Genomic DNA, 54,167 nt, shown 5'->3' on the forward strand with positions numbered 1-54,167 from the left:
CGCTGCAACTCGAGACCCTGTCGCAGGTCTCGGAAACCGTCGTGTCGAACCGGGTCATCGAGGACGTCATGCACTTGATCGTCACGATGACCGCGCAGATGATGAGCTCGAAGATCTGTTCGATCATGTTGCTGGATCAGGCGTCGGGCGAGCTCCGCATCGTCGCAACCCAGAGCTTGAGCGAGCAGTACCGCTTGAAGCCGAACTTGAAGGTCGGGGAGAGCATCAGCGGGCGGGCGGTACAAGAGCGCCGGCCGATCATCGTCCACGACGTCACCCGTGAGCCGAACTACATGTACCCCGACATCGCCAAGAAGGAAGGCCTCTGCTCGCTGCTCTCCGTCCCGATGATGATCCGCGACAAAGCGGTCGGGGTCATCAACAGCTATACCTCTCTCCCGCATGCCTTCACCGCCGAAGAGGTCAAGCTCATGCAGGCGATCGCCAATCAAGCGGCGATCGCGATCGAGCATGCCACCTTGATCGAGAAGTCGTTCGAGATGCAGGAAGCGCTGGCGGTGCGAAAGGTGGTGGAACAGGCCAAAGGATACCTGATGCGCACGAAGAAGCTCTCGGAAGAGGAAGCCTTCCGCCTGATCCAGCGGCAGAGCATGGACTTACGGAAGTCGATGCGGGAAATCGCCGAGGCCATCCTCCTGGCCGGTGAAATCAACGCCCGGGTCCAATGACCGGCTCAACGATTCGTCGCTTGACCAAGGGTTGACAGACTGCCCGGGCGGAGGCTAGAAGGTTGCCACATCTCCCAAGGCAACGACGTCTTGATGGAGCGAACTTGACGCCGGGCGTTCTCAGCCGGCAAAGACAAGGACAACGACGTCCTCGGGGCCCAATTGTGGGGCCGAGGGCTTTTTTTTTGGCTAAAGGCGTGAGTTCAGTTGGGTCAGTGAGCTCCGTTCATTCCGTTTCAACGGGCTGAACGGACCAACGGACCAACGAACCAAATGGGCTCAACGACTCTATGCGTCTCTTTCGCCTAGCCATGGCGCAGATCAATCCGACGGTGGGCGATGTGGACGGCAATGTCCGCAAGATCGTCGGCTGGATGCGAGAGGCGCGCAAGGCCAAAGCCGACCTCGTCGCCTTTCCGGAGCTGGCCATTACCGGCTATCCGCCTGAGGACCTGCTGCTGAAGCCGCGGTTCGTGGAAGACAATCTGCGTGCGCTGGACGAAGTGCGGCGGCAGTGCCGGGGCTTGACCTCGGTCGTGGGCTACGTGGCCCAGGGCGGGCCGTCCAAGGCGAGCCCGGATCATCCGATGGTCGTCCCGGCCGGCCGGCACGATTTGTACAACGCCGCGGCGGTGATCGCTGATCGGCAGCTCGTGATCTCCTACTGCAAATGGTTCCTGCCGAACTACGGCGTGTTCGATGAGAGCCGGTACTTCCACTCAGGCGATCGGGTTCCGGTCGTCACGTTGAACGGGACGTGCTTGGGCGTGAACATCTGCGAGGATATCTGGCTGCCGGAGGGGCCGACGCGTGCACAGGCGGCCGCCGGGGCGGAGATCATCGTGAACATCAACGCCTCGCCGTTCCACGTCGGTAAGAGCCGGTATCGCGAGCAGATGCTGGCGACGCGTGCCCGTGACAACGGGGTCATCGTGACCTATACGAATACGGTCGGGGGGCAGGACGAGCTGGTCTTTGATGGGAACAGCCTGATCGTTGATGCGACGGGAGAGGTGCTGATCCGCGGCAAGGCCTTCGAAGAAGACTTGCTGGTGGCGGACCTGAACCCGGCTACCGTGGCCCGCGGACGAATCGGGCAGGCGGGGCGGCACTGGTCGCGCAAGGCGGCTGCCGCCGTGATCCGTGTGAGCGCCGGCGACAACCCGCCGTCTCGGTCTCGCCCGCGCCTCGTGCCGTCGACGGCTGCTCCACTCGATCCCTTGCAAGAGGTCTATCGAGCGCTGGTCACCGGGGTTCGGGACTACGTGCGGAAGAACGGCTTCAAGCGTGCGGTCATCGGGCTCAGCGGAGGGATTGATTCCGCCTTGACCGCCGTGATCGCGTGCGACGCCCTCGGGGCGGAAAACGTCCTGTGCGTCTTCATGCCTTCTCCTTACACCTCTCGGGAAAGCCGGGAGGACGCCGCCGATCTCGCTCAGCGGATCGGCGTCCGTCTGAAGACGATCCCGATCACCACCGTCTTCAAGTCCTACCTGCGGGCCCTGGAGCCGACCCTCCACGGCACGGCGCCCGACACGACCGAAGAGAACCTCCAAGCCCGTGTGCGCGGCAATCTGCTCATGGCGCTGTCGAACAAGTTCGGGCATCTCGTGCTGACGACCGGGAACAAGAGCGAGATGAGCGTCGGCTACGCCACGCTCTACGGCGATATGGCGGGCGGCTTTGCGGTAATCAAAGACGTGCCGAAAACGATGGTGTACGAGCTGGCCCGCATGCGGAATGCGGCCGGCCCGCAGCCCGTGATCCCCAAGCGCATTCTCGACCGTCCGCCGTCGGCCGAATTGAAAGCCGACCAGACCGACCAAGACACGCTGCCGCCCTACGAGGTCCTGGACCCGATCCTCAAGGCCTACGTCGAGGAGGACCGGTCACCGGAGGAAATCGTCGCGATGGGGTTCGAGAAAAAGACCGTCGAACGCGTCATCGGCATGGTCGATCGCAGCGAGTACAAACGTCGGCAAGCCCCGATTGGCATCAAGATTACGCATCGGGCCTTTGGGAAGGATCGGAGGATGCCGATCACGAACGGGTACCGTAACCTGTGACGCGAAACGACGGTGACCCGCCGCGCTCATGAATCGAGCGCACGTCGCAAGGAACTGGCTTATCGACGGCTGTCATCCGATCGTTGCGTGCCTTGCCGGAGCGAGCGGACTTCCTCTTTCAGGCGCTCTAGCTCTGTGGCCTGTTTGATCACCAGCTCTTTCAGGGACTGAATCTCGTCGTCCTTCTCCCGTCCTTCTCCTGTCTTCGGCTCTCGTTGCGTAGGGCCGGCGGCCGGCGGGCCCGTTCGATTCACGGGGGCCGGCGGCTCGGATGATGAATCAGTGCGAGGGGCCTCCACGAAGTGAGAATCGGGAATTCCTCCAAGAAGCTCATAGTCGATCGCGAGCATGGGGAAATCCGGTTCCAGGATCATCCAAGACTGACGAGTGTCGAGGGCGCGTCGCGCTTCCGGCGGATGAAACGACAGGACGTATTGGTCTGCTTGCAGGTAAGGCGTGACGCCTGCACGGCCAAACTCGGTCAAGGTGAACTGGAGAAGGGGATGGTGGACGAATAGTATGCCCCCGCGGCGGCTTTCCTCGGAGCCGACGTGAAACCGGACCCGTTCGTCCCGTTTGGCTTGCGCCAGCGCCCGGCTGATCCGTGGAGCGAGGAATTCAATCTCTTCGTGCGAGAACACTGCAGTCCGAGCCCCTTCCGGCGAAGACTGAATCAGCATCCCGCGCAACGTCCGAGCAATCGTTTCGGCCGACACATGGCTTGGGTGGGTCGCCTGAAAGGACTTCTGCGGTCCGCTGAACCGCGCCGTCGTTCCCCGTGTTGAAAGCCGTTCGAGGGAGACGACTCCCTGTGAGGAGCGTTCGAGAGGCGTGCGACTTGCCACAGGATTGCAGGCTTCGTGGAGTGCGCTCGCCAACAACACAAGCGCACACGAGATGTAGAACGGAGCGGAGCGACTCCTCATAGGCGCATCTTTCCTTTGGTTCATCGCCAGCCAAGGTTCGCACTTGATCACATGGAGACGACGAAACCGCCCTCGTGAGCTGAACGACGGTGCTTGACAGTCTAACAAAGGTGATGGTATAAGCGCCAAACTTTCCGGAGACAAAGGCGTCTCCGGGTAAGTCGGACTTTCCAGTTCGAAGTCGAACGCAGGACAAAGACGTCCTCCGGTCCCAGTCAGGACCCGAGGGCGTTTTTTTTTGGCCTTCTAGGGGATGGGGACCGTCGAGCGCTCCTTCGGAAGCACTCGAAGGTGCGGCGCGATACGCAGAAAGAGGGCGAGGCAGTCTGGACAGGATGACTGGTGGACTAGCCATCAACCAAGCACAACATGGCGCCCAAGAGGGCCGTTCGACCCGACGGTGTCTCATGCCGCTTCCCCTAAGGAGGATGATCGATGCGAGGAAGAAAGACGTGTGCCTTTCTCATGCTGTCCACACTCGTGCTCGGCCCGCTGAGCCTCGGGGCACCCTCACGTGCGCAGGAGGTGGATGTCACGACGCCGAGGGTTACGGAAAGTCTACTGGAGACCGCCAAGCATCCGGTGTCCGTCACCATGGCGGTGCAGGCGGACAGCTTCTTCGGCTTCAACCCGCAAATCTACGGGACGTATGGTCTAACCGAGAACGTCGCCTTGGCCTTTAACGTTACGTATTGGACGATGATTTCGGGTATCGGTGTCCATGACAACAACCCGTGGTTGGAAACCGATGTCGGGCTCAGCCTCACGTTCCTCGACAAGCGCGTCTCCATCACACCCATGATCGGCTTTGTACACGGGCAGCTCCTCTCCTCTCGCGGCGGCTTTTTCCCCAACGGTGGGGGCAGCGTCAATGAGCGAACCACGGCGTTCGAAGGCGCCGTCCCCAACATCACGGCGAACTATCTCGGAGAGCGATTCGAGGGCGAGTTCTACGCGGGCTACTACAAGGCGATTCGGAGCGAAGGCGGAAGCCCCAGTGGGACCGTTGCCTGCACTCCTGTGGGAGGGGCAGGCGGAAACTGTCTGGGGCCCACTCAGGCGGGAGGACGGGGAACCTGGGATTTCTTGCACTATTGGGTCAATGCAGGGTATCGAGTCAACAGCCTGTTCTCGGTCGGAGCTCACTATGAGCACCTGCTGACCACACGAGACAACAGTGCCCCCGGTGCGCAGCAGGACTATTACCGGTGGATTGGGCCCTACGTCGAGCTCAAGCTTCCCGGCGGCATGGCCTTTCGCTTCACGACGGGCAAAGACTTAACGGACAATCAGGACTTCTACAAGTTGAAGTTCACGAAAACGTTCTAAGGTAGGACCGGGTTCGACGAGCCCGGGCCAGATCAGTCTTGCCCGTGCCGAAGGAGGAAATCGTGACGATGGGGAATCGAAGCCTGACAAGGTCGCTGCCTGTCGCCGCATGCGCCACGCTCTGGGGAGCGCCGGCTTGGGCGCAGGACGCGCTTGCTCGGAGCTCGGCCAAGCTTGATAGCGGGGATACCGCCTGGGTGCTCGTATCATCCGCCCTGGTGCTCGCCATGGTCCTCCCGGGGCTGGCTCTGTTTTATGGGGGATTGGTTCGGACCAAGAACGCCCTCGGTACGATCATGCACAGCTTTGCCATCTTGTGTCTAATCAGCGTGCTATGGGTGCTGTTCGGCTTATAGTTTGGCATTCGGGCCGGATGTGGAGGAGTGATTGGGGGCTGGATTGGGCGGGATTGAAGGGGTCGGGTTTGAGCCACATTCGACCTACGGCCCACGATTCCACACCAGGCATTCATGATCTTTCAGCTCATGTTCGCCGCCATTACGCCGGCCCTCATCACCGGCGCATTCGCCGAGCGGATGAAGTTCAGCGCGCTGCTCGTCTTTTCGTTGTTGTGGTCGCTGGCCGTCTATTGCCCCGTCGCACACTGGATATGGGGAGGGGGATGGCTCGGGAAATTGGGCGCCTTGGATTTTGCCGGGGGCGCGGTCGTGCACATTAGTTCCGGGATCAGTGCGTTGGCGTGCGCGATCGTGCTGGGAAAACGGCGCGGTTATGGGACGGATTACATGGCGCCCCACAATCTGCCGATGGTCTTGCTGGGGACCGGCCTGCTGTGGTTCGGGTGGTTCGGGTTCAACGGCGGCAGTGCGTTGGGGGCGAACGGTACGGCGGTCGGGGCCTTTGTCGCCACGCACACGGCCGCCGCGACAGCCGGGCTCGTCTGGATGAGCGTCGAATGGATGCACCGTGGCAAACCGACCGTCCTGGGGGCGGCCAGTGGAGCCGTCGCCGGGCTGGCGACGGTGACGCCGGGTGCCGGCTATATCGGCCCGTTTGCCGCGGCGGTGATCGGTGTGATGGCTGGAATTGTCTGCTACTTCGCCATTGTTTGGAAGGGGAAGTTCGGCTATGATGACTCGCTCGACGTGGTCGGGATTCATGGCGTCGGCGGGATCGTCGGGATCCTGGCGACCGGATTGTTCGCCTCCAGAACCGTGAATCCGGCAGGCGCCGATGGCCTCTTCTTCGGAAATCCTGCCCAGCTCGGTATACAGGCCTTGTCAGTCGTGGTGGTCTCGGTGTTCGCCTTCGTCGTCACCTATCTCATTTTGAAACTCGTGGACGGTATGACCGGATTACGGGTCTCTCCGGAAGAGGAAGCCTTGGGGCTCGACTTGAGTCAACATAACGAACGCGCCTATTCATAATGAAGCTGTCAGCCGTCAGCTATCAGCTCTCAGTCATGAACCTCATCGGATCGTTCCAGGCCGAGAGCTGATTGCTGAACGCTGAAGGCTTCCGTCAGGAGGCGGAGTATGAAGCTGGTCGAAGCGATCATCAAACCGTTCAAGCTGGATGAAGTCAAGGACGCGCTCCTGGAGATCGGCATTCAGGGGATGACGGTGACGGAGGTCAAAGGCTTCGGGCGGCAGAAGGGCCATAAAGAAACGTATCGCGGCACCGAGTACACGATCGAGTTCGTGCCGAAGGTGAAGATCGAGGTGGCCGTGACCGACGCCCAAGTGCCGCGTGTGATCGACACCATCACCCGCACCGCCAAGACGGGGAGCATCGGGGACGGGAAGATTTTCGTACGCGACTTGAGCAGCGCCGTGCGGATTCGGACGGGAGAGACGGGAGAAAGCGCATTGTGAGCACGATGGCTTCGGGCGGCGTCAATGCATTGACGGCCGCCGAAATCGAAACGGCCGGTGCGTTGCTCGCGGGTCGGCGCCGCGCGATCCATCAGCGACTCCTCGACGGAGCGCCTGGATCGGAGGCGGTGGCGGCGTTCACGGAACTGGTCGACGGGCTCATTATCGGCCGCTACCGGAATGCCGTCCGTCAGGCCCCTGAATCGGTCTCCGTGGCCGGCTTGCAGCACTGTTGCCTGGTCGCGCTCGGAGGCTACGGCCGCCGGGAGCTCCTGCCCTACTCGGATGTCGATCTGATGTTTCTGTACCGGCCCGAGGCCGAACGGGCCGCAGGCGAGCTGTCCCGCGAGGTCCTCCATCATCTCTGGGACCTCGGATTTCAGGTCGGCCACAGTCATCGGACCATTCGGGACTGCCTCGAGCTGGCGCCGAACGACCTCACGATCAAAACCTCCATGATGGAGGCCCGCTATCTCGCGGGAAGCGCGGACCTCTTCCAAGAATTCAAGCGGCGCTACATGACCCGGGTGGTGAGCCGAGGAGCCGAGCGCTTCATCGAGAAGAAGTGGGACGAACGCCGCCGCGAATACGAAAAGTTCGGCGAGACGGTGTACCTGCTGGAACCGAACGTGAAAAAGAGCAAAGGCGGCCTCCGGGACCTCCACCTGCTGCAGTGGGCCGGCATGGTGAAATTCCAAGCTCCCACGATCCAGGAGTTGACCGACCGCGGCATTCTCGCGCGGCAGGACTATGCCGCGCTGGTGGAGGCCCGGGAGTTCTTGTGGCGGGTGCGGGCGTTGCTCCACGTGCACGCCGGGATGGCCCAGGAGATTTTGTCGTTCGACGAGCAGGTATGGCTCGCCGCACGCTTCGGCTTCGAGGACCGCCCGCATCTGCTCGCGGTCGAGCAGTTCATGCAGCAGTACTACCGGCATACCATGGGCCTGCACGAGATCGCGGCGCGGTTCATCGCGCGCTGCGAGGGCGTATCCTGGCGGCAGCGACTGCGCAGGCTGTGGCCGAACCGTACGGTGGACGGGCGGTTCATCGTCTCGGATACGACGATTACCGTGCGTCCCGAGCTGCGAGCCCGCCTGCTCGACGACCCGGTCGATCTGGTGAGGCTGTTCGAGCTGGCCAGCACCCGCCGGCTGAAGATCGAGACGAGACTGCTCGAGGACATCCACAGCCACGTCGGCGGTCTCTCGGACGAGGCCTTCCGCGTGCCCGAGGTCAGCCGCCTGTTCCTGGCGCTGTTGGCGGGACCCGGGGCCGTCGCCGCCACCCTGGAGGCCATGCACCGCGCGCACCTCTTGGAAAAGATGATCCCGGTCTTTGCCGCCGTCCGGGGTCTCATGCAGTTCAATCAGTATCACAAGTACACGGTGGACGAGCACAGCCTGTTGGCGGTGGCGAAATGCGAGGCCTTGGCGGACGACCCCGGGGTGCTCGGCGAGGTGTATCGCGAGATCAGGCGCAAGGACATCCTGCACCTCGCCGTCTTGCTGCACGATCTGGGGAAAGGGCGCGAACAGGACCACAGCGAGGTCGGCAAAGCGATCGCGGAGGATGCCGCGCTGCGACTGGGCTTCGATGAACAGGAAACCCGCACCCTCGTCTTTCTCGTCCACCGGCACCTGCTGATGGCGCACACGGCCTTTCGGCGCGATCCGTATGACGACAACGTCGTGCTGGCGTTTGCCCGAGCCGTCGGGACGCCCGAGGTGCTGCGAAAGATGCTGGTGCTGACCGCCGCGGACATCGCCGCCGTCGGCCCCGGCGTACTGACGAAGTGGAAGGAGGCCTTGCTGATCGAGCTGTACCTGCGCACGCTCCCGGAGGTGTCCGGCGACCGCGAGCAGGGGGAGCAATCCGAGCGGCTCATGGGCCTGGCCGACGAGGTCGTTCGACTTGCCGATTCCGCCGCGATCCCGCTCGACCGGCCTTGGATCGAGTCGCAGCTCGCGCAATTCCCGTTGCGGTATCTCATCGGCACGCCCGCCCACCGCGTCGCGGTCCATCTGCTGGCCTTGAAGAAACTCGCCCCCGGCGACGTCTTGGTCGAAGCGGACTACAACGAGGCGTTGGGGACGACCGAGTATACCGTGTTCACGTTCAACGATCTCACGCCGGGCATCTTCTCGAAGATCGCGGGGGTGATGGCCGCGAAAGGCTTGCAGATTCTCGACGCCCAGATCATGACGAGGCCGGACGGGGTGGTCGTGGATACGTTCCATGTCACGGATCCCGATTATCGGGGGGCCCCGCCCGGCGAGCGGCGCATCGCGATCCGTGACGCGATCGTCCAGGTGCTCAAGGGCCAGGACACGGTCGAGCAACTTATGGCGCGCGGCACCCGCCTGGGATTCGCCAGGCCGTTGCCGCCGAACCGGCAGGCGACCGAGGTGCGGATCGACAACGAGACCTCGGATCAGTACACGATCATCGACGTCTTCGCCGATGATCGACAGGGGCTGCTGTACGTCATCACGCACGCCGTCTTCAGGCTGGGGCTGTCGGTTCATGCCTCGCGCATTTCGACCCGCTTGGATCAGGTGGCGGACGTCTTTTACGTCACGGATCAGAGCGGCGCGAAAATCGTGGAGCCGGCGCGGCTGGAGGCGATCCGCGCCGCGATCATCCAAGAAATCGACGGCGGCCGGACGCAACCGCAGAGCTAGCCTCAGTGTCCGAGGCGGCGCGCGCCGGCCGGCCGAGAAGGATTCGCGAGAACAACAGGGTCAACGGTGAAAAGGAGGAGCACATGAATCCGCGGGAAGTGGTGGAGTTTGCAAAGAAGAACAAGGTCCAGGTCGTGGACCTCAAATTCATCGACCTCATCGGCACGTGGCAGCACTTTACGATTCCCGTCGAGGAGCTGAACGAGGGGCTCTTCAAGGACGGCTCGGGCCTCGACGGCTCATCGATCCGAGGCTGGAAGGCGATCCACAACAGCGACATGTTGGCGGTGCCCGATGCCGCCACCGCGTGCCTGGATCCATTTACGGCCGTGCCCACCCTCAGCCTCGTCTGTAACGTCGTGGATCCGATCACGCGGGAGAATTACGATCGCGATCCGCGGAATATCGCCCAGCGGGCCGAGCGGTATCTCAAGAGCACGAAGATCGGGGACAGCTCCTTCTGGGGGCCGGAAGCCGAGTTCTTCATCTTCGATCAGGCTCGCTACGACCAGACCGACCACAGCAGCTACTATTTCCTGGATTCCGACGAAGGCATTTGGAACTCCGGCAAGGAGGGGGTAAACCTCGGCTCCAAGATCCGCCACAAAGAAGGCTATTTTCCCGTGGCGCCGACCGACACGCAGCAGGACATCCGCAGCGAGATGATCGTCGAGATGCAGCGGGTCGGCATCCCGGTCGAGAAGCACCACCACGAAGTCGCGACGGCCGGCCAGGCGGAAATCGACGTACGGTTCGATACCCTGGTCGCGATGGCCGACAAGATGATGATGTACAAGTACATCGTCAAGAACGTGGCGCGCCGGCACCACAAGACCGTGACGTTCATGCCGAAGCCCTTGTTCGGCGACAACGGGTCCGGCATGCACACCCACCAGAGCATTTGGAAAGAGGGCAAGCCGCTGTTCGCCGGGAAGGAGTACGCGGGCATCTCGCAACTGTGCCTGTACTACATCGGCGGCATTCTCAAGCATGCGCCCGCGTTGGCCGCGATCACGAACCCGACGACCAACTCCTACAAGCGTCTCACGCCGGGCTTCGAAGCCCCCGTGCTGCTCGCCTATTCCAGCCGGAATCGATCGGCGGGCATCCGGATCCCGATGTACTCGCCCAGCCCGAAGGCGAAGCGGATCGAGGTCCGCTTCCCCGATCCGACCTGCAATCCGTACCTCGCGTTCTCCGCGATGTTGATGGCCGGGCTGGACGGCATCGAGAACAAGATCGATCCGGGCGAGCCGATGGACAAAGACCTGTACGATCTGGAGCCGAAAGAGGCGGCCAAGGTGCCGACCATGCCCGGCAGCTTGGACGAAGCGCTCCGTAATCTCGAGCGCGACCATGAGTTCCTGTTGAAGGGCGGTGTCTTCACCGAGGACTTGATCGAGACGTGGATTTCATACAAGCGGACGCGAGAAGTGGATCCGCTGCGGCTGCGCCCGCATCCGTACGAGTTCTTCATGTACTACGATGCGTAGGAGGGAGACGTTGAGTCCGTTGGGTCGGTTAAGTCGGTTGAGTCCGTTGGGAGAAGAGAAGACGTTGAGTCCGTTGAGTCCGTTCTGTCGGTTTCATCCTTGGCAAACTTAACCGACTAAACGGACTGACGGACCTAACAGACGTAACGGACCTCACGGACTCCAATTGAGAAGAGAGCGGCCGACGAGGAGGTCGGCCGTGGACACTGGCAACGGCGCCAGAGTCTGTAGGCAGGCCCTTGGCCTGAGGCAGACGTCTGGCGCCGTTTGTTTTTGGCGGTGCGCCAACCCTGGAGCGTCATGGTGGGACCTGTCGCGATGGTGCGGAACGATCAGAGGCATGGCGACCTGCAGCGGACCGATGACCTGCTGAACGCCCTGTATGCCGTTCTGTCCTCGCCTCGATCCGCCGAGGAAAAGGTCGAGGCCGCGCTCGAGTTGCTCGAGGCGCGTCTCTCCGTACGGCTCGTGCCGCCGGTCGATCGGCCTCCATCCGAAGAAGAGCGTCCCCGGATGCGAGCCGGCCGGCTGAAAGGGATGGGCCCCGGGGGCGCTGAATTGGTCGGCCGGAGCGCAGCCTTCCGGCAGGTCGAAGAAGCGGTGCGTCGGGTGAGCGACAGCACCGCCACGGTCTTGATCCGGGGAGAGAGCGGCACCGGGAAGGAGCTCGTCGCCCGGGCCATTCATGAGTCCAGCGCGCGCGCCGGTGCGCCGTTCGTCCCGCTGCATTGCGCGGCGGTGGCGGACACGCTGCTCGAAAGCGAGCTGTTCGGACACGAACGCGGCGCGTTCACCGGCGCGCACGAGCAGCGGAGAGGGAAATTCGAGCTGGCCGAGGGCGGGACCCTCTTCCTCGATGAAATCGGCGACATCCCGCTCACCACTCAGGTCAAGCTGCTTCGGGTGTTGCAGGACAAGACGGTGGAGCGCGTCGGCGGCAGCCGGCCCGTGGCCGTGGACGTGCGGGTGATCTCGGCGACGCACCGGGATCTGGAGGCGATGGTGCGGGCCGGCACGTTTCGGGAGGATCTCTACTATCGCCTGAACGTCGTGCCGATCTCGCTGCCGCCGCTCCGCGCCCGTCACGGCGACATCCCGATCCTGATCGACCATTTTCTCGAGCGCTTCAATCGCCAGAACCGGCGGCACGTGCGCTTGGCTCCCGACCTGCTCGCGCTCATGGCCCGGTACCACTGGCCGGGGAACGTCCGGGAGCTGCAAAACTGCATCGAGCGCCTCGTCGTGTTGACGGACCCCGCCTGCCGACTCGTGACGCTCGACACCGTTCCCGTGTCGCTGCGCGCGTACTTCGGCGACATGCGGCAGGTCACGACGGCCCCGCGCGTCCCCGCAGGCGTAGAGCCGATCGGGCAGGCCTCGCCCCTCGAAGCCAGCTTGCAGGAGATCGAGCGGCAGCGCCTGCTGGAGGCGCTCGAACGAACCGGCTGGGTGCAGGCACGCACGGCCCGCTTGCTCGGTCTCACGCCGAGGCAGGTGGCCTACAAGATCCGCAAGTACGGGTTCAAGGGCATGCCGCGACTCTGACGCGGCATGCGGCGAAGGCCCGAGCGAGCAACCATCGGGTCCGACCACGGAGGCCGGAGCCCATTTTGGAAAGGAGGAGGACCATGCACAAGCAGGACGTCGTGGGGAGGCTGCTGGCGCTGAAGCAGGCCTCGGGGAAGACCTATGATGAGCTGGCGAAGGCCTTGGGATTGTGCAACGTGTACGTCGCCCAGCTCTTCCGCCGCCAGGCGCAGCTCAAGAAGAGCACGGAAGACAAACTCGTCAAGTTGATCCGCGGCCTCACCGAGGATCTGCTGGCGGAGATGCGCAAGCCGCCCGTGCGTTCTTACGACCCGGCGATTCTCCAGGAGCCGCACGTGTACCGCATGACCGAGGTGTGTGCGCACTACGGCGACGCGATTCTCGCCGTGATCCAGGAACAGTTCGGAGACGGCATTATGTCGGCGATCGACTTCAAGCTCACCGTCGAGAAGATCAAAGGCAGCCAAGGCGAGGACCGCGTCCTGATGACCTGGAACGGCAAGTTCTTGCCTCACATCGAACAGACGACCTGAATCGCGGCCATGAGCCAGGTCGCGATCCCGCGTGCCGCTCCGCGGCGGGCGGCGGGAAGGGAGAAGTGTGGGCGGAGTGCGTGAGGTCCGTTCAGTCTGGTCGGTCGGTCATGGAGCTACGGACAAAACGGACTCAACTGACCCAACGGACCTAACGAGGCAGTCATTGAACCAGGAGGCATGATGAGACGACCGATGGGCGGAGCCGTGTACATTCCTGTCCTGCTCCTGTGCGTCTTCAACGGCGCCGGGCTCTCGTGGGCACAGTCGCCGGGAGGCGGGGGCGCCGCCGGCAGTGCAGCGGATACCGCATGGGTGTTGGTGTCGTCGGCGCTCGTGCTGTCGATGATCGTCCCCGGTCTCGCCCTGTTCTACGGCGGATTGGTCCGCAGCAAGAACGTCCTCGGGACCGTTATGCAGAGTTTCGTGATTCTCTGTCTGGTGACGATCCTGTGGATCCTGGTCGGCTACAGCCTGGCGTTCGGGCCGGACAAGGCGGGGCTCATCGGCGGACTGGATTGGGCCGGCTTGATGGAGGTCGGGCTCACCCCTCACCCGGTCTATGCCCCTACGGTTCCCCACCAGGCCTTCATGGTCTTCCAGCTCATGTTTGCGGCGATCACCCCGGCCTTGATCACCGGCGCCTTCGCCGAGCGGATGAAGTTCGCGGCACTTCTCCTCTTCTCGGCGCTCTGGTCGATCCTCGTCTACTGCCCCATCGCCCATTGGCTCTGGGGCGGCGGCTGGTTGGCGCAGCTCGGGGCTCTGGACTTCGCCGGCGGCGCCGTCGTCCATATCAGCTCGGGGATGAGCGCGCTCGTCTGCGCGCTCATCCTCGGGCACCGCCAGGGCTATGGAACCGACTACATGGCCCCGCACAGTCTGCCGTTGACGCTGCTCGGCACCGGGCTGCTGTGGTTCGGCTGGTTCGGCTTCAACGCGGGCAGCGCGCTGGGGGCGAACCAGACCGCCGTCGTCGCGTTCATCGCCACCCACACGGCGGCGGCCGCCGCCGCGCTCTCCTGGATGGTCGTCGAGTGGTGGCACCGCGGCACGCCGACCGTGCTCGGGATCGCGAGCGGCGCCATCGCGGGCCTCGCCACGGTGACTCCTGGCGCCGGGTATCTGGGTCCGTTCGCGGCGCTGGTCATCGGCCTCCTGGCCGGCGGGTGCTCCTATGCGGCGATCGTGTACAAGGGACAGTGGGGATACGACGATGCCCTGGATGTCGTGGGCATCCACGGCGTCGGCGGGATCCTGGGCATGTTGCTGACCGGCCTGTTGGCCAGCAAGGCCGTCAATCCAGCCGGTGCAGACGGCCTGTTCGCCGGGAATCCATTGTTCTTCGGCACACAGGTTCTCGCCGTACTCGTGGTCGCCTTGTTTTCAGGGGCGATGACATGGATCTTGCTCAAGGTCGCCGATCGCCTCGTTGGGCTCCGGGTCTCGGCAGAGGAAGAGCGGATGGGCTTGGACCTGTCGCAACACAACGAGCGGGCGTACTCGTGAAGAGAGGTTCAGGTTCAGGGTGAGGGTGAGTTGAGGCTGTATTCCCCCTGAACCTTAGCCTCAACCTCAGCCTTCTTCATAGGCGGCGCCGACCATGGTCTCGGCGGCCATGCGGCAGGTCAATCCCCTCGACCTGCGTGCGAAGTGATAGAGTGAGAGCCGTGCGTGCCGCCGTTTCCAGCCGGTTCTAGAGAACCCTACCGTCAGCAACACGCGCCCGATGGGCTGCAGGCGACCTCGGTTCCCGAGACCGCGCCGGAGGCGCGGTTGATCAGTGCAAAGTGGCTGCGATAGCCGTCGGACTCGAGGACCTTGCGGGTTTTGGAGCAGATCTCCAGCGGCTGCCCTCGGCGGTACACATGGTGGTCATCATCCTGGACCTCGAGGAAGGGCCCCACCAGAATGGCATAGTCGCCCTGCCAGACACAGGGGGCGGACTCCGGAAGCACCATGGAGAGACGAGGATCGGCAGGGGCGAGCGAAAGCGGCGCGTCAGACAGCAGGAACAGCGGAGCGAACGGCGGCAACCCCAGGCATGCCGCCGCCTGCCTGCTCAGCGGCGTGGGCTCTCCGCGGCGATACGCCTGCCCGCGCTCATCCGTCACGGTGCTGAACGGTCCTCGCAACGTCGCGAAGACCGTTCCCTGCGCCTCGGCGACCGCCGGAAGCTTGTAGCCGGTCAACGTGATCGAGAAAAAACGAATGCCGTCGATCGTCTGCCAGGGGACTGCCTTCATCTGATGAAGGCCGAGAAAGCCGGCTTGGACCATCCCCGCCATGTAGTCGCCCACCTGAAGGGCGCCCGAGAGGCAGTTGCCCCATTTCTCGGTGTCGTACTGGAGGTAGTTCGGGACGGGCTGATCGGAGACAATGTCCGAGATGGTGAAGCGGCCGCCCGGCTTCAAGACCCGACACATCTCACGAAAGACCGCATGCTTGTCCGGCGCGAGGTTGATGACGCAGTTCGAAATGATCAGATCGATGCTCCCATCGTCGACCGGCATGGCCTCCGCCTTGCCTTGTCGGAACTCGACGTTCGGTCGGTCATAGCCGAGATTGGCGGCGACGATCGGAGCATGGCGGCGCGCAATGTCCAGCATCGTCTCGGTCATGTCGAGGCCGATGACGTGTCCGCTCGGGCCGACGCGACGCGAGGCCTCGAAGCAATCGATCCCGCCGCCCGAGCCGATGTCCAGCACGGTCTCGCCGGGACGGACCGTGTCGAGACCGGCCGGCGTGCCGCACCCGTAGGAGATCTTCAGCACGTCATCGGGGATGAACGTCCGGAGGTCGTCGAAGTCATAGCCGGTCGGGCAGCACATCTGCTCGCCCGTCGCCGCCGCCCGGGCATACCGTTCACTGACCGTCTCGGCAATCGTCTTGTCCGTCATGGCCGTCTCCATGGGAGGAGGTTGAGTCGTATCCTGTATCAAGGGACTCCCTGCCATGTCAACTTTTCTCTTCCGGGCAGCCGACGAGATCGAAGACTATAATGAAGAAGATGCCGAGGGGTGGAAGCCATATGACCCGGCCGCTCTCCAATATTGAGGACTATGCGGTGATCGGTGATTCGAGAACCGCGGCGCTTGTTTCCACGGACGGCTCTATTGATTGGCTCTGCCTGCCCCAGTTCGACGGTTCATCGGTCTTCAATCGACTCTTGGATCGATGGCGCGGGGGACACTTTACGATCACGCCGGTGCGCCCGTTTTCCGTCCGTCGTTCCTACAAAGGGACGACAGCCGTTCTGATGACGGAATTCCAGACAGACGAAGGGACCGCCCGCGTGACCGATCTGATGCCGGTCCTCCCGGAACATCAGAAGCGTGCACGGCTCCTCCCCTTCCGGAGCCTCCTCCGCGAGGTGGAAGGGATTGAAGGCGCGGTGGAATTCCAGGTCATCTTCAAGCCGCGTCCTGACGACGGGCGCCTCGTGCCGATGCTTCAAGTCCGTGGGCACGCCGGATATGTGCTCGATCTTGGGAGTCGGCTCCTGCATCTGAGCTGCGGCACCTCGTTGGATGTCAAGAGAGGCGAACTGGAAGGCCGAATCCGGGTGGAGGCCGGGCAACGATGCCGGTTCTGGCTGGCGTATTCAGAAGAGGCGCCCGCCGTCTATCCCGTGCTGCAAGAGGCAGAATCGGTGACGGCCGACACCTGTGCCTTCTGGGAGGCCTGGGCCAATGCGTGCACCTACCACGGCCCTTACCGCCAGGCGGTGTTGCGCAGCGCACTGACGTTGAAGCTGCTGTCGTTTGCCCCGTCGGGTGCCATTGTCGCGGCCGCCACCACGTCATTGCCGGAGACGATCGGCGGCGCGCGGAATTGGGACTATCGCCACTGCTGGCTTCGAGATGCCGGGCATACCGTGCAGGTGTTTCTACGGCTCGGCTATCACGCGGAAGCGATGGCGTTCGTGAGATGGCTCCTGCATGCGACCGCCCTCACCTATCCGGCGTTCCAGGTGCTCTACGACGTCTACGGTCAGGCCTCGGTCCCGGAGCGGCAGGTCCAGTTCCTCGAAGGGTACCGCGCCTCGCAGCCGGTGCGCGTCGGCAATCAGGCCCACCGCCAGTTTCAGTTGGATATCTACGGAGCGGTGCTCGACAGCCTGCTCGAGGCCGTGGAGGCGGGATATCGTCTCGATCGCGAACTGCGAAACCGGCTCCTCCGGATGGCCGATCTCATCTGTACCGACTGGACGAGGCCCGACCACGGCATCTGGGAAATCCCGGGAGGACGCCGGCATTACGTCCACTCGAAAGTGATGTGCTGGGTGGCGCTGGACCGCGCGGAACGGATCGCACGGCGCGTGGGCGTCCACGCCGATTTCGACGCGTGGAAGCAGGCGCGGGAGTCCATCCAACGGACGGTGTGGCAAGCCGGCTATTCCGCCGGCCTGGCGAGCTTCGTCCAAACACTCGGCGGCGCCGAGGTGGACGCAACCGCTCTGACCTTCGCCACAACGGGGCTGGTCGAGCCCGACGATCCGCGCATGCGCTCGACCATCGACACGATTCGCGCGCACCTCGGATGCGGCGACCTCTTGTACCGGTATCGAACGGACGATGGGCTGCCGGGAGAGGAAGGTGCGTTCCTTCCCTGCAGTTTTTGGCTCGTTGAAGCGCTGGCCGCAACGGGACGGCGGGACGAGGCTCAGGCGCTATTGGAGCGGCTGCAGCAGCGAGCCACTGACGTGGGCCTGTACTCCGAGGAGATGGACCCCGCCACTGGGGCCATGCTGGGCAACTTCCCCCAGGCGTTGACGCATCTCGCCCACATTCGAGCCGTCCTTCGGCTGCATCACAGCCGGTAGAAGGTGCCGAGCACCATGCCGTAGGCGAGATGGGCCAGGATGGTCGCCAGCGGCGTTTGATAACCGTAATTCATCGCAAGGAAGCCCGGCGGTTCCAGAAGCCTGGTGGGTTCAGGGCCCTGAAAGTCGGACGCCATGCGTGGGTGCGCGCCGGGCAAGAGAGGCAGCACGACGATCAAGACAAAGGCGGCATGGGCGAGACCCATCAGGCCGCCCAGCCACCACGTCGCCACGCCGAAGCCGCTGAAGAAGGCGGCGTAGAGTAGGGCCATCCACCATCCATTGATGAAGTGAATGACGAACCCGATGATCTTGGCCCGATCGCGATCCGGCGTGACCATCGTGCCCAACAGCAGGGGCATGTCCATCCGGGTCAGGTGCAGCCCTTGACTGGCGTGGAGAAGAGTTGTCAACAACCCGGTGGCGAGCAAGCCCCAGAGCAAGACCTGGAGAATGTGCATGGGCCTCACGCCACGCGGCCCCGCTCTTTCGCGGCGGCCTCCGGCCCTTTGTGTGGTTCCACCGCGACCCCGTGCACGTACACCAACTCTCCGCCGAGCCAACCGGAGACGCCGAGCAGGGCGACCCCGATCACGGAGAGGACGATCGGCAGGCCGGCGCCCGGCGGACTCGCCATGCGCATCAGGAGATTCACCGCAAACAGGGCCACGATGGTCAGGTTGGTGAGCAGGTGCCATCGGCCGATCCTCGCGACATCGCGATCCGTGAGAGACCGGTAATCGAGGTAGCCGGGAACCGCGGCGGCGAGCGCCCCGAGCAGCCCGCCGATCATCGTGTAGAACGCGAGATCGTTCCACACCTCCGTGCCCCAGCCCATCGCGTACACGACATCGCAGACCAATGAGAAGATCCACAGCGCGATCGGGAAGGGAATTAACATCGGGTGAATGGGATGTTTCAGGAAACTGGCTGGGCTGGCCATATCGTCCTCCCTTGGATTGAGCGTTGAGTCCGTTAGGTCGGTTGAGTCCGTTGTGTCCGTTGACGGACCTAACGGACCAAACGGAACAAACGTCCTAAACCCGTTAGAGTGATTTCAAGTAGTCGATCAAGTGCCCTTTCTCCGTCTCCGTCAGCTTCAAATCGAAGTGGCGGTCGTAGTGAGCGACGACCTCCTCCAACGTCGCGAAGCGGCCGTCGTGATAGAACCCGCCCTTCATTCGGGTGAAGAGCCCGCGCAGGGGCGTCGTCCGATAGCGTTTCTCGGGAGAGCGATTCGCCTGGAAATCATCAATTCCGATCTCCTCCGCGGTGTGCAAGGGCCATCCCGGCTCGGTGAACAGCGGCGGCACGTGACAGGCGGCGCACCGTGCTTTGCCGTTGAACACCTCTTTGCCGAAGGCGGCCGCTTCCTCGTTGTACAAATCCTTCGGCGGCGTCGGCGCCGGGATCGCCAACTGGTAGAAGTGCAGGGCCGCGAGCTTGTCCGTAATCAGGTCGGGCTTCTGCCGCAGGTTGTCGAAGCCGGCTGCGGCCCCGACCGGGAATTGCGACCGGTTGTTCAACCGCGGATCGAAGAACGTGCCCATGCCGACCATCTGGGTGTTGGCGACATAGGCGTTCCAGTACGTGACGCTCCCCCATCCCGTATAGGTGTGCAAGTGGACGCCGGCCAGGCCGAAGGCCGCGGGCAGGACGGTGGCGGCGGACCTGCCGTCGGGGCGGAAGGCTTTTCCGTCCTGGTTCAACTCCGCATCGTATTTCCCGGGCCCCAGCTCAGCAGGACTTGTTTCACGGTGGCGACATCGGTCTTCAAGAGATCCGCCATGGGTGTCAAATCGGGAGCCAGAGCCACGATGGCGCCGACATCCAAGTCGCGGTTGGGCCAGCCGTCCAGCCGTCGACCGATGCCCCGGGCGAACGAGTCGTCCACCGTCGAGTGACAGAAGGCGCACTGGATGCCGATAGCCTGCAGGCGTTCATCCTTCTTGTCGAAAAAGCCGGTGACGCCGACGACCGCATTCGCGCCCAGCAATTCCAGCGTCGGCTCGGGGTTCTCGAGACTCACCGCGCCGCCCTTGATGACTTCGAGCAACGCGGCCGGGATCGCCCCCTGATCCACTTTGAGGCCGAGCTGGAGCGCACGCTTCGGGGTGAGCCCGGGCCCCACGCCGCCGTTCTTCTCTCCCGCGATCGCCTCGTGCAACCGCAGCTTGTCGCCCCAGAAGCTCTCGCTGCCGAACGTGTCGAAGCGGAAGACCTTGCGGCCGTCTTCCATCATTCGGGTGACATGGTCCTCGATGACACTGTCGAAGCTCTCAGCCGGGAAACGCTGTGCTTTCACGGCGGGGTTCGTCTCGACTCCTTTGGGAAAAGGCGCGCAGGCAAAGGCAATGCCGAGACCAATGAGGATCATGAGCCGTCTCTTGTGTTTCATGAGCCACCTCCTGCTCGACGGCGTCGGGTCGAGAACGGATAGGGTGTCGATAGGACAATCGAGGGGCAATGGTTCGAGAACGAAGCCGTCTCCCTTCTATCGAACCAGCCCACCAGGCAGCGGGGTGGTCGGGGAGGAACTGATTTTTGTGTAGGCGACAGTAGCGACAACTCCGTACTCGAATCCGGCCCTCCAGACGCCTGGGCCAGCCAGCGAGGGCCGACGGCCGGTCGTCAAAGGTCTTGACTCCGTACTAGGGTACGGGGTGTACGGTGGGCGGCGGGGATGATGGAGGCTGTCATGGGATCAGGCTTCACGATCGGGCAGTTGGCGAAGCGGGGCGGCGTGAACGTGGAGACGGTGCGCTACTATGAGCGCCTCCATCTGCTCTCGCCGAACACCCGCAAGCCCTCCGGGTACCGGGTCTATGGCCGGGCGGAACTGCGCCGTCTCCATTTCATCAAAAATGCACAGGCCTTGGGCTTCACCTTGCGTGAGATTATGGAGTTTCTCGACCTCCGCGTCAGCTCGAGCAGCCGGTGCGAAGACGTGAAACGCAAGACGCAGACCAAGTTGGCGCAGGTGGAAAAGAAAATCGACGACCTCCAGGCGCTGGCCCGCTCATTGCGGGACCTGATCCGATCCTGCGAGGCCAAGCGGCTCACAGATCACTGTCCGATCCTCGAGAGCTTGGAAGACCCAGTAGAAGAGAGCAGCAAAGAGGGAGAACACCATAAACCAGAACCTATGAAAAGGAAGGAGGATCCGACATGACGAACATGACCAAGCGACGCGTTGAAGTCTTTACGGCCGGCTGCCCGATTTGCAATGAAACCGTAAACCTCATCAGGTCCGTGGCCTGTCCGAGTTGTGAGGTACACATCTACGACTTGCGTGCGGGCTGCAGCACGAACGAATGCCGAGAGAAAGCCGGAGCGTATGGGATCACGGCGGTTCCGGCGATCGCCGTCGACGGCGTGCTGCTGGAGTGCTGCCGGCGAGTACCGATCACCGCATCGGCCTTGCAGGCGGCGGGTATCGGGCGGGCCTGAACGGAGGGAATGCCTTGGAAGAGCAGAAGAAGCCAGACTCGCGGCTCCTCTGGACGGGACTAGTCGGGTCCGCCACCGTCGCCCTGTGTTGCTTCACCCCGTTCCTCGCCGTCACGCTCGGCGTGCTCGGGCTCGGGGCCCTCACAGGATATCTAGACTATGTCCTGCTGCCGGCTCTGGCGGTCTTTGCCGGGATCGCCCTGTACGGAATTGCTCGACAACGACCAGCGGGCAAGAGGGCCTGTTGTGCAGAGCACCCAAGCCTACAATGATGAGTGTTGAGTGATGAATGATGAATGTGAAGAGCTCAGAATCCGAGCGTTCATCACTCATCGCTCATCACTCATCACTTGTTAAGAGTGTAAGGGGAAATGATGAATGCTGGCTGATGAAGGAAAGAGGATGAGAATATGCCGAAAGGGACCTCGATCGACCAGCCATCGATCTTTACGGAATTGCGCCGCCTCAGTCCAAAGGTGACCGGCGGCCTCTTGCGCATGCGGGAGCAGGCGTATCGCGATGCGGCCGTACCCGGCAAGTACAAGCTGCTCGCCGCCATGGCGATCTCCATCGCGATCCGATGTGAGCCGTGCATCCGCGCCTATGTCAGGCTGGCATATGACAGGGGCATCACGCAGGAGGAATTGGTGGAATTCTTGGACGTGGCGATGACCATGCAGGGCTGCCCGGGTGAAGAGTGGGCGCTCAAGGCCTACGCCGCCTACAAAGAGGTCGCGGCTCAAGCCTCAGCGGCTGAACCGGCGGCCTGCTGCACGCACCTTCCATCGTAGGCACGGGGCTCCAGTCGAAAGGAGGTCGCAACGATGAAACACCTGTGCGTGGGCCTAGCAGCCGTCATCATGATGGTCCTCATGGCAGGGGTGGGGGCGGTAGCTGCCCAAAGACTTGCTTCCGGCTCGATCCTCATCCACATGAAAACCTCGCTGGCAGAGGACGACGCCCAGATCTGCGCCGTTCCGAACGTCGCCTGGGCGTCGGTCAAGGCCGGACACAAGGTGGTGATCCTGGTCGATGCCAGCGCGGTTACGTCGGTCACCAAGGGGTTCGGCTGGTTCAATCGCATCTTTCGTCCCGACAGCACGGCCTTGGACCGCGCGCGACTGCCCGAGCGGGAGCGGCAGGCCTTGTCGGAGCAGATGGGGGTGCCCTTGGAGCAGATCCCACGCAACTACGGCGAGTACTTTGCCTCGCTCAAGAAGATGGGCGTTGAGATCTACGGCAATCGGACGATGATGCTGCTCTATAAGATTGATCCGGCTCGTGTGGCGGAGGCGGTGACGCCGATTCCGCTCGAGCAGATGGTGCGCTTGTTTGAGTCGGCGGATCACATGATCGTCTACTAGCGGAGAACTTATAATGTCGGCGGCGACGACCTATTCTTGAAACCCCTCCTTTGTAAGGAGGGTGAGGGAGGTAGAACGATCTTCTACCCCACCTTGCCTGCGCTTACAAAGGGAGGAAGGGGAGCCTGAAGGTATCCCAGCCATGGCGACGAAGACAGTTGATCTGGTCGTGATCGGGACGGGCTCGGCGGCCACCGCTGTGGCGTTCCCGTGCCGTGCGGCCGGGTGGACCGTGGCGGTGATCGACTCCCGACCCTTCGGCGGGACCTGCGCCTTACGCGGCTGCGATCCGAAGAAGGTGCTGGTCGGCGCAGCGGAGCTGGTGGACTGGTTCGACCGCATGCGCGGGAAGGGCGTGCAAGCCCAAAGCGCCGGCATCGATTGGTCGGAGCTGATGCGGTTCAAGCGGACCTTCACCGATCCGGTGCCGCAGCGGCGGGAAGCGAGTTTTGCAGGAGCGGGCATCGCGACCTATCACGGCCGAGCGCGGTTCGTCGGGCCCACGTCGATCCAGGTAGGCGAGGACCGGCTCGACGGCCGCCGCATCGTCGTGGCGACGGGGGCCGCTCCGATGACATTGCCGATTCCCGGAGCGGAACATCTGACGACGAGCGATCGGTTCCTGGAGCTGGATGAGCTTCCGTCCTCCCTCATCTTCGTCGGGGGCGGGTACATTTCGTTCGAGTTCGCGCATCTCGCCGCTCGGGTCGAGGCCCGGGTGACGGTCCTGCATCGCGGGAGCCGGCCGCTGGAGCGGTTCGACCCCGCTCTCGTGGAGCAACTGGTGCGGCGCACGCGCGAGCTTGGCGTGGACGTCCAGCTGGACACGGAGGTCACGGAGATCAGGAAGGCGGACGACAAGATGGTCGTCACCGCCTCGTCGGCCGGGAAGGCGCGCGAGCTCGAGGGCGACATGGTCGTCCACGGCGCCGGCCGGGTTCCGGAGATCGAAGACCTGGATCTCGGGACCGCAGGGATCGAATATGGGAAGCAGGGCGTGTTGGTGAACGAGTATTTACAGAGCCGCTCGAACCCGGCGGTCTATGCCGCCGGAGATGCGGCGGCCGGGGGCCCCCCGTTGACGCCGGTCGCCGGGTACGAAGGCGAGATCGTGGCGGCGAATCTCCTGCACGGGAATCACCGGCAGGTGGACTATCGCGCGGTGCCCTCGGTGGTCTTTACGATTCCCCCGCTCGCGGCGGTCGGTCTATTGGAGCCACAGGCGCGCGAGGCCGGGCTTCGCGTTCGGACCCATCGGGACACGACGTCGAGCTGGTACTCGTCCCGCCGCGTCGCGGAGCGCTCTTCGGGCTTCAACGTGCTCGTCGAAGAAGGGAGCGAGCGGATTCTCGGTGCCCACATTCTGGGGCCGCACGCCGAGGAGGTCATCAACCTGTTTGCGCTGGCCATCCAATTCGGGCTCACCGCCAAAGACCTGTCTTCACTGAAGTACGCCTATCCGACCCACGCTTCCGATATCTGGTACATGCTCGGTGAGTGAGGTCAGGGCCGCAGCCCACGCTCCGTCAAGAACGCCTTGGCCAGGTCCTGGACCCGGCCGTGCTGAACCGTGGCCTGATGATTGAGGCGGCGCATGGTCTCATCGGTGAACTGGCCGGCGAGCTCGTTGAGCGCGGCCGCGAGGCCCGGCTCCCGCTCCAGGGACTCCAGGCGGACGGCGATGGCCGCCTCATACGGGGGGAAACACCGTCGATCGTCCCGGAGGACCGTCACGTCGAGGACGGACAAGAGGCCGTCGGTCGAATTTCCCGCGACCATGCTCACCTGGCGCTGCTCGAGCGCCCGGTACAGTAATCCCAAGTCCATCGTCTTAGGCGGTCCGGTGAGCGGCAAACGGTACGTCTCCAACAGGGTGGCGAGCCCGTCGGGCCGCTGTTGAAATTCGTAGCCGACCCCGAGCGTCCACCCCGGTCTGTACCGCGCCGCGTCGCTCAACGAGTCGACGCGATGGCGCTCGGCATCCTCACGCCGGATCACCATGGCGAAGGTATTGTTGAATCCCAACGGGTCCAGCCATCGAACGCCGAACCGCCGCTCATACTCGTGTCGCACCCGTGTGAGCACGTCGGCGGGATCGGCGGACGGCGGCAGGTTGAGGACGGCCGTCAAGGCGGTGCCGGTGTACTCCGGATAGAGATCGATCTCGCCCTTGACGAGGGCCTGATGAGCGAGCATCGTTCCTCCGAGGTTGAGCTTGCGCTCCACCGTACGGCCCAACCGATGCTCGAGATGCTGAGCGACGATCTCCCCGAGGACGATCTGCTCCATGAAGTTCTTCGAGCCGACGATGATCGGCCGATCCTTGTCCGAGCAGCCGAGGAGGCCCGCCAGCAGGATCACCGCGGCGAACACGTGCGTTCGACCCATTCGAGTCCCCGGTCGGCGACGATGGCCATCAGCGCGGCAGGCACGGCGCCCGAGAGCAGCAGGAGCGAATCGACGGACGCCAGCCCTCGAAAGATGAACACGCCCAATCCTCCGGCCCCGATCGCGGCGGCGATGGTCGCCGTGCCGATCGTCGTCACCGTGGCGATCCGCACACCGGCCAGGATCGTCGGGGCAGCCAGCGGCAGCTCGACTTCCCACAAGAGCTGGCGATCGGTCATGCCCAACGCAATCGCCGATTCGCGGACGAACGGGTCGACGCCGAGGATGCCGGTGACGGTGTTCCGCAGCATCGGCAACAGCGCGTAGAGCACCAGGGCAAGGATGGCCGTATGAGGACCGATGCCGCCCACGAAGGGGAGCGGGATCAAGAACCCGAAGAGCGCCAGGCTCGGGATGGTCTGGGCGACATTGGCGAACCCGAGCAGCCAGTCGCGCAGCCCCGCGCGCCGCGTGAGCAGGATGCCGGCCGGGATCGCGAGCGCGGCGGCAATGGCCATGGAGGCGGCGACCAGCACCAGGTGCTCGACCGTCAGAGTGAGCAACTCGCCCAGCAGCGTCGGCATCAGACCTCGAGGCGCTGCTCGAGACACGCGCGGAACGCGCGCGCTTCCCGGCTCTCGGCGTGCAAGAACTCCGACGGCGTGGCGATGAGGTCGAGTGATCCGCCGGCCAGCAGCGCGATCCGCGTCCCGAGCAGGAGGGCTTCACGCACGTCATGGGTCACGAAGATCGCCGTCTTGGAGAGCTCCCGTCGCAACGCGAGGAACTGGCGTTGAAGCTCCAGGCGGGTCACGGGGTCGAGCGCGCCGAACGGCTCGTCGAACAGTAAGAGCGGCGGATCGGCGGCCAGGGCCCGCGCCACGCCGACCCGTTGCCGCTGCCCGCCGGACAAGTCCCTCGGATAACGATGGGCGAACTCCTCAGGGGGCAGGCCCACCTGGTCGAGGAGGGATCGCACGCGGGCCCGGATGTCGTCAGGCCGCCATCCTTCCAGACGAGGCACGAGCCCGACGTTCTCGGCCACCGTGAAATGGGGAAACAGGCCGCCTTCCTGGATGACATAGCCGATCCGGCGCCGCAGCCGGATCGGGTCCCACGCCGTCGTCGGGGTACCCTCGACGAGCACCCGCCCGGCGCTCGGGCGCACCAGCCCATTGACCATCTTCAGCGCCGTGGTCTTGCCCGAGCCGCTCCGCCCGAGCAGGACCACGGTCTCCCCCGGCGCGATCTGCACCGTGAGGTCATGAAGGACGTTGGTTCGGCCGATGCGTGCGGAGACGTGCTCGAACGAGACCAGCGGGCTCATAGCCGGGGATCGGGCGGGGCGGCGCCGTCGGCGACCCAGAGGTTTTCAGCAAAGGGCCATTCACGATCGACCCATTGCGCGGTGCACACATACCCGGTCCGTTGCGCCATGCCGGGAATCTCCTCGAGCCGGAACTTGTGACACGCTTCCGTCCAAATCGTCTCCCCTTCGCGGAACGCGCAGACCACATCGGCCGCCCGAATCGACACCGTCTGCCGGCGCTCCGCTCGCAGGTGCATCTCGATCCGGCGTTCGCCGGGGTCATAGCGGACGTCATGCGTGAAGGCCGACAAGGCGAAATCTCCGCCCAGCTCGCGATTGATGCGCGCGAGCAGGTTGAGATTGAACGCGGCGGTCACGCCCGTGGGGTCCGCATACGCCGCCAGCATGGTGGCCACGGGCTTCTCCAGATCGGTGCCGAGGAGCAGGGCGTCGCCGGGGGCTAAGCGCCGACGGATCTCGCGGAGGAACGCGTCGGCCTGGGGCCGTTCGAAGTTGCCGATCGTGCTGCCGAGAAACAAGACGAGCAGCGTCTGACCGGGAGAGCGCCGCGCGGCCACGTGCTCGAGGCCCTCCAAGTAAGAGGTTTCCAAGCCGACGAGGCTGACGGCGCCGAGCTCCGACAGCTCCCGCCGGCACTTCACGAGCGCGGCGGCGGAGATGTCGATCGGGAAGTAGCGGAGCTGTTCCCGGTCCCCGAACGCTTCGAGCAACCAGCGCGTCTTTCGTCCGCTCCCGCTCCCCAGCTCCGCGATGATCAGCGAGGGGGGAAGCGCGTCGCGGATCGCCGCCGCATGACGGCGGAGCAGCCGCTCGTCGGCGCGAGTCAGCCCGTACTCGGGCAGCAGGGTGATCGCCTCGAACAGCGCCGTGCCCAGCTCATCGTAGAGATAGATGGACGGCAATTCGCGTTGGGGCTTGGCGAGCCCCACCCGTACGGCCCGAGCAAACTCCTCCACAGCGGAGGAGTGGCCGCCGCGCCGGAGGGAAGCCTTAACGGTCAACGCATCGAAAGCCGGCATAGACGTACGGATAGTTCGGCCGGAACCAATTGCGGAACGAGCGGCGCAGAAGACGTGCGGCCGTCCGCTGCGACCCGCCCTTCAGCACGTAGTGCTCGCCGTCGAAAAAGGGCGCGGAGTATCCGGGATAGAACGCGAACGGTTGAAAGCCGGGGAAGGGAGCAAAGAGGGTCTCCGTCCATTCCCAGCCGTTCCCCACGAGCTGCGAGACGCCGAACGCACTGTTCCCTTCCGGGGTGGCGGTCACCGGCACAGGATCCCAGTGATGAAAATCGAAGTTGCCATGCCGGGGAGACGGCGGGGCGTCGCCCCAGGGGTAGCGCCGCTCCACGCCGGCCGGCGTGCCATACGCGGCGCGGTGAAACTGCGCCTCGGTCGGGAGCGCTTTACCGACCCACTGCGCGTACGCGCGGGCTTCCTCATGGGTCACGTAGACCGGCCAATCCAACGGCAGCGGGACGTCGCCCCAGAGCGTGCGCCAGAACCATTGGTCGTCATGGCGGCGCCAAAAGTGCGGCGGCTTGGCACCGGCCTCGACGAACGGGAGGTACTGCCCGTTCGTGACCTTGTATTGATCGATGACAAAGCCGGGAACCGAGACGATCTGTTCCTCGAATTCGTTGTCCCACCCAAAGGGAGCGGTCCTATTCTCCAGCGCGCCGCGACTCCGGCCAAGCCGGGCCGTGCCCGGGGGAATTTCGATCATGGCGTTACGGCGGGCCGGAGAAGCGACAGGCGCCCGCTGCTGAGCGAGAGGCTGCCACGACAACGGCTCGCTGAGATTATGAATCAGGTACGTAAAGGTTTCGGCGTGCATCAGCCGGTGCTCGATCGCTGCGTCGACGAACAACGAGGGGGCTTCATGGAGGCGGGCATCGAGGCGCTGGCGCACGTGGACCACATAGCGCCGGGTCTCCTCCAGCGTCGGCCAATCCGCTGGCGTGTCGGTCGGGGCCTGACCGGCCTGAGGATCGATCCCGAACGCGAACAGCCGATCGAATTCCGGATGGAACGACGGAGAGTCCAACCCCCGTCGGCCGATCAGATTCCAATCAAAGGCGTCGACGTGTCCCAGGTAGAAGAGCAGACGATGCCGCTCGGGAACCGGGCGATCATACCAACGCGAGTCGGGAATCAATTGGAACAATCGATCCGTCGTCGCGCGCACGGCCGCCAGCGTGCGGGCCGCTCCGGTCTCCACTGTCGTCGATTGCGCCACCTGAAATCCGCTCCGGGCAATACGGTTATTTGTACACGACGTTGCAGGCGTTGGATAGTCGGAATCAATCCTGTAAGCGTTCCCGGAAGGGATGAGGTGATGGCCTTGTGGCAGGTCCCCTGCACCCGCGTCACGAGGCCGCACGTTACCGCATGATGACCTTGCCGGTCCTGCTCCAATAATAGTAGATCGAAAAATTCGGGTAGATCGCGGCGAGCGTATTCTGTCCGGCGACAGAAAACAAGACTCCGGCCGCGCCAACCCAGTGGTCGCCGATCCGATACTGAATGGTCGGTTGGATACCGAGCGTGTTGAAGCCGACACCCGGGAGGATGCCGAGGGCCTGGATGAACGTCGCGCGCTGATCGCTTCGCATCGTTCCTTCTGCTCTCCGACAAATGAGCAACGAAAAGCGCCTCACAAGCAGAAGCCGCTCAGAGCACTCGGTGAATCAGGAGGTAGGCGAGACAGGCCAGGATGCCCGCCGCGGGGAGGGTCACGATCCATGCCAGGACCATGTCCCGCACGGTCGTCCATCGGACCGCGCGCAGTCCCTTCAGCAACCCGATGCCGATGATCGCCGAGCTGCTGACGTGCGTCGTCGACACCGGGAGTCCGACGGTGGCCGAGATGAGCACGAGCGAGGAGGTCGTGAGGTTGGCAGAGAGACCTTCCACATGATCCATGCGAGTGACCTTCTCGGCCAGCACGTGGGTCACGCGCAGGCCGCCCAGGTAGCTCCCGAGCCCCATCGCGAGGGCCACGCTGCCGAATACTACGGCTTGACCGCTCGGGTTTTCCCAGGGAGGGACCGTTGCGCCGAGCATCAGCATGGCGATGATCTTGGGCGCGTCGTTCGTGCCCCGGGCCAACGAGGCCAGTCCACTGGAGACCCAGTGGATCGTGTCGAGACCGACCGCCAGTCCAGCCAGGCCGCTGCGGTCGCACCGGGCCGGCACGTCGACGACGGGTGGACCGAAGGCCTGTGTCTGAAACAGGATGCGAGTCACGCCCTGCGGATCGAGGGTCACCAGGGCCCGGGAAGCGGGCATCACACAGACGCACGCGCCTTCCCAGCGAGCGGCGAGCGCTTGCACCAGAGGATGAACCAGCACCGAGGCGAGAAGAGCGAGGGCGGGGCTCAGCAGCAACGGCAGGACGATCTTCGTAACCATGGTCGGCCAGACCAGGCCGTGCGCGCCGAAGGCAATGAGTCCCGCGCCGACAAGGGCGCCGGTCAGGGCGTGGGTCGTCGAAACGGGAAGGCCGGTGCGCGAGGCGATCAGCACCCACGCGATGGCACCGATCAGCACCCCCAGGATCAGCGCCGATGGAACGATGACGCCGGGCCGGAGTAAGCCCCTGCTGAAGGTCGTCACCATGGCGCCCGCGACCAACGCCGACGCCGAGGCGCCGACGATCGTCCACGCCGTTCCCCAGGCGATCGCCCACCGATAATTGGTAATCCCGCTGCCTACCAACGTGGCGATGGCCTTGGAGACATCGTTCGTCCCGTTGGCAAAGGCCAGGGTCGTCACCAACAGCAGGGCAAGGAGCGAGGAGTCCATCAGGAGATGACGGCACCGTTGCAGGACAATCCGGTACCCGCCGTGCAGCCGTAGCAATGATTCCGATGCTGGTACTGTATCTCAGAACGTGATCACGTGATAGCCCTGAGACACGAGCTTCTTGAAGCTGGGGTGCCCGTCATACTCGCCCATCAGAGGCACCCCGCCGCTCGTCACGGATTCCGTCGCGCCGAACGCGCCCGCGCAGAATCGGCAGGCCCCGGTCGCGCGATCCTTGACGGCGTCAAACAGCCCCTTCACCTTGTGATCCGGCTTGGCCAGCTCGCCGATCCATTTCGTGCCGGCGCCGTCGAAGATGAGCTGGACGTCGTCTCCGGCTTCCTTGAACTCCTTGACCGCTTCGAGCGCATTGACCAGGCGCCCGAGGTCCCCATGTGATTCGGTATCCGCGAACACGACGATGGCGACCTTCTCCATCACAACCCTCCTTGTGATCTAGCCGCGTGATGCCGCGCCATATCCGGCTCCGGCACCACAGCGGCGCATGAGTTTTTACTAGGTTAATCCGGCGCCTCCTGATGGTCTGTGAACCAGCTTACAGACTCGGGCGCCGGGGTCGGTCCACCGGCTCAGCCATCGCCCTGAGATGGCATCGTCGCGCACGCCGGAGCGGTCGACGCATCACGACATCCGGAGCGGGTGAGCATCGGCTCACGAGCCGGGGGGGCACGAGCTGGAACGAGCGTCAGGCCAAACAGAAAGCCAGACTACGCGGACCGCTCGGAACGATCTGTGAGCCAGGTTACAACGGCGTGCGAGTGTGAGCGTCCATACAGTAGGTTGCCTCGGAGGCCGGCTATGATGGGAGCCGCGGAGAGGGGGGTTCTCGAGTTCACGGGGAGGGAGCGTATGAACCGGCAATTGGCCATGATCATGGACCTTCAGGCCAGGCTGTCCGAGCGTACGTGTCCGGGGTGCGGCCATGACAAGCTCGAGCTGGTATTACGGTGCGATGCGCATGCCGAGCACTGCACGTTCGTCGTCCGGTGCGCGGGGTGCGGCATGCGGATGCTCGTCGATCTCGACACGGTGGCCCCCACCGGCCCGCAGGATGGCGCACCGGCCGGCGTGAGTGAAGTGCGATGCCCTCGGTGCGGCAGCGCGGACTGCCAGGTGAAATTTCGGTGTGACGCGTCCACGCAGCGCTGTGCGTACGAGGTGGAGTGCAGGACATGTCATCAGATGGGGCGAGACGCCGCCCCGCGGCGCTCCGTGGCCTGATCCTCCCTCCTGAGAAGCCCAGGAGAAGGCGATCGACTCGCGCGCCGGTCACGGCCTTCCGCAGAGGTCGGCCGGGCAGGCCAGCACGACGTGGTTGAGCAGCGCATGGCGTTCATAGCTGAGGAGATAGAGATGCAGCGTGGCGGGATCCCGTGCGTCGCGATGCAACAATGGTCCATCCACCCCCACGGCATGATGGTCGATCCAGCGATGGTGCGCGTCGAGATGGAAGCCGTAAAACGTTCGCCCGGCCGGCGGAACCGCGACAAGGTCCTCGTAGCGTTCGAAAAAGCTCGGGTTGGCGATGCCCATCGGCGCCTGCCATCCTCGTTCATAGGACTCGGGTGTCGTGAGGGGCAGCTTATCGAGATCAAGACCGCCGAAGATCAGCCGACTGACCTCCCCGGTGTCACTGTTCCTGAAGACGAGCTCGATCTCGACGAGCGGCTGAGGATGGCCCGGCATGCGCACGCGCCTCAGCACCGCCCCGGTCAGGTCCGCCAAATACTGCAGCTTCGTCTCGCGCGGGTGAGCGACGGAATACCGTCCCGGGGGGATGAAGCTCGCGAACCGGACCGGCTGCGCGTACCAGTCGCGATAGGTGTAGACGGGCGGTGCCAGAATATTCCGCCGCTTGAGCGCCTGTTCGCCGCGCGCCGCCGGCGGCTCGTGCCACCGGACGTCGGGCGCCACGGGCCGTTCCTGCTCGACCGTCCGAATCCGATCCAGCCGGACGGGGGTGCCTGCCGGATCGACCCAGTGTTCCAGCGACCACCAGTGATCCCAATAGGAGAGCCCGTTCACGCGTTCGAACAGGTGCTTGTACAGGCCGAGCGGGAACGTGAACCAGACGTGTTCGTACACTCGCTCCATCCCGTCTTCGGTCGTGAACAACAGCAGTTCCCAGAGCCCCGCGTTCAAGCAGTTGCGAGCGAGGTCCACGCGGCTCAGCCGGTGCTGTTCGAAGCCATCTCCCCCGTCGTGCACCTGTACAAAGGCGTCCCTGCTGAATTGCACCTGCTGGCGATTCCACTCACGATCGATCAGACCGATCTTCGTCAGATCCGCATCCGACTTCGCCCACGGGGGGACCGCCGCAACGAAATGGGCCAGATCGACGTCGGGAAGCTCGATCGTGGTCGAATGGGGTGAGGCCGGCTCGAGCACGAAACGAACGCGTGTCTCCGCAAGCCGCTCGATTCGAAGGCGGCGATGCGGGTAGTTCCCGAAGACCGCGCTCCGATCTTCGGGGTCTTCCGGATACTCCGCACTGCTGAACGCGGTCAGCGGGACCACCTGCTCCGGGGCGTCATCATAGCGGGCCTCCCACCAGGCCGTCCCTCCCACTACGGCGCCCGCTGTCAGTATGACGGCGCCGATGCCGACCGAACGTGTTCTATTCAGGCGCAGAAGGCTTTTGTTGAATCCGAGCATGGCCGTGCGTCTCCTCCCGATTGGGTCGCGGCAAGCCGTGGTGATCCGTGCGCGGACGCCGCCCGCGCGCTGAGCGCGAAGGACGTCGATCAGGATCAACGAAAGCCGATGGACTGAGCCATGAAGACGACGGGAGGAGCGCGCGCCGGAGCCGAGCCGGTGTCATACGAAGGTGTGGGGCGAAGCGGTGGTGTCTGAACACACGCGGAGGGCGTCGGCTTGGAGACAAGCGGGAGCGCCGAGCCGGTCAAGGCCGCTTCGCCGCTGGTACCGATCCATGTACAGACCTGATGATGCGAGGGTCCGCGGTCCCCTGAGAGAGGCGGGCCGGCCTCCAAGGCCCAGAGGTGCATCCAGACCGCGAGCGAGAGGTAGGTGACGGTGGTGAACGAGCAGAGGAGACGAGCAGACAGGCGCTTCCGCGGCCTCATGGGTCATGCTACGGATGCCTCCCAGCTCTGTCAACCGAGGAATGCAATGGCGTTGGCCGTCTCCTCTCAACGCCCGAAGAAGACCGAGAAGCCGGCATATGGCAAGACCCCGTTCAGCCCACGATTGCGATCTCCAATGCCGGCGTTGGAAATGTGGTGAAACCGGACCCCCGCCGTCACGCTCACCGTTGTCGTGATGAAATACTGCACGCCGGGACCGGTCTCCAAGACGAAATTGAACGGGATGCTCTGTTCCGGGATGCGGGGTGCCAGGTTCGTCCACAACAGGCCCGCTCCAACCTCCCAGAAGGGCATCCAGCGTCCAAAGGACAGCAGATTGTATTTCAGGATCAAGGCCCCACCGGCCGCCTCGGCAGAGAACGGTCGAGTAAAGCGGGCGAAGAACGGCTCCGCGATGAGCTGAAGATTGCCGGTCAGGCGGCCGGCCTCGAACGGGTCCGTGAGCACGATCCCGAAGCGTGGGAGGAGAAACGCCGCGGCGCGATCGCCGCCGGGCGTGCCCTCCACGAGATCCACTCCCTGCCAATAGCCTGCTCCGATTCCCGCTTCCAGCCTGCCACGGGTTACGATGTCGCGTGCGTCGGGGGCTGAACCTCCTGATGCCGGCAGAGCCGGCATCGCGAGGAGAATCCCCACCAGCAGCAGCCGTGCCCCGAATGCCGTCCCACTCCTCATCGGCACAGTCACCCCTTGCTCTCGTCCCAGGAGGATGATGGTCTCTTGAGGAAGTCGCGAGAAGCCGCTGGATCCTTACGGCTCGGTCGCGGCTTCCGCCACTGGAAATCTCTAGGCGATTGGTGGCAGTTGCGCGGCGTCATCCCGAGGCGTACCCTTGGCGGTACGCTGAGGTCCGGACTGCCGCAAGAGGAAAGTTCGAGGCTTCTTCAACATCCTGTAGTGACTTCGTCTGAGGGGTGGCGACATGGTCGAGCCACGAGTCGCACAGAACAAACTGTGGTACCTCAAGCACATCAATCTGTTCTCCACGCTCAGTCGCCGAGAGCTCGAAGAGATCGAGCGCATGACCCGGATGCAAGAGGTGCGGAAGCGCCAGCTGATCTATCTGCCTGGTGACCCGAGTACGACCGTCTATCTGCTGAAACGGGGGCGCGTCAAAATCGCCAGCACCAATGCGAGCGGGAAGGAAGTGACATTCGAGATCCTCGAGCCGGGTGAAATCTTCGGGGAGTTGGAGGTGCTGGAGGACTCACCCCGGGAGACGCAGGCCGAGGCGCTCGATGACGTCCTGATCTGCGCGATTCACCGAGAAGACTTCGATCGCTACCTCCATGAGCATCCGGACATGACCGTCAAGTTGACGAAGCTCATCGGACTTCGGCTCAGAAAGATTCAAAGCCGTGTCGAGGATCTGGTCTTTCGCGATGTCCCGGCCAGGCTCGCCCACGTCTTGCTTGAGCTGGGCAAAACGGAAGGCATTCCAGATGGGGCCTCGATCCGTATCAGAGCGAAGCTGACGCACCAGGAGCTGGCGAACCTCATCGGATGCACCCGAGAGACCGTCAGCAATACCTTGAGCCAGTTTCGCGAACAAGGCGTGATACGGATCGACGGCCGATCCATCACGATTCTGGACGCGGCCCGGCTCTCGCAACTGGTGTCCTGACCTCGTCCGAGCGCGGGCGCTTCCGCCTCCGGTACCGCCAGAGGGCTACGTCCGGACGGATGGCCCCACGGCTCTGAGGCTGTCGCGCTTCTCTTCATCGTCGCCCGCTCAGCCGTCGTGGAGTCCGAGCCAGCCCGCCCTGTTTCTGCTCTTGTTTCCATCGACTTCACGCCTCTGCTCGCCTCGCCGTGAGGGAACTCGGCCATGTGGCCGCCGCGACGTTGAAGATGGAGCACGGGAGGCGGCCGCTACTCGTGGCCGGACAGCAGGTGCTTGATCCGCTCACGCGCTTCCGGTGAGAGGGAGGGGGTGTCGGGTGGCTCGAGACGATCAGGATGGCGTCCCATCGCCTGTTTCACGAGCAGCAGTTGTTTCCGATAGCGGTCGCAAAACTTACAGAGGAGAAAATGGAGCCGTAAGGCGGCACGTTGCCTGAGCGGCAGCGCTCGATCCATGGAGTCGGAGAACAATCGCGTGGCGTCTTGACAAGACAGCATGGTCGCTCTACGGAGTAATGCAATTCATCTCCAGGCACCGACGCAGTTGCATCCGTGCGCGATGGAGCATGACCCACAGATTATTCGCAGAAATATCCAGAATCTGACAGATCTCTTCGGTGCTGACGTCGTCGAGCTCCCGAAGTGAGAAGACACGGGCCAATCGGGGCGGAAGGGTCTCGAGGCATCGGCTCAACCCATCCCAAAACTCCTTGCGCTCCAAGAGCACACCCGGGTCTTCGCCCCACTCTTTGGGGCGGCCGTCGGGGTGCCAGTTCCCGACGTCGTCGAACGAGTGTTCCCGCTCGCCGCCGCCGTGTACGTCACCATCCTCCGCCGGTGCCTCCCGGCTGTGCTTGCGAAAATGATCGATGACCTTGTGCTTCAGGATGCCGACCAGCCAGCTCCGCTCGGACGACCGCCCCGCAAAGCGGGTGCGGCTTTGAAGCGCGGCCAGCAAGGTCTCTTGCACAACGTCCTCCGCGGCCCGGGCATCGTGGACCCGGAGCAACGCGCATCGATAGAGATAATCCCCGTGTCGAGTGAGCCACTGTTCAGGATCAGATGGGGCATCCGTTGCCATCGAGCCGATCGGGGAACGGACGGGACGCGTCAGCGGGCGCATCATCTCAAGCCTTCCTCCTATCATCAGGCCGCATGCCCGACGTGCCGAGCGCTTGCGACGCTCGTCGGTCCGTGGCACGTCGTCTTTGCCCGGCCGGTCAAATCCATCATCGCTCGTCCCTCCCGTCTGGTGCGTGGGCGCGTCATCTATCCGATAGTCGGCGTCCCCTCAGAGACCTTACAGGGGTGAACCCGGCGAGTGCTGCCCTTGGAACCATCAGCGGCCCCGCCATCGTGCCAACCTGGGAAGTCTCTCAGCACTAGTGTTCGACGGTGACGCCCTTCCAGAACGCCACGTAGCCGGCGATCTGTTTGGCTCCCTCTTTCGGCATCGGGTAATACCAGGCCGCATCTTTATTGACCTGACCCCCGACCTCGATATCGTAATAGCTCGCCTGGCCCTTCCATGGACAGGTCGAATGCGTGTCGCTGGGCTTGAAGTATTCCCGCTTGATGGCGTAAGGCGGAAAATAGCAATTGCCTTCCACGATCTCGCAATGATCGCTTTCGGCCAGCACGGCTCCGTTCCACGTTGCGCGGGGCATTGGTTCCTCCTTCCTTGTCGGATCGCGCGGCTCTCTCCCGGGGCTCGGCCCAGCTCTCTACCGCGTGCCGTGCACCCAACCCCTCGGTCTCTGCCGGAGGAGAGGCGTTCGGTGGATGTGACATCCTCGATGGTGGTCATGTTCCGAACTGAGCATCGACCGGCGTATGGACGATGTGGTTGATGTAGTTCGAGATGGTCTTCAAGCCGACGAACGCCACCACTTCGTACAGCTTGGATTTGGAGACACAGTGCCCTGATAGTCATACTCAACCATCAAGCCATGACAGCGGCGACAGTGCTCCATAGGAATGCCTCCATCCGGCTCGGCTGAAGAGCCAACCGTCTTCTTGCACCCATTTCCGAGAGAGAACCCCCAAGATGGTTCCAAAGACAAGGTGTGCGAGGATGATCGTCACGGGCATCATCGGTCGCCCCAGGCCCATGAACCCGGCCCCCGTGGCCTGAACGGCAGGGCTCACGAGGAACATCACCGCAATGACGAGAGCATAGACGATTCCCCAGATCACCGGCTTGCGACCGACGAGGACGGCAAAGAGGATGCCGAACGCGGCGCCGTTCCAGTAGTGGTACAGATATCCAACGAAGTTCGACAGCGCTGAAGGGCCCTCCATGAAGCGGTCGGTCAACAGAACCCCCAGCAGCATCGCGAGGTCGCCCGGCATCCACCCGAGATGAAACCCTGTGAGACGCACCACGTCGAGCCCGACGGTGGCGATCATGCCCGCCAAGGCCCCGGCCAGCATCCGGTTGCGCAAGCGCCGGTACCCGCGGATCATGGCGGCGATAACAACACCGGCGAGGAGCACCAGAGAAGGCATCAGCAGTCGGGTGGCGAGCCAGGGCATAGGGGCCAAGCCCGCCTGGGCCGCGGGGAAGATCACCGGCGAGATCCCCGCGGCCAGCAAGACGACCCCGCTCAACACCGTCTCTTCTTCGAACAGTCGGGACAAGATGCCGCGCATGGGTAGGCTCCGATCTCAGCGGGTGGACTCTATTGAGCCCACCCGCCTTCACCGTCGTTATTGGCCCAACATCTTGACCATGTTCTGGAGCTTGCCGTCCAACATCTGGCCCACGTTCGTGACTTCGGGGTTTCCGAACGTGCTCAGGAGCGCCGAAGGCTTGGCATAGCTCACGACCGTCGTGCCCTGCGCGTCCTGATAAATGTTGATACGGACGGGGACGACGACGCCGGCGCCCGGTTCGACCGTGAACAGCTTCTTTCCGACGGTGGGACTGCCGACGAAGAGGCTCTCCGACTGTACGTTCAGGCCCGTCATGGAGAGCACCTTGCCTTGATGCAATTCCCCCATGACCATCATGTCGTTCCCGGCGACCACCTTTTTGAGCCGGCCGACCGTGTCCTCCACAGACCCTTTGACTTTGACGTGTACGACGGTATCGGCTTGCCCAGCGGCCCACCCGGGGAGCCCGCTGGACACCGACCCTGCGAGGATCGCCACGGCAAGGGCTGCCTTGGCGGCTGTTCTCAGACCTGTGCGTCGTCCGATCATCTCGACACTCCTTTCGAAAGAGTTGAACAATGGCTGCCGCTGACCGGCATTGCACGGTAGTCGCTCATGCATCGGATTCCTTACAGGGGGCGCCTGGTCCGGCAGTGCCCTTCTTTCCGGCTTCGCGTGCGTCCCGCAGAGCGGCCGCGATCGCATGTTGTAAGCGGAGGAGATCCTCGGGCCCGGAGTCGGCGGTGAAGGCATCGACGATGGCCTCGGCTGTGGTATCGGCCCAATTTGCCATGAGGGCATCTCAGCTCCGCATGGTGAGCGAAGGAGGCGACGGCACGAAGGCTCAGTCTAGACCAGGGCGACCGCGCTCTCTGTCAGCCGGATCACAGATCATCGGGCGGAAGAACGGTATCGAGGTCCAAAAGGAAATCGTGCAGCACGCCCCAGCGGCGCTCACGATCATCATGGGGATGGAGCGGATCGGCATCAATCTGCCTCCGGTGAGCGCCGCGCCCGAGAAGTAACCGGCGCCGCCGTCAAGGACTCCGGGGAGAGCTGTTGGCGAGCGGCTCGAGCTCTCGCGCGGCCGACTCCAATTCTTTCAGTTGATCCCGGAGAGTCTCGAGGCCTGACTTATACCCTCGCACCAGCGTCTGTGCGAGCGACTGGATCTGGGAGGAATGGGTGGTGAGCAGGGAGTGGACGCGCTGGCTCGTGGCTCGGAGCGAGGTGAGGTCCTCCTGCACTTCCGCGAGCTGCCTTCGTTGCTCCCCGACCGTGCTCTGGATCGATTCGATCTCCTGAGCCCGTCTGATGTTCAGCTCGTCGAGCGACTTTCTCACCGCCACGGCCTCGGTCTGAAGCTCGTCAGCCAACACGGACAATCTGGCTTCCACGGCCTCGATGGCCTTTTTCTCGGCCTCGAGGGCGGCCCTGGTCTTTGCCTGCAGCGTCGCGACCTTGTCCTGAAGCTCCTTGACCTCGGTGCGTGGAGCCATCTCCGAGGTCAGCTTCTGGTGAAGCCGTTCCACATCGGACGTCGTCGCGCATCCCCCGATCAGAAGGAGCAGGAGCAGGACGACACTCGTTCGGAACAGCATGCGGCCGACTCCATTCCACATATGCTCCTCCTTCCTCAACGCACCAGGTGGAGCCGCGGATCGAATCAAAACTGATCGAGGAGACTCTGCAGCCGCCGGAGGTGTTCGTTCACGCCTCGTGTGGGGTCCTCGGCCGACCCTCGAGCAGAGCGACTGGCGGCGTCACCCGGCGTTCGGAGCTCCTGGGTGCCGGAAGGTCGGTCCGGCCGGCGATCCCGCTCTTGCCTGGCCTGCTGCTCCCGTTCGATCTTGAGGCGCAGCAGCTCATCGCGTGCTTCCCGCCATTCTCGCTCCGTTCGTGCCGTGTTCTCCCGGGCGTCACGCAGATGTCCTTCCAATTCTTGAATGCGGTCGTTCAATCTCTTTACCGTCGATTCGAGTGCGTGTGATTTCTGGACTTCCTGTCGATACCGCTGTTTCGCGGCTTCGGATTCCTTGACGACCTGTTCAAAGCTCTCGATGCTGACGCAGCCGGCGCACCCGATGATGGCGAGCGCCACGGCCGTCCCAATGAAGCAGGCCGTCCTCCCCGATGGTGTGCTCATGGCGTCGATCCTCCGTTATCCGCTCCCCTCCCGCTGGGCGTGAAACACCTCGGTCTCGGGATGAAAGGCATACCAGGCGAACCAGAAGGCCAGGAGGGAAGGGATGGGTGTGCCGTCGCGCGTGGTCACGGACGCGGTCTGGGCCTGTGAGTTGTAGAGGATGCGGATCTCTTTGTGGTTGACCGTGTCGATGAGCGGCGTCTTGGCTTTCTTGAGCTCTGAAAACGGGTAGGCTTTGAAGCGGCCGTCGACCTCGACCCCCAAGACCCATTCCTTCGGGTGGTAGCGCGGATCGACCCGATTCGTCTCGAACATCACATCCGGGCGCTGAGCATAGCCGGCGTAGGGGTCTCGGTCATAGTCTCTGGCGTAGCCGGTCTTCGTGGACAGGACGAGCGTGGATGGGTGCGCCTGTCGCCATTCGCCCCAGGTGGTATGAGTCAGGAAGATGTGCCCTAGCTTCGTGCCGGTCATCGGACCGGCCACGGCGTCCATCGAAATCTGAGACCAGAGGCTTTCCGTCTGGTGGTCGTACATCAGGAGATCGCTCTGATAGAGCAGTCCCGAGACGCCGAAGGTGTAGCGCCGCCCGCCGATGACGGGATCGAATCCGATCCCGGTTCCGCACAACGGGCAATAGGTGACGAGCACGGGCCGCCCGCCGATCGTGTCGTTGACGATCTCATGCCAGTTGAGGATCTTGATCGGATAGGCTTTGGCTTCCTGCCCCTGGCTCATACCCAGGACCCGGTCCTCGGCGTGGAGGAATCCGGCGTCCTGCGCGCGGACGAACAGCGGGTTGAGAATGGCGGGGATTCCATCCTTGCCCGGGCCCCCGGAGACGATCTGATCGAGCGGAACGCTGTGCTTCGAGAGGTCGAACGCCCATGCCCCGATGAAGGAGGTGAGCCGGGTGGCGAACAGCGCCAGGGCAACCATGACCAGCACGATGAGGAGGATCAGGCTCCGTCGCGGCGACATGCGTTCACCACTCAGATCACGAACAGGGACGCGGCCGCGATCACCGTCAGTGCGAGCAAGACCATCAACAGGAACCAGTCATACCAGTACGTACCCGCGTCGTCTTCCGCGCGTCGCCTTCGTCGTGCGATGGACACTGCGCGCTCCGTTCGTAGCTCACCGCGCCGTCGAAGCCTCAGAGGTCATGACTGGACTTCTCCGTGAAGCGTGGCGAGCACGCGGTTGAAAGACTCGATCATGTGCACGACGTCGAGAAGCTCGCGGAAGTTCTTTTCATCCAACCCGCCGTGCTCGAGCTCGGTTCGAAACGCCATGATGCGCTCTTGGCACTCCTTATCGGCGGAGAGCATGGCCGCCAAGATGCGCTTGGCGGCCGGCGTCAGGCGTTCCAGGGCAACCCGCTCCTTGAACAGGTCCCACGCGGTTTCGAGATACCCCGGATGCCGCGTCATCGGGATGAACAGGTCGGGAACGCACGGGGTGGCGAAGGTGCGTTGAATGTCGGCCAGCGTCTCCGCCACGCATCGCGCCTGCTCCAGCTCTGCTCGCAGCCTCTTCATCCACTGATCCATCCTTCGATGATCCCATGCGGTTAGCCCGCATTATTCATGACGGTTCGTGACGAAACCGCCAAGACGCCAGGCGCTTGGGTGCTGAAATGCGCACCCAAGCCTGTCGCAGCGGCGTATCGGCGGTTGCAGTAGAAGTATTCATGAATAATGCGGGTTAAGAGCACCCGCCCTCCTGATCGAGACCCGCCTCACACAGCTTGCGCATCAGCCACTCTCCGCGCGGAACCCCCACTGCGATGATCCGCCCGTTCAGGACGAAGGCCGGCGTGATCAGGATGCCGAGGACATCCGCCCGATCCTTCGAGTCGACGAGCGACCGAATGCGGATGGTCAGATCGGGATGGAGCGCTTGAACCTGACGGGTCAGCGCCTCGACCGCAGCGTGGGACAGGCAGCCGGTGTGCACGAAGACCTCCAACATGGACATGGCCCGCATTGTCTTCCATGTGCCAGGCGGGCTCTGTGAGCCAGCTTACAGATCGAGCGCGTCTGCAGGTGTAGGGTCGTCGTGACAAGGCCAAGGCCAAGAGGCGGCTCGAATCAAGGAGGTGGGTCATGTCCGGCAAGATGTTTGCGATCAGCAGTCTTTCGGCGCTCCTGATCGGATGCGCGTGGTTGACGTCGGGCACGGCCGGGGAGGCGAAGAAGGCCCCGGCGCCCGAGGCGCTCAACAATGTCGGTCCCACTCTGGCGAAGACCTATACCTTCGAGCCGTTCCATCCCGGGATGCCGGACCATCTGTGGCTGGATGCGGGCCACGGCCGTGCGGTCTTTCTGCACTTCAACAAGCCGGTCACTGATCCGACCGCGACGGTCATCTTCGTCGGCGAAGGCATCAAGGGCCGGAATTGCGCCGAGGATCAGCCGGACGGGGGTAAGACCGGCTTCGTCCATTTCCACCGGTCGCACACGCCGGAAGGCGAACATGGACCCGAGGCCCATGGCCATGGGGGGCAAAAGGGCGAGGAGGGGTATTGGCTGAAGCACGTCGCCGTCGGCGAATTCGACATGATGGGCATGCATTTCAAACCCGGCACGGCGATGAACTTCATGCCGACCCCTCCGCCCCGGTGCGGAGCGTGAGCTGAGGCGACACTCACGATCCGCTGTGTCCGACTTATGATTGCGGACACGTTGACGCTGCACGCGGGAACGTCTTGGTGGGACTCGTCCCCGCTTCGATAGACTCTTACCCGACCTTCCTGGAGGCTGTCATGATGTCAGCCCGGGAGAATACGCTCCACTGTCAGCAAGTGCGCGATGAATCACGGCTCGGAACTGATCGGCGTCCAAGGGTTTGCTGATCCAGGCGTAGGCACCCCATTGCAGTGCCCGTTGCCTTGCTGCGCCGCCATCGCCTGACACCAGGACGACGGGCATCGTCGGCCAGACCACGCGGCTGACGCCCAGCAGATACAACCCGTTCAATTTCGGCATCACGTAATCGGTAATAAGCAGGCGATAGTCCTGCCGCTCGAGATAGGCCAGCGCTTCGATGCCGTCGATCGCCCCGTCGGCCTCGAGCCCATCGTGCCTCAAGAGATCCACCAGGCACGTCCGGGTGGCCGGATCGTCATCCGCGACCAAAATTCTTCCGCTCATCTTCATTCCTGTCCCTCCTGTCTCGTCGTGTAACGACCGGGTTCCGACCGGCATTCGGTACCCACGGCGTCTGTCTTACTGGTTTTGCATGAACGGGCGTCGAAGCGAGGATGAATGTTTGTTCATCTGTAACGATGGCTGGGCGAGATGAAGCAGCCTTCACCATTGCTTCAGACGCTACTCATGTTCGGAACGTACCGTGAGGATGTGTCCAGGAACGTGAAGGAGAACGATAAGGAGAACGATCATGGAGGCTGCGATAGGAATCGGGTTGCTCATCGCGTTCATCCTGCTGGCCGGTTTGATGATAGTCCGCGACCGGTCGCGCCCCACCACGCTGCGCTTGATCCGACGATTGAATCGTGGAAAGGCGACCGGAGGCGTTCATGAACGACAGATGCCGACGCTGTGACGGATTGATGATTACCGAGTGGTGCCATGATGCATTGGATCAGATCAAGTGGATGCACCTACACCGATGCATCGCGTGCGGCCATCGTCAAGATGAGGTGCTGCGTCGGAACCGCACTACACCTCCGGGGCCTGTGGCGTCGAAAGCACAGCATAAGCCTCCGATAGCCGTCTCGCTCTTCTCGAAGAGCGCCGCCCGTCCGGCAGGAGAGTCCCGTAGAAGGGGGAAAGGAACAAGGACATGCTGAAAATCACGATCCAGCCGAGGTCCGCGGGTACCACGTTCGCCCTTGAGGGGCAATTGGACGGAGCCACCGTCACGCAATTCGAAAAACTGTGGCGCCGGATCGACCAGGAGGCGCTGTACGGGCCTGTTCAACTGAATCTCACCTCCGTGCATTTCGTCGATCCGCACGGCAAAGAACTGTTGAAGCGGATGCACGAGCACGGGGCCGAGCTGATCGCAGAGGATCATTTGATGAAATCCGTGGTGGAAGAGATCACGGGGAGAGACCATATCGGTCGGCCCCGGCCTATGCGGCGCCACGGAATCGGATGCGGACGGCCTAGCTCTGAAACATCACGGCGAAGAGCGGTGCGAAGATAAAGAGCGCATCCCGAGACTTCCGGGGAAGGAGAACGCGAACGTGATCGAGACAATCTTATTGGCCACCGATTTTTCCCCAGCCTCGAATCGCGCATGCCAGCACGCGTTGCACTTGGCCGCTGCACTAGGTGCCCGGCTGGTCATCCTCAATGTGCTGAAGGCCGCGGGCAGACCAGGGCGTGAGAGGCTGATCGGAAACCGCTATCTGGATGACCGGCGTACCCGTGCGCTGTTGGATCTCGGACGTGTGGCCCACCAGGCCAACGAGAGGGGAATCCCCGCCATACCTCGGTTGGTCCTCGGCAGCCCCGCAGACCTCATCCTGGATGTTGCCAATCGGGTGCAGGCCGGTCTGATCGTGATGGGCACCCGCAATCGCACCAGGTGGGAGAGGTTACGAAGCGGCAGTACGGCCGAGGAGGTCATTCGCAGGGCTCGGTGCGCTGTGCTGACGATAAGAGAAGGGGCTTCGGAGGACGACCAAGGGCGTGAAGGAGGTAGACGTGAAGGAGGTAGAGAGGATGGCAAAAAGCAACGACAGCAAGGTCCGCGTCCGCATTTTTGTCGAGGAACGGAGTCACGGAACAGTGTGGGTGCCCTACAAGACCTTGATCGGTTACACGATGAGGAACCGCCCGATCATTGGTCGACTTTGGGAACAAGAGTACTGCGTCGACGAATTCGGAAGCAAAGTGGAAGCGGTCGGCGAAGCGAAGCGACGAGCGCGGAGCAGAATCATGGAGCTGTTGGGCCACACGGATGTGGCGGACACTGAATGGGACGTCATCCATGAGCGGGGCCCTGACCGGATCGCCGTCACCTATGAAGAGACGTTGCCAGCCAGGCAGGAGGCGGTCGTCGGGGCATAGCAAGAAAGAGTGACGAACGGAACGCGCGGTACCGGCTGGACTGTTGAGCGGTGGACCCGCAGCCGCTTGAAGAAGGAACACTGGGGACGATCGAGCGGAACGAAGACGGGAAGGTCGTCGCCCTGCGCAAGGCAGGCTGACTCATCCATCACTCCGCAGGCCGGCACGTACCGGCGACCGAGCCGGCCGCGTCCATCAGGATGTGCAATCAAAGGAGAGCCACTCATGCGAGACATCCAAGTCACGAACTTCGATTTGAAACGGCTCCGAGAGCTCGTCCATGTGGGGATCTCGTTCAGGGAAAAGGACCGTCAGTATCTCGAGCAGCTGCAGGAAGAATTAGAACGGGCTCACATCGTCGAGCCGGCCGAGGTCTCTCGCGACGTCGTCACGATGAATTCCCGAGTGCGCGTGAAGGACGTCGACACGGGCGAAGAGAGGGCTTTCACGCTCGTGTTCCCGTCGGACGCCAAGCTCGAGCAGAATAAAATCTCCGTTCTTGCTCCAATCGGCACCGCCGTCCTCGGCTACCGCGTCGGTGATATCGTCGAGTGGCAGGTGCCGGCCGGGGTCAAAAAGCTGCGCATCGAAGAGATTCTCTACCAGCCCGAGGCCGAAGGCCGTTACGACCAATAAGAGGGGATCTGAACGGCATGACTATGCCTCGTTCTCGCCAAGCGGCGGCATTAGCCCGGAGATGAGGAGCAGCACGAACAGCAGAACAATGACCATGCGTGCCCTCCTTTCAAGGCTCGAGAGAGAGCCGGTACACGAAGATCTCACCAAGAAGGGGTGACCTTCCGTTCACGACTCTTCCGCATTCGGCACATCGATCGCCACAGCGAACCCGAATCCTGTTGCCGGAGTCGCAATCGTGATGAAGACCTTTTCATTGGACCTTGGCGGGCTGTTCATACTCACCGGTTATCTTGAGAAGCGGACACGGCAGCCTTAACGCTCACCACGAATAGGAGGTCGCCATGATGGATTTCAGTTCGGTGATTGATGCTGCGATAGCTTTCCTGGGCGGAGTGGCGGTTCTGATAGCCGGCCTGAAAGGGCTTCCGACGGCCAAAGGGCCGACCAAGCCGGCAGCATCGTTCGAGGCACCAGTCCATCGCCCCATCGATGAAGGGGCCACTCTCCCGAGGGCCGCTTAAGATTCGGAATCCAGAGGGCTCGGACAATGGCTCGAACGAACTGTGGCAGGCTGACAACGGAACGCATTGGACGCAGAGGGACGCAAGCGGACTGGCAGAAAGGAGGAGTAGATGTTGGCCGTTTGGGCATTCGTTGTACTGACTTTGTTTTGTTGGGGCGCCGCTATTTGGGCCTCCTTCATCGACGAGCCTGTTGGTGCACGCCGACAGCTGACCGATGAGAACCGGAAAGCCGCGTGACGCGTATGAACGATTCATCACGGCGTTTTCGCGGCACTTTCATAGTCGCGCATTATCCTGTTGATCAGGAATCAGTCCTTCGATTCTTAGGCCAAGCGGCGGTCGCATTCGACGCGAAGCAGAACGCATTGGCGAAGAGTGTTGTGCTGAAGGCTCTCGGTGTCTTGGACGAGGGGGGGAGAAGAACTGCTACTCAGAGGCCGATATCGCGTCGCTGCTCTCGCTCGTCGAGACGCATGTCGCCTATGTTGGCTTGTAGGCGTGTACCTCATGCGCGTGTAATCCGGCCAGGGCTGAACGGAGCGTCCAGAGCATTGGCCGTTTTCCGAGCGCCAGCAAGCACCAACGACGGCGGCAAACTGGCCCAATCGAAGGTGGAGATGGAGGTGAAGGTGAAGATGTCAGATTTGATCCTGCCTGTCATGTACGTCGGTCTGATTCTCTTGGCGCTCGTCCTCGTGGTGATGTGGGGAATCTCGCTCATGGAGGTCTGAACCGGCAAGACGCAGGAGCGATGGACTAGCGGAACTGGGGGGCTGAAGAACCGAGGGCGGAGAGAAGATGTAGAGCGACGCCGTCCTTGGAAGATGAGCATGCCAGGTGACCCTGCCCGGAGTGGTAGATCGGTCTCGGCCGCAACAACAGTGAACAGTATCGTGTATGACGATGACCAGAGAATGAGGTCTGGCATCATGCGGATTTTGATTATCGAAGACGATCGGGACCTGGCTCAGTTCATCCAGAAGGGACTGAGGGAGGAGCGCTACGCAACCGATTGGGCCCCGGATGGCGACGAGGGTCTGAGCCTGGCCGGTCAGGCCGAGTATGATTTGATTGTTCTCGACATCATGCTCCCCAAGCTGGATGGGCTGACCGTGTGCCGGCGCTTGCGGGAGCGTGGCTACAAGGCCCCGATCCTGCTGTTGACCGTTCGCGATTCCGTGGAAGACAAGGTCGAGGGTTTGAATACGGGCGCGGATGACTATCTCACGAAGCCGTTTGCGTTTGCCGAGCTGGTGGCACGGGTGCGGGCTCTGCTGCGCCGAGGACCCCAGGTGCAGGGCCCGCTCAAAGCTGCCGATCTGGAGCTTGATCCGGTGGCGCACCGCGTGTGGCGGGCTGGCAAGGAGATTCCGCTTACCAACAAGGAATATGCGCTCCTCGAGTTCCTCCTTAGGAACAAGAACCGCGTTTTGACACGCACGGCGATCATCAACCACGTCTGGGACATGAGCTATGACCCCATGACGAACATTGTTGACGCGCACATCCGGGCGATTCGTGCGAAAATCGATCGCGACTTTTCCCCGCCGTTGATCACAACCGTTCGCGGCACGGGATATATGCTGGAAGTGCCCGAAGACGCCCCATGAAGACCCTGCGAAGCGACATTCGCTACTCGGCCTTGGTCGTCATTGCAGTGCTCTTGGCGGGGTTCAGCCTCGTGCTCTATTGGGGCTTTGCAAACCTGCTGCACCAGTACGTGGATGGACGATTGCTTGGAGCGGCGCAGACCCTGGCGAGGTTGATCGCCGAGCGTCCCGACCTCTTGCGCCAACCCGGCGAAGAGATTATCGGCGTCGATCGGGAGCACGAATCAGACGAGAAGCAGCACGAATTGCGTGAGACGGCACTCTCGATCGTCGTGCTGACCTTGGATGGGCGGCCCGTATGGAAGGGCTCTCATGTCATGCCGCGCCCACCCATCTCTCCGGAACGTCTGCAAGAGGTTCGCGGCGGTGAGCCGGCCTTCGAGACCATTGCAACCGGAGACGTCGCGCCTGTCCGGCGCGTGTCGGTGCCGATTCGTTTTCAAGGCGAGATCCGCTATGTGCTCCAAGCCGAGACATCCCTGGCCTTTTCCCAAAAGGCGCTTCGTGGCCTCATCCTCTTGCTCGTGACGGTCTCCACCGCCTTTGTCGCCATAGCATGGATCGCAAGCGACTGGCTGGCGCGGAAGGTCCTGGTTCCGGTGAAGCTGCTCAGCACCACAGCCGAAGCCATCACGGCGTCTGCGTTGAAGGCTCGCGCCATCCTCGATTCACCGTACGGGGAGCTGCATCAGCTGACCGATGCCTTCAATGCCATGCTGGATCGGTTGCAGAAGGTCTTCGAAGCTCAGCGGCGCTTTGTCGATCATGCCGCGCACGAAATGCAGACGCCGCTGACCGTGCTGCAGGGCAATCTCGAGGTGGCGCTCCAGAAAGCGCGCACGGCCGAGGACTATCGAGAGACGCTGGTCGGCAATCTCAAGCAAGTGGAGCGGTTGGTGTCTCTGGCGCGGTCGCTGCTCACGCTGGCGCGCTTTGCCGGGGATCGTCCACCGGTTCAGCTTGTCCCGCTCGCGCTCGAGCCCCTCCTCCGCGAGATTGTGCAGGACCTGGCCATTCTCGCCGAGGAGCAGCAGATCCGCTTGAGCTTTCACTCGGATTCTGCCCCTCCGATCATGGGGGACGCCGAACGGCTCAAGCAAGTGGTCATCAACCTCCTGGACAACGCGCTTCGATACACAGACCCGGGCGGATCGGTGACCGTAAGGTTGAGCGTGCTAGGTCACCAGGTTGTCGTCACAGTCGAAGACACGGGCCATGGAATCGAATCGGAACATCTTCCCTATCTCTTCGATCGCTTCTACCGGGCTGACCGCGCGAGGGCCAGGGATTCAGGTGGTACGGGGCTCGGACTGCCGATCGTGAAGGAAATCGTCGAGGCGCATGGAGGTCGGGTCGAGGTCGCCAGCCAACCAGGAAAGGGCACCCTCTTCGCGGTCCTGCTTCCGGCAATAGCAACAGAAGGTCACGTTTCCGATCGGTCCCGTTCCGCTCCTGATCCTCGGGCCACTGAAATCGAACGCTGCAGGCGCGACTGGAACTCTCCCCCCGAATAAACTCATCTCGGACACGGCTCCATATCACGCGGCCTCCGAGTAGAAGATCGAAGGTCGAGATGGAGCCGTCCAACACCTCGGCCTGCCGGCTTGCAAGTCCGTACCGGGCGGCATGCCGGTTGTCTCCTACAGGCGATGGCCCGGGAAAGATCTGTCTCATGCAATACGTCTCACTCTTCCAAATAAAGTTGAGCGTGAGGCTGTACTATTTCAGACTCGGCTTGTCCCACAGGGTTAGAAGCGGGCTCGCCACAAAAATAGACGAATACGTTCCGATCACCACGCCCATCAATAACGCGAGAGAGAAGTCATGGAGCACTTCACCGCCGGCCACCGTCAAAGGAATCAGGACCAGAATGACGGTCAGCGAGACGACGACCGTTCGACTAAGGACTTGATTGATCGCTGTGTTAATCACCTCCTCGAACGTTTCTCGACGGCGAACCTTGAGAATTTCCCGGATGCGGTCAAATACGACGACGGTGTCAGTCAACGAGTACCCCGCCAAGGTGAGTAAGGCGGTGACCAGGAGGAGGGTGAATTCCTTGTCCAGCAGGTAAAAAATTCCGAGGACTGCCAGGACATCATGCAAAGTCGCCAGCGCTGCGGCGAGACCAAATCGCCATTCAAAACGAGCTGCGATGTAGAGGACGATGCCCACCATGGATAGGGTAATGGCCAACAAGGCATCGTGCTGCAGCTTTTCGCCAATCGCCGGCCCGATTTCCATGGTTGATTCGACCAGAAACGCGTTGTCAGCAAATGCACGATTCAGGCTGTCCATCACGCGCTCCGCCATCCTGTCTTCAACGCTCGCGGCGGCCTTGAGTCGGATTAAGACCTTATTTCCGCTCTCGATGTCCTGGAGTTCGACCTCGGACCACCCATGCTCACCGAGCGCTTTGCGCACCTGCTCAATCGACACGGGACGTTCAAATTTCAGCTGGACGGCAGTGCCACCGGCAAAATCGATTCCGAGGTTTGCGGCTCCTCTGGCCGTCTGGATGAGCGCGATCAGTCCTAGCAGCACGAGCAGCGAAGACAGTAGAAAGGAGTGCCGGCGCCAGCCGATAAAATCAATGGAAGTCTTTCCTAAAAGCTCAACCACGGGGATCTCCTTATTCGTGAGCCCCTCGGCTCGCCGGTGAGGACGCGCCTGTCTGCAACCGCATCCATATCAAGCGCGGTCGGGCAGCAGGGGCTCTAGAGACACGAACAGAATCTGTACGGGAGTACGCGCACGTGATCCGTGCGCCGAGGTAGACGAGCGTTAAATACGATAGACGGAGAGCTGCTCGTGGAGAGGGCGGGAAAGGGGTCTACTTCCGGCTAGGCTGTCTGGTTTGGCACTCGATGGGGCGCCGGATGACGATGTGCCTGACATCGCCTCCCCTCGCAGCAGGAGGCGGGTTGAGCCGTCCCGCCTGGTGAAATCGCCCGTTTCGCTATGTGAAGTTCCTGTTATCGCGGTCTGATCCAGGCCGTGATTCGGAGCTCGCTCAAGACAGGACTGCTGCGAGGCTAAACCCGGCTCAAGCAAGCGAAGAACGTCTGAACAGGTCCAGACGATGAGAGTGATGAGGAGCACCAAGGGCAAACGCCAATGCCCACGCATGCCGTACTCTAATCATTCATCGACGATGAATCAAGCCAGGATCATAGCGTCCCTCGACAATGGTGGCCTGGAGCACCCGGTCTCTGGCTCGAATTGCGTTGTATGGCAGGCCCGAGGGGAGGTGAGACAGCCCAGTCCCACGGTGGAAGAAGACCCTGGAAAAAGGGCCTCGTAATCCTGAGTCTCATGCCCCGCTCGCACGTCCTTCGACATGGCTTCGATCTTTTTGCCGGATATCAGTTGACAGTAGTAGTCTTGTGAGGATGCCAACGCACCGATGTGGGTGCCAACAACAGCATGATGAGGCCGCCACCACAATAGCACCGGGGGCCGTATCGCTCGACTTCAAGGCTACGCAAGGAGGGCCACCTGAAAGCGAAACATTGAGGGTCGTCTCACTGAGAGCAGCGGCGCCCCGAATAGCCTGGGGCGCCTTTCTGTAGGACGACTCAGCTACCTGTGTTGATCATCCGGCAGAGGGTGTACTCAGTGTGTTGCCGACGCGAGAGTACGAGCAAGACGGTCGATGGCACGGGATCGTGATGATGGCAACTCGTTTCATGGCAAGGTGTACGTGAGATTCGGCCAATACGCATACCCGAAGGCTTGAACTTTACCGCCTTCAATCCGTTGGATATCGATACGGCTCCGGAATGGTGTCGCTCCGGATATCCCGCTGAATCCACCCTCGCCCCCGGTAAAGAGGTAAACTCGCCTTCGCATTCATCGAGAGCACCGGCGCACTTCCATAACCCATAGGCGATATCCTGTCCCTCATGGGCAACAAGGGTGCAGACCCCGACTGATTCTCGACGATTCTTCTCTTTATCCAAGACGACACGAACTGGGCACTCGAGCTTGGTCGCATGGATCGGACCTCGGACTGCGCCCTTGGAGTGGCGGACGAACATCACACCCTTGAGCGTTCCGTTGACAACCTGTTTCCCCTTCCCGGTATCAAGCACCTCGCCGGTCCCCATCCAGCTCGTGCCTCCATCTCCAGCCTCCACGGTTTTTGCGAAAGTCATCGAGGACCAGCCAGCCATTCCGAATGTGGCAACGGCGGCGATCAAGAATGCGAGAGATTCGGCGAATCTCATACGGACTCCTTTCATGGATAGTGGACCCATTGCGGCGGCTGTGAGGAGACGTAGCAAATGACCACGGCGGGCGCAAGAGTCCTTTCGGAGTCCTGGCGTCGGAAATGTCCTAATGAGGAAACGCCCTAGAAGATGACTGCGGACCAAGCGCTCGGCATCGGGTGTTCGGCTGTTCGGAAGCCGACTACCGCCATGCAGGCGACCGACAAGTCGAGCGAGCTTCCAGGAGAAGCCCCATCAGAACCGTCACGAACTGCTCTGAAGGCCGTGGCTCCTCTTGAGGGACTCAGGCATTGTGAAGTCGGACGGTCAGCCGATAATGCCGATCTGGCCGGCAATCCAGACGGCGTGCACGAGATCCTCCGCATAGAGTTTTCCGATGATTTCCTCGGTATGCAGCTTCACGGTGCGCGGCGAAATGCCGAGCTCGGCGGCAATGAGGGCGGGACGCATGCCCTGGGCACGCCATAAAAGGATCGTTCTCTTCCGATCTGTCAGGACCGGATATCGATAGGATTGGACGAGCGCCCGAAAGAGAGCGGGTAATAGCTCTCCCAATGGTCGCAGAGCCGTCCGCGCTTCTTGCTCCCCGTTCAGAACCACCGAGAACATTCCTTCGCGTTCCGCGACGCCCTTGACTCCTTGGATTTCGTATTGGAGCTGGAACTCCCGGATCTTCTTTACGTGGTCAGGGCGATGCGCATGGGGCAGACTGCTGAGCAGGTCCGATCGCAATTGCGGCTGTTGGGTCTTCAAGCATTCCTGAAAGAGTGGATCGGTCCGAACCATCCCGGTGGCCAGGTACCAGCCAAGGTACTGCCTGGGATAATCGACGTCCAGCATCTGGACGACTCGGTGGGTCGCCGGATTACAGGAGATACAGGCCAGCCCGCGATACGGAACGACGGAGCGGAGGTCGCGAAGCAACCGCCTGAACTGCCTCGGTGTATGTGTCCTGACAGCGTACTCCTTGATGGATGCCACGGTAACCCGCGCTGCCATTGACGGACCTCCTCTCGGGCCATCCTCTCACCCTGTGGAGTCACTTCTCATCGCCGTCGGGAAGAGTCCGCCTATCCTGTCCTTGCAGACAGGGGGCCTCGGACCAGGAGGACATCCGTCAGCTAGTCCGTAGACCGTCGATCGAGTACCCTGGGACACATGAGAATGGAACGCATCCTACATAAAAGTAGCGACGGTCCGCAAAACCATACTCCCGGACTCTGGAGAGACGTTCGCCCGTGCTTACAATACCCGAGTCTGGGCTTAGATGAGCAGCGTTCTCGTGAGAGTAGGACGACGCATTCGGTTGCTGCGTCTGCATGCCGGCTTGACCCAAGAGCAACTGGGTGAACGCGCTGGTCTGCATCCCACGTACCTCGGCGGCATCGAACGCGGCGAACGGAATGTATCGTTGAAAACTCTGGCCAAGGTGGCCTCAGCGCTCCAGGTACCGTTGAAGAACCTTGTCACCTTCAGCGATCACGATAAGGAACAGACCCTCGACGCCCTCAAACGATTGGTTCTTACCGGAGATTCCCGTATGGAAACGTTCTTTGCCGCCTTTTGCGGGAGCTGCAAGTATCTGCACAGCTTCCTCGAACTCGAAGGCAACCATGACGCCTTTGCCTTTTTCTCGATCTCCTGCAAGAACTGCGAACCTCTGAGGATCGTTCGGGAGTTTCTCGGTCGATCGATCCCGGAGAAGAGATGAAGAGCCATGGAGTAGAGCCGGTCGAGGTGACCGAGAGAGGTCTTCCGATACCGGGAACCGGGCACGCCAAAATTCGACTCCTGATCGTAGACGACCAGCCCCTAATGCGAGAGCAACTGCGCCGGATCGTTCAGGAGGAGCCCGATATGATCGTCGTCGGCGAGGCGGCCGATGGCTCCATGGGCGTGACGATGGCGCGCACGCTACGTCCGGACATGATTCTCATGGACGTCAATATGCCGGTCCTGAACGGGTTCGCGGCGACGAGGCAAATCAAAGAGGAGTTGCCTCATATCGTGATTATCGGCCTCTCCTTCCACACGGATGCGGAGATTGCTCTCGCCATGCGGAAAGCCGGCGCGGACGCTTATATGTCCAAAGCCTCTCTGCTCGAATCGCTCTGCGAGACCATTCGACAGGGTGGGCGGAAGGCCAACCAGACCCGCTGAGAAGAATATGCATCGCAAGCGATGGTCTTGGTGGTCGAAGCATCAGAGATGTTCCTCGATCAAAACAAAAAATACAGGCCGACACCGACCATCTCGATCTTTTGCGCGAAGAACTGCCCGTAGGGAACAAAGCCGCGATAGTAGT

59 protein-coding genes and 3 pseudogenes (2 of these 62 cut by a window edge) are annotated in these 54,167 nt (G+C 62.6%); 29 read left to right on the forward strand and 33 right to left on the reverse strand.

Features of this window, described 5'->3' with window-relative positions; genetic code table 11:
* Positions 1-689 carry the 3' portion of a GAF domain-containing protein gene (locus ACWHYV_RS06965; protein ID WP_447979931.1) on the forward strand. The gene continues 568 nt to the left of window position 1, outside the view, so only the last 689 of its 1,257 coding nucleotides appear in the window; its start codon lies beyond the left edge, outside the window; its stop codon occupies positions 687-689.
* 290 nt (positions 690-979) lie between these two features.
* Complete coding sequence (locus tag ACWHYV_RS06970; protein WP_447979932.1) at positions 980-2,755, forward strand: NAD+ synthase; 1,776 nt, start codon at positions 980-982, stop codon at positions 2,753-2,755.
* A gap of 59 nt (positions 2,756-2,814) precedes the next feature.
* On the opposite strand, the gene ACWHYV_RS06975 is transcribed toward ACWHYV_RS06970, so the two are convergent.
* Positions 2,815-3,681 (reverse strand): hypothetical protein, encoded by an 867-nt coding sequence (locus ACWHYV_RS06975; RefSeq protein ID WP_447979933.1) that lies wholly within the window; start codon positions 3,679-3,681, stop codon positions 2,815-2,817.
* Positions 3,682-4,116: 435 nt separating this feature from the next.
* Here ACWHYV_RS06975 and ACWHYV_RS06980 point away from each other — a divergent pair, with 435 nt between their 5' ends.
* The 8 genes and pseudogenes from ACWHYV_RS06980 (at position 4,117) to ACWHYV_RS07015 (ending at position 14,609) form a co-directional block, all read left to right on the forward strand.
* Positions 4,117-5,010, forward strand: coding sequence for a DUF6733 family protein (locus ACWHYV_RS06980; protein ID WP_447979934.1), 894 nt, complete (start codon positions 4,117-4,119; stop codon positions 5,008-5,010).
* Positions 5,011-5,237: 227 nt separating this feature from the next.
* Positions 5,238-6,398, forward strand: a pseudogene (locus tag ACWHYV_RS06985) (ammonium transporter).
* 108 nt (positions 6,399-6,506) lie between these two features.
* The gene (locus ACWHYV_RS06990; RefSeq protein ID WP_447979935.1) at positions 6,507-6,845 is read left to right on the forward strand and encodes a P-II family nitrogen regulator; all 339 of its coding nucleotides are present in this window, start codon (positions 6,507-6,509) and stop codon (positions 6,843-6,845) included.
* Between the two features lie 5 nt (positions 6,846-6,850).
* Complete coding sequence (glnD, locus tag ACWHYV_RS06995) at positions 6,851-9,526, forward strand: [protein-PII] uridylyltransferase (protein ID WP_447980696.1); 2,676 nt, start codon at positions 6,851-6,853, stop codon at positions 9,524-9,526.
* An 83-nt stretch (positions 9,527-9,609) separates the two neighbouring features.
* The gene (gene glnA, locus ACWHYV_RS07000; protein WP_447979936.1) at positions 9,610-11,019 is read left to right on the forward strand and encodes a type I glutamate--ammonia ligase; all 1,410 of its coding nucleotides are present in this window, start codon (positions 9,610-9,612) and stop codon (positions 11,017-11,019) included.
* Positions 11,020-11,319: 300 nt separating this feature from the next.
* Positions 11,320-12,564, forward strand: coding sequence for a sigma 54-interacting transcriptional regulator (locus ACWHYV_RS07005; protein ID WP_447979937.1), 1,245 nt, complete (start codon positions 11,320-11,322; stop codon positions 12,562-12,564).
* An 83-nt stretch (positions 12,565-12,647) separates the two neighbouring features.
* Positions 12,648-13,100, forward strand: a complete 453-nt coding sequence (gene cynS, locus ACWHYV_RS07010; protein WP_447979938.1) for a cyanase — start codon at positions 12,648-12,650, stop codon at positions 13,098-13,100.
* A gap of 345 nt (positions 13,101-13,445) precedes the next feature.
* Positions 13,446-14,609, forward strand: coding sequence for an ammonium transporter (locus ACWHYV_RS07015; protein WP_447980697.1), 1,164 nt, complete (start codon positions 13,446-13,448; stop codon positions 14,607-14,609).
* A 203-nt stretch (positions 14,610-14,812) separates the two neighbouring features.
* Here the strand turns inward: ACWHYV_RS07015 and ACWHYV_RS07020 are convergent, their stop codons facing one another.
* Positions 14,813-16,000: a methyltransferase domain-containing protein gene (locus ACWHYV_RS07020; RefSeq protein WP_447979939.1), complete on the reverse strand. Its 1,188-nt coding sequence runs from the start codon at positions 15,998-16,000 to the stop codon at positions 14,813-14,815.
* A gap of 101 nt (positions 16,001-16,101) precedes the next feature.
* Between ACWHYV_RS07020 and ACWHYV_RS07025 the strand changes: the two genes are divergently transcribed.
* On the forward strand, positions 16,102-17,925 hold the full coding sequence (locus ACWHYV_RS07025; RefSeq protein WP_447979940.1) for a glycoside hydrolase family 15 protein: 1,824 nt from the start codon (positions 16,102-16,104) through the stop codon (positions 17,923-17,925).
* On the opposite strand, the gene ACWHYV_RS07030 is transcribed toward ACWHYV_RS07025, so the two are convergent.
* The 3 genes and pseudogenes from ACWHYV_RS07030 to ACWHYV_RS07040 all read right to left on the reverse strand — a co-directional run bounded on the left by ACWHYV_RS07030 (position 17,913) and on the right by ACWHYV_RS07040 (position 20,323).
* On the reverse strand, positions 17,913-18,386 hold the full coding sequence (locus tag ACWHYV_RS07030) for a hypothetical protein (RefSeq protein ID WP_447979941.1): 474 nt from the start codon (positions 18,384-18,386) through the stop codon (positions 17,913-17,915). The genes ACWHYV_RS07025 and ACWHYV_RS07030 overlap by 13 nt on opposite strands.
* Before the next feature lie 5 nt (positions 18,387-18,391).
* A complete protein-coding gene (locus ACWHYV_RS07035; protein WP_447979942.1) occupies positions 18,392-18,868 on the reverse strand; it encodes a DUF2231 domain-containing protein in 477 nt (158 codons plus the stop codon).
* A 103-nt stretch (positions 18,869-18,971) separates the two neighbouring features.
* A pseudogene (locus tag ACWHYV_RS07040) lies at positions 18,972-20,323 on the reverse strand (hypothetical protein).
* Positions 20,324-20,623: 300 nt separating this feature from the next.
* On the opposite strand from ACWHYV_RS07040, the gene ACWHYV_RS07045 reads away from it, so the two are divergent.
* The 6 genes from ACWHYV_RS07045 (at position 20,624) to ACWHYV_RS07070 (ending at position 24,240) form a co-directional block, all read left to right on the forward strand.
* Complete coding sequence (locus tag ACWHYV_RS07045; protein WP_447979943.1) at positions 20,624-21,097, forward strand: heavy metal-responsive transcriptional regulator; 474 nt, start codon at positions 20,624-20,626, stop codon at positions 21,095-21,097.
* Positions 21,094-21,375, forward strand: a complete 282-nt coding sequence (locus ACWHYV_RS07050) for a thioredoxin family protein (protein ID WP_447979944.1) — start codon at positions 21,094-21,096, stop codon at positions 21,373-21,375. The genes ACWHYV_RS07045 and ACWHYV_RS07050 overlap by 4 nt, the downstream gene beginning before the upstream one ends.
* Before the next feature lie 14 nt (positions 21,376-21,389).
* Positions 21,390-21,647, forward strand: a complete 258-nt coding sequence (gene merF / locus ACWHYV_RS07055) for a mercury resistance system transport protein MerF (protein WP_447979945.1) — start codon at positions 21,390-21,392, stop codon at positions 21,645-21,647.
* A 138-nt stretch (positions 21,648-21,785) separates the two neighbouring features.
* Complete coding sequence (locus tag ACWHYV_RS07060; RefSeq protein WP_447979946.1) at positions 21,786-22,166, forward strand: carboxymuconolactone decarboxylase family protein; 381 nt, start codon at positions 21,786-21,788, stop codon at positions 22,164-22,166.
* Positions 22,167-22,199: 33 nt separating this feature from the next.
* Complete coding sequence (locus tag ACWHYV_RS07065; RefSeq protein WP_447979947.1) at positions 22,200-22,739, forward strand: hypothetical protein; 540 nt, start codon at positions 22,200-22,202, stop codon at positions 22,737-22,739.
* Positions 22,740-22,881: 142 nt separating this feature from the next.
* Positions 22,882-24,240: a dihydrolipoyl dehydrogenase family protein gene (locus ACWHYV_RS07070; RefSeq protein WP_447979948.1), complete on the forward strand. Its 1,359-nt coding sequence runs from the start codon at positions 22,882-22,884 to the stop codon at positions 24,238-24,240.
* Between the two features lie 2 nt (positions 24,241-24,242).
* On the opposite strand, the gene ACWHYV_RS07075 is transcribed toward ACWHYV_RS07070, so the two are convergent.
* The 9 genes from ACWHYV_RS07075 to ACWHYV_RS07115 all read right to left on the reverse strand — a co-directional run bounded on the left by ACWHYV_RS07075 (position 24,243) and on the right by ACWHYV_RS07115 (position 30,701).
* Positions 24,243-25,127: a glycine betaine ABC transporter substrate-binding protein gene (locus tag ACWHYV_RS07075; protein WP_447979949.1), complete on the reverse strand. Its 885-nt coding sequence runs from the start codon at positions 25,125-25,127 to the stop codon at positions 24,243-24,245.
* A complete protein-coding gene (locus ACWHYV_RS07080) occupies positions 25,097-25,711 on the reverse strand; it encodes an ABC transporter permease (RefSeq protein WP_447979950.1) in 615 nt (204 codons plus the stop codon). The genes ACWHYV_RS07075 and ACWHYV_RS07080 overlap by 31 nt, the downstream gene beginning before the upstream one ends.
* Positions 25,711-26,454, reverse strand: coding sequence for an ATP-binding cassette domain-containing protein (locus tag ACWHYV_RS07085; RefSeq protein ID WP_447979951.1), 744 nt, complete (start codon positions 26,452-26,454; stop codon positions 25,711-25,713). The genes ACWHYV_RS07080 and ACWHYV_RS07085 overlap by 1 nt, the downstream gene beginning before the upstream one ends.
* Complete coding sequence (egtD, locus tag ACWHYV_RS07090; RefSeq protein WP_447979952.1) at positions 26,451-27,413, reverse strand: L-histidine N(alpha)-methyltransferase; 963 nt, start codon at positions 27,411-27,413, stop codon at positions 26,451-26,453. The genes ACWHYV_RS07085 and egtD overlap by 4 nt, the downstream gene beginning before the upstream one ends.
* Positions 27,414-27,447: 34 nt before the next feature.
* On the reverse strand, positions 27,448-28,695 hold the full coding sequence (locus tag ACWHYV_RS07095) for an SUMF1/EgtB/PvdO family nonheme iron enzyme (RefSeq protein WP_447979953.1): 1,248 nt from the start codon (positions 28,693-28,695) through the stop codon (positions 27,448-27,450).
* 145 nt (positions 28,696-28,840) lie between these two features.
* Entirely contained in the window at positions 28,841-29,071 is a 231-nt protein-coding gene (locus ACWHYV_RS07100; protein ID WP_447979954.1) for a hypothetical protein, read from the reverse strand.
* 58 nt (positions 29,072-29,129) lie between these two features.
* Positions 29,130-30,263, reverse strand: coding sequence for an anion permease (locus ACWHYV_RS07105; RefSeq protein WP_447979955.1), 1,134 nt, complete (start codon positions 30,261-30,263; stop codon positions 29,130-29,132).
* Positions 30,263-30,343 (reverse strand): DUF3641 domain-containing protein, encoded by an 81-nt coding sequence (locus ACWHYV_RS07110; protein ID WP_447980698.1) that lies wholly within the window; start codon positions 30,341-30,343, stop codon positions 30,263-30,265. Before ACWHYV_RS07110 ends, ACWHYV_RS07105 begins: the two co-directional genes overlap by 1 nt.
* A 1-nt stretch (position 30,344) precedes the next feature.
* Positions 30,345-30,701 carry a DsrE family protein gene (locus tag ACWHYV_RS07115; RefSeq protein ID WP_447979956.1) on the reverse strand — a complete coding sequence of 119 codons (357 nt, stop codon included), beginning with the start codon at positions 30,699-30,701 and terminating at the stop codon, positions 30,345-30,347.
* Positions 30,702-31,133: 432 nt separating this feature from the next.
* Here ACWHYV_RS07115 and ACWHYV_RS07120 point away from each other — a divergent pair, with 432 nt between their 5' ends.
* A complete protein-coding gene (locus ACWHYV_RS07120) occupies positions 31,134-31,505 on the forward strand; it encodes a hypothetical protein (protein WP_447979957.1) in 372 nt (123 codons plus the stop codon).
* A gap of 48 nt (positions 31,506-31,553) precedes the next feature.
* On the opposite strand, the gene ACWHYV_RS07125 is transcribed toward ACWHYV_RS07120, so the two are convergent.
* Positions 31,554-32,939 carry a hypothetical protein gene (locus ACWHYV_RS07125; RefSeq protein ID WP_447979958.1) on the reverse strand — a complete coding sequence of 462 codons (1,386 nt, stop codon included), beginning with the start codon at positions 32,937-32,939 and terminating at the stop codon, positions 31,554-31,556.
* A 497-nt stretch (positions 32,940-33,436) separates the two neighbouring features.
* Positions 33,437-34,066: an acyloxyacyl hydrolase gene (locus tag ACWHYV_RS07130; protein ID WP_447979959.1), complete on the reverse strand. Its 630-nt coding sequence runs from the start codon at positions 34,064-34,066 to the stop codon at positions 33,437-33,439.
* 247 nt (positions 34,067-34,313) lie between these two features.
* On the opposite strand from ACWHYV_RS07130, the gene ACWHYV_RS07135 reads away from it, so the two are divergent.
* Entirely contained in the window at positions 34,314-35,015 is a 702-nt protein-coding gene (locus ACWHYV_RS07135; protein WP_447979960.1) for a Crp/Fnr family transcriptional regulator, read from the forward strand.
* Positions 35,016-35,263: 248 nt separating this feature from the next.
* On the opposite strand, the gene ACWHYV_RS07140 is transcribed toward ACWHYV_RS07135, so the two are convergent.
* From ACWHYV_RS07140 to ACWHYV_RS07195, 12 genes are all read right to left on the reverse strand, one after another.
* Entirely contained in the window at positions 35,264-35,512 is a 249-nt protein-coding gene (locus ACWHYV_RS07140) for an anti-sigma factor family protein (protein WP_447979961.1), read from the reverse strand.
* Positions 35,513-35,519: 7 nt separating this feature from the next.
* Positions 35,520-36,140, reverse strand: a complete 621-nt coding sequence (locus ACWHYV_RS07145; protein ID WP_447979962.1) for a sigma-70 family RNA polymerase sigma factor — start codon at positions 36,138-36,140, stop codon at positions 35,520-35,522.
* Between the two features lie 256 nt (positions 36,141-36,396).
* Entirely contained in the window at positions 36,397-36,681 is a 285-nt protein-coding gene (locus tag ACWHYV_RS07150) for a DUF427 domain-containing protein (RefSeq protein ID WP_447979963.1), read from the reverse strand.
* 268 nt (positions 36,682-36,949) lie between these two features.
* Positions 36,950-37,666 (reverse strand): DUF6789 family protein, encoded by a 717-nt coding sequence (locus tag ACWHYV_RS07155; protein ID WP_447979964.1) that lies wholly within the window; start codon positions 37,664-37,666, stop codon positions 36,950-36,952.
* A gap of 57 nt (positions 37,667-37,723) precedes the next feature.
* The gene (locus tag ACWHYV_RS07160; protein WP_447979965.1) at positions 37,724-38,218 is read right to left on the reverse strand and encodes a DUF302 domain-containing protein; all 495 of its coding nucleotides are present in this window, start codon (positions 38,216-38,218) and stop codon (positions 37,724-37,726) included.
* A gap of 64 nt (positions 38,219-38,282) precedes the next feature.
* Positions 38,283-38,462, reverse strand: a complete 180-nt coding sequence (locus ACWHYV_RS07165) for a hypothetical protein (protein WP_447979966.1) — start codon at positions 38,460-38,462, stop codon at positions 38,283-38,285.
* 244 nt (positions 38,463-38,706) lie between these two features.
* The gene (locus ACWHYV_RS07170) at positions 38,707-39,291 is read right to left on the reverse strand and encodes a hypothetical protein (RefSeq protein WP_447979967.1); all 585 of its coding nucleotides are present in this window, start codon (positions 39,289-39,291) and stop codon (positions 38,707-38,709) included.
* Positions 39,292-39,335: 44 nt separating this feature from the next.
* Positions 39,336-39,815 carry a hypothetical protein gene (locus ACWHYV_RS07175; RefSeq protein WP_447979968.1) on the reverse strand — a complete coding sequence of 160 codons (480 nt, stop codon included), beginning with the start codon at positions 39,813-39,815 and terminating at the stop codon, positions 39,336-39,338.
* A gap of 15 nt (positions 39,816-39,830) precedes the next feature.
* Positions 39,831-40,754, reverse strand: coding sequence for a DUF3179 domain-containing protein (locus tag ACWHYV_RS07180; protein WP_447980699.1), 924 nt, complete (start codon positions 40,752-40,754; stop codon positions 39,831-39,833).
* 53 nt (positions 40,755-40,807) lie between these two features.
* The gene (locus tag ACWHYV_RS07185) at positions 40,808-40,933 is read right to left on the reverse strand and encodes a hypothetical protein (protein ID WP_447979969.1); all 126 of its coding nucleotides are present in this window, start codon (positions 40,931-40,933) and stop codon (positions 40,808-40,810) included.
* A 45-nt stretch (positions 40,934-40,978) separates the two neighbouring features.
* Entirely contained in the window at positions 40,979-41,356 is a 378-nt protein-coding gene (locus ACWHYV_RS07190) for a hypothetical protein (RefSeq protein ID WP_447979970.1), read from the reverse strand.
* 166 nt (positions 41,357-41,522) lie between these two features.
* A complete protein-coding gene (locus ACWHYV_RS07195) occupies positions 41,523-41,795 on the reverse strand; it encodes a hypothetical protein (protein WP_447979971.1) in 273 nt (90 codons plus the stop codon).
* 128 nt (positions 41,796-41,923) lie between these two features.
* Between ACWHYV_RS07195 and ACWHYV_RS07200 the strand changes: the two genes are divergently transcribed.
* Positions 41,924-42,451, forward strand: coding sequence for a hypothetical protein (locus tag ACWHYV_RS07200; RefSeq protein ID WP_447979972.1), 528 nt, complete (start codon positions 41,924-41,926; stop codon positions 42,449-42,451).
* Positions 42,452-42,580: 129 nt separating this feature from the next.
* Here the strand turns inward: ACWHYV_RS07200 and ACWHYV_RS07205 are convergent, their stop codons facing one another.
* Positions 42,581-42,970, reverse strand: a complete 390-nt coding sequence (locus ACWHYV_RS07205) for a response regulator (protein WP_447979973.1) — start codon at positions 42,968-42,970, stop codon at positions 42,581-42,583.
* Positions 42,971-43,217: 247 nt separating this feature from the next.
* Between ACWHYV_RS07205 and ACWHYV_RS07210 the strand changes: the two genes are divergently transcribed.
* From ACWHYV_RS07210 to ACWHYV_RS07240, 7 genes and pseudogenes are all read left to right on the forward strand, one after another.
* Positions 43,218-43,382 carry a hypothetical protein gene (locus ACWHYV_RS07210; RefSeq protein ID WP_447979974.1) on the forward strand — a complete coding sequence of 55 codons (165 nt, stop codon included), beginning with the start codon at positions 43,218-43,220 and terminating at the stop codon, positions 43,380-43,382.
* Between the two features lie 240 nt (positions 43,383-43,622).
* Entirely contained in the window at positions 43,623-43,988 is a 366-nt protein-coding gene (locus ACWHYV_RS07215; RefSeq protein WP_447979975.1) for an STAS domain-containing protein, read from the forward strand.
* A 40-nt stretch (positions 43,989-44,028) separates the two neighbouring features.
* Positions 44,029-44,388: pseudogene (locus ACWHYV_RS07220) on the forward strand (universal stress protein); the annotation flags it as partial.
* Positions 44,389-44,509: 121 nt separating this feature from the next.
* Positions 44,510-44,857 carry a hypothetical protein gene (locus tag ACWHYV_RS07225; RefSeq protein ID WP_447980765.1) on the forward strand — a complete coding sequence of 116 codons (348 nt, stop codon included), beginning with the start codon at positions 44,510-44,512 and terminating at the stop codon, positions 44,855-44,857.
* Between the two features lie 225 nt (positions 44,858-45,082).
* The gene (gene rnk, locus ACWHYV_RS07230) at positions 45,083-45,493 is read left to right on the forward strand and encodes a nucleoside diphosphate kinase regulator (RefSeq protein WP_447979976.1); all 411 of its coding nucleotides are present in this window, start codon (positions 45,083-45,085) and stop codon (positions 45,491-45,493) included.
* A gap of 1,456 nt (positions 45,494-46,949) precedes the next feature.
* Positions 46,950-47,630: a response regulator gene (locus ACWHYV_RS07235; RefSeq protein ID WP_447979977.1), complete on the forward strand. Its 681-nt coding sequence runs from the start codon at positions 46,950-46,952 to the stop codon at positions 47,628-47,630.
* Positions 47,627-49,144, forward strand: coding sequence for a sensor histidine kinase (locus ACWHYV_RS07240; protein WP_447979978.1), 1,518 nt, complete (start codon positions 47,627-47,629; stop codon positions 49,142-49,144). The genes ACWHYV_RS07235 and ACWHYV_RS07240 overlap by 4 nt, the downstream gene beginning before the upstream one ends.
* 205 nt (positions 49,145-49,349) lie before the next feature.
* Here ACWHYV_RS07240 and secF read toward each other — a convergent pair whose 3' ends face one another.
* The 3 genes from secF to ACWHYV_RS07255 all read right to left on the reverse strand — a co-directional run bounded on the left by secF (position 49,350) and on the right by ACWHYV_RS07255 (position 52,861).
* Positions 49,350-50,252 (reverse strand): protein translocase subunit SecF, encoded by a 903-nt coding sequence (secF, locus tag ACWHYV_RS07245; protein WP_447979979.1) that lies wholly within the window; start codon positions 50,250-50,252, stop codon positions 49,350-49,352.
* 956 nt (positions 50,253-51,208) lie between these two features.
* Positions 51,209-51,859, reverse strand: coding sequence for a hypothetical protein (locus ACWHYV_RS07250; RefSeq protein WP_447979980.1), 651 nt, complete (start codon positions 51,857-51,859; stop codon positions 51,209-51,211).
* 309 nt (positions 51,860-52,168) lie between these two features.
* Positions 52,169-52,861, reverse strand: a complete 693-nt coding sequence (locus ACWHYV_RS07255; RefSeq protein ID WP_447979981.1) for a LuxR C-terminal-related transcriptional regulator — start codon at positions 52,859-52,861, stop codon at positions 52,169-52,171.
* Positions 52,862-53,144: 283 nt separating this feature from the next.
* On the opposite strand from ACWHYV_RS07255, the gene ACWHYV_RS07260 reads away from it, so the two are divergent.
* Positions 53,145-53,573: a helix-turn-helix domain-containing protein gene (locus tag ACWHYV_RS07260; protein WP_447979982.1), complete on the forward strand. Its 429-nt coding sequence runs from the start codon at positions 53,145-53,147 to the stop codon at positions 53,571-53,573.
* Entirely contained in the window at positions 53,570-54,022 is a 453-nt protein-coding gene (locus tag ACWHYV_RS07265) for a response regulator (RefSeq protein ID WP_447979983.1), read from the forward strand. The genes ACWHYV_RS07260 and ACWHYV_RS07265 overlap by 4 nt, the downstream gene beginning before the upstream one ends.
* A 59-nt stretch (positions 54,023-54,081) precedes the next feature.
* On the opposite strand, the gene ACWHYV_RS07270 is transcribed toward ACWHYV_RS07265, so the two are convergent.
* Positions 54,082-54,167: the end of a DUF1207 domain-containing protein gene (locus tag ACWHYV_RS07270; RefSeq protein WP_447979984.1), read on the reverse strand. 835 nt of this gene lie beyond the right edge of the window; the window shows 86 of its 921 coding nt (coding positions 836-921); its start codon lies off the right edge, out of view; it ends in the stop codon at positions 54,082-54,084.

Source organism: Candidatus Nitrospira bockiana, from assembly GCF_965152565.1.

What these genes read in the sequence shown, in the direction of transcription:
- ACWHYV_RS07065 (WP_447979947.1), top strand. Translation starts at nt 22,200, where the DNA reads ATGAAACACCTGTGCGTGGGCCTAGCAGCCGTCATCATGATGGTCCTC.
- ACWHYV_RS07250 (WP_447979980.1), bottom strand. Translation starts at nt 51,859, where the DNA reads ATGAGATTCGCCGAATCTCTCGCATTCTTGATCGCCGCCGTTGCCACA.
- ACWHYV_RS07025 (WP_447979940.1), top strand. Translation starts at nt 16,102, where the DNA reads ATGAAGAAGATGCCGAGGGGTGGAAGCCATATGACCCGGCCGCTCTCC.
- ACWHYV_RS07155 (WP_447979964.1), bottom strand. Translation starts at nt 37,666, where the DNA reads ATGCGCGGCATCTTGTCCCGACTGTTCGAAGAAGAGACGGTGTTGAGC.
- ACWHYV_RS07060 (WP_447979946.1), top strand. Translation starts at nt 21,786, where the DNA reads ATGCCGAAAGGGACCTCGATCGACCAGCCATCGATCTTTACGGAATTG.
- ACWHYV_RS07075 (WP_447979949.1), bottom strand. Translation starts at nt 25,127, where the DNA reads ATGGGTCGAACGCACGTGTTCGCCGCGGTGATCCTGCTGGCGGGCCTC.
- ACWHYV_RS07205 (WP_447979973.1), bottom strand. Translation starts at nt 42,970, where the DNA reads ATGAGCGGAAGAATTTTGGTCGCGGATGACGATCCGGCCACCCGGACG.
- ACWHYV_RS06990 (WP_447979935.1), top strand. Translation starts at nt 6,507, where the DNA reads ATGAAGCTGGTCGAAGCGATCATCAAACCGTTCAAGCTGGATGAAGTC.
- ACWHYV_RS07170 (WP_447979967.1), bottom strand. Translation starts at nt 39,291, where the DNA reads ATGTGGAATGGAGTCGGCCGCATGCTGTTCCGAACGAGTGTCGTCCTG.
- ACWHYV_RS07125 (WP_447979958.1), bottom strand. Translation starts at nt 32,939, where the DNA reads ATGCTCGGATTCAACAAAAGCCTTCTGCGCCTGAATAGAACACGTTCG.
- ACWHYV_RS07215 (WP_447979975.1), top strand. Translation starts at nt 43,623, where the DNA reads ATGCTGAAAATCACGATCCAGCCGAGGTCCGCGGGTACCACGTTCGCC.
- ACWHYV_RS07080 (WP_447979950.1), bottom strand. Translation starts at nt 25,711, where the DNA reads ATGCCGACGCTGCTGGGCGAGTTGCTCACTCTGACGGTCGAGCACCTG.
- ACWHYV_RS07035 (WP_447979942.1), bottom strand. Translation starts at nt 18,868, where the DNA reads ATGGCCAGCCCAGCCAGTTTCCTGAAACATCCCATTCACCCGATGTTA.
- ACWHYV_RS07145 (WP_447979962.1), bottom strand. Translation starts at nt 36,140, where the DNA reads ATGATGCGCCCGCTGACGCGTCCCGTCCGTTCCCCGATCGGCTCGATG.
- ACWHYV_RS07115 (WP_447979956.1), bottom strand. Translation starts at nt 30,701, where the DNA reads ATGGAGAAGGTCGCCATCGTCGTGTTCGCGGATACCGAATCACATGGG.
- ACWHYV_RS07070 (WP_447979948.1), top strand. Translation starts at nt 22,882, where the DNA reads ATGGCGACGAAGACAGTTGATCTGGTCGTGATCGGGACGGGCTCGGCG.
- ACWHYV_RS07135 (WP_447979960.1), top strand. Translation starts at nt 34,314, where the DNA reads ATGGTCGAGCCACGAGTCGCACAGAACAAACTGTGGTACCTCAAGCAC.
- ACWHYV_RS06980 (WP_447979934.1), top strand. Translation starts at nt 4,117, where the DNA reads ATGCGAGGAAGAAAGACGTGTGCCTTTCTCATGCTGTCCACACTCGTG.
- ACWHYV_RS07200 (WP_447979972.1), top strand. Translation starts at nt 41,924, where the DNA reads ATGTCCGGCAAGATGTTTGCGATCAGCAGTCTTTCGGCGCTCCTGATC.
- ACWHYV_RS07195 (WP_447979971.1), bottom strand. Translation starts at nt 41,795, where the DNA reads ATGTCCATGTTGGAGGTCTTCGTGCACACCGGCTGCCTGTCCCACGCT.
- ACWHYV_RS07165 (WP_447979966.1), bottom strand. Translation starts at nt 38,462, where the DNA reads ATGGCAAATTGGGCCGATACCACAGCCGAGGCCATCGTCGATGCCTTC.
- glnD (WP_447980696.1), top strand. Translation starts at nt 6,851, where the DNA reads ATGGCTTCGGGCGGCGTCAATGCATTGACGGCCGCCGAAATCGAAACG.
- ACWHYV_RS07255 (WP_447979981.1), bottom strand. Translation starts at nt 52,861, where the DNA reads ATGGCAGCGCGGGTTACCGTGGCATCCATCAAGGAGTACGCTGTCAGG.
- ACWHYV_RS07020 (WP_447979939.1), bottom strand. Translation starts at nt 16,000, where the DNA reads ATGACGGACAAGACGATTGCCGAGACGGTCAGTGAACGGTATGCCCGG.
- cynS (WP_447979938.1), top strand. Translation starts at nt 12,648, where the DNA reads ATGCACAAGCAGGACGTCGTGGGGAGGCTGCTGGCGCTGAAGCAGGCC.
- ACWHYV_RS07160 (WP_447979965.1), bottom strand. Translation starts at nt 38,218, where the DNA reads ATGATCGGACGACGCACAGGTCTGAGAACAGCCGCCAAGGCAGCCCTT.
- ACWHYV_RS07045 (WP_447979943.1), top strand. Translation starts at nt 20,624, where the DNA reads ATGGGATCAGGCTTCACGATCGGGCAGTTGGCGAAGCGGGGCGGCGTG.
- ACWHYV_RS07130 (WP_447979959.1), bottom strand. Translation starts at nt 34,066, where the DNA reads ATGAGGAGTGGGACGGCATTCGGGGCACGGCTGCTGCTGGTGGGGATT.
- glnA (WP_447979936.1), top strand. Translation starts at nt 9,610, where the DNA reads ATGAATCCGCGGGAAGTGGTGGAGTTTGCAAAGAAGAACAAGGTCCAG.
- ACWHYV_RS07140 (WP_447979961.1), bottom strand. Translation starts at nt 35,512, where the DNA reads ATGCTGTCTTGTCAAGACGCCACGCGATTGTTCTCCGACTCCATGGAT.
- ACWHYV_RS07210 (WP_447979974.1), top strand. Translation starts at nt 43,218, where the DNA reads ATGGAGGCTGCGATAGGAATCGGGTTGCTCATCGCGTTCATCCTGCTG.
- ACWHYV_RS07225 (WP_447980765.1), top strand. Translation starts at nt 44,510, where the DNA reads ATGGCAAAAAGCAACGACAGCAAGGTCCGCGTCCGCATTTTTGTCGAG.
- ACWHYV_RS07030 (WP_447979941.1), bottom strand. Translation starts at nt 18,386, where the DNA reads ATGCACATTCTCCAGGTCTTGCTCTGGGGCTTGCTCGCCACCGGGTTG.
- ACWHYV_RS07085 (WP_447979951.1), bottom strand. Translation starts at nt 26,454, where the DNA reads ATGAGCCCGCTGGTCTCGTTCGAGCACGTCTCCGCACGCATCGGCCGA.
- ACWHYV_RS07105 (WP_447979955.1), bottom strand. Translation starts at nt 30,263, where the DNA reads ATGGACTCCTCGCTCCTTGCCCTGCTGTTGGTGACGACCCTGGCCTTT.
- ACWHYV_RS07100 (WP_447979954.1), bottom strand. Translation starts at nt 29,071, where the DNA reads ATGCGAAGCGATCAGCGCGCGACGTTCATCCAGGCCCTCGGCATCCTC.
- ACWHYV_RS06975 (WP_447979933.1), bottom strand. Translation starts at nt 3,681, where the DNA reads ATGAGGAGTCGCTCCGCTCCGTTCTACATCTCGTGTGCGCTTGTGTTG.
- ACWHYV_RS07015 (WP_447980697.1), top strand. Translation starts at nt 13,446, where the DNA reads ATGATCGTCCCCGGTCTCGCCCTGTTCTACGGCGGATTGGTCCGCAGC.
- ACWHYV_RS07265 (WP_447979983.1), top strand. Translation starts at nt 53,570, where the DNA reads ATGAAGAGCCATGGAGTAGAGCCGGTCGAGGTGACCGAGAGAGGTCTT.
- ACWHYV_RS07240 (WP_447979978.1), top strand. Translation starts at nt 47,627, where the DNA reads ATGAAGACCCTGCGAAGCGACATTCGCTACTCGGCCTTGGTCGTCATT.
- ACWHYV_RS07150 (WP_447979963.1), bottom strand. Translation starts at nt 36,681, where the DNA reads ATGCCCCGCGCAACGTGGAACGGAGCCGTGCTGGCCGAAAGCGATCAT.
- ACWHYV_RS07050 (WP_447979944.1), top strand. Translation starts at nt 21,094, where the DNA reads ATGACGAACATGACCAAGCGACGCGTTGAAGTCTTTACGGCCGGCTGC.
- ACWHYV_RS07005 (WP_447979937.1), top strand. Translation starts at nt 11,320, where the DNA reads ATGGTGGGACCTGTCGCGATGGTGCGGAACGATCAGAGGCATGGCGAC.
- ACWHYV_RS07180 (WP_447980699.1), bottom strand. Translation starts at nt 40,754, where the DNA reads ATGGTTGCCCTGGCGCTGTTCGCCACCCGGCTCACCTCCTTCATCGGG.
- ACWHYV_RS07190 (WP_447979970.1), bottom strand. Translation starts at nt 41,356, where the DNA reads ATGAAGAGGCTGCGAGCAGAGCTGGAGCAGGCGCGATGCGTGGCGGAG.
- rnk (WP_447979976.1), top strand. Translation starts at nt 45,083, where the DNA reads ATGCGAGACATCCAAGTCACGAACTTCGATTTGAAACGGCTCCGAGAG.
- ACWHYV_RS07175 (WP_447979968.1), bottom strand. Translation starts at nt 39,815, where the DNA reads ATGAGCACACCATCGGGGAGGACGGCCTGCTTCATTGGGACGGCCGTG.
- ACWHYV_RS06970 (WP_447979932.1), top strand. Translation starts at nt 980, where the DNA reads ATGCGTCTCTTTCGCCTAGCCATGGCGCAGATCAATCCGACGGTGGGC.
- ACWHYV_RS07235 (WP_447979977.1), top strand. Translation starts at nt 46,950, where the DNA reads ATGCGGATTTTGATTATCGAAGACGATCGGGACCTGGCTCAGTTCATC.
- ACWHYV_RS07120 (WP_447979957.1), top strand. Translation starts at nt 31,134, where the DNA reads ATGAACCGGCAATTGGCCATGATCATGGACCTTCAGGCCAGGCTGTCC.